The sequence below is a fragment of the Atribacterota bacterium genome, assembly GCA_028717805.1.
In the GTDB taxonomy this organism is placed as follows: domain Bacteria; phylum Atribacterota; class Phoenicimicrobiia; order Phoenicimicrobiales; family Stramentimicrobiaceae; genus Stramentimicrobium.
Genome location: JAQUNC010000017.1, coordinates 1 through 44,237, shown reverse-complemented (window position 1 = coordinate 44,237; position 44,237 = coordinate 1). Strand labels below are relative to the sequence as shown.

Here is a 44,237-nt window from a genome sequence, read left to right as displayed (position 1 = left end):
GGTAGAAAGAGACCAGAATTTTTTACTGCCGCAGCGAGGACATGTTTTCATACTCTCTTTATACTGATTTATCAACAGTTTTTCAAGGTTCTAAGTGCAACTTAAGTATGGGATTACCTAATTTTTTTATTTGTTTTATTACTTATATCTATCTATATTTCATAATTAAACCAACATCTCTGCTCTCTATTTTATGGTATAACTTATTATAATTTCTTTTCTAACTGATATTAGATCAATGGCAAAATGTGATTTTCGAGATTAATATTAAATTATATAATTATAGTCTGGATAGATTAATAAAAAGGTTAGTGGGCTTTTGGCCAGGATTCCTGGTGTCATTATTTATGAGAGGTTTACACATGCATAAATATTTTTTAGAAAAATTATTACTAATTTCTTCAGAGGTTAACCTTATTTGAGAAAAAAATAATTCCCTCTTATATTGCAAAGAATTTAAAAAATTATTATATAATATAAACAGGCTATATGAAATATTATAGTATAAATCTTAAGAAGGTGAGGGAATTATCATGACAAATCAAAAGAATAAAGAGTCTTTTGTTGTTTCTGGTGAAAAAATTGTTGAAAAAGTGAGAGAAATCATTCAGGAAGGAAATGCTCGCAGGATAATCATTAAAAATGAAAAAGAGGAGACCATCGCTGAGTTTCCACTTACGGCTGGAGCTGTTGGCGCTTTACTGGCGCCTGCCCTGGCTGCTTTAGGGGCTATTGCAGCTTTGGTTACTAAATGTACTGTGGTGGTTGAAAAGAAAGATAGAGATATGGACGATAATTAACATGGAAATTAAAACATTCACTCATCATTTTATATTGAACAATTATGTCAATTGTTACCTTATCAAGACAGGTGATAATTATTTTCTTATAGATACCGGTTTTCCTCGCTATCGTTCAGTAATTGAAAAAGAGATAGAGAAGTCTGGATGTGGCATTGGTCAACTTAAACTCATTATATTAACCCATGGAGATTTGGACCATGCCGGCAATGCTGCTTATTTTCATACCAAATTTGCCAGTAAAATTGCCATGCATCCCAGTGATATAGGCATGGTAGAATACGGGGATATGTTTTTTAGCAGAAAGAATCCAAATATGTTGATTAAAACATTAGCTAACTTGTTTTTAGGTCTGAAAAAGAACGATAGATTTATACCTGATATAACTATTGATGGTGAATACAATTTTTCTGAATTTGGATTGGAAGCAAAAGCCATATATATACCCTGCCATACCAGAGGATCCATTGCTATCCTTACTGCTGAAGGCCATCTCTTTTGTGGCGATTTGATGGGAAATATCAAAAAACCAGCTGTATTTGATATTATGGATGATATTACAGAGGCAAAAGCTTACATAAAGAAACTTAAAAGCTTAGACATCAAAACCGTTTATCCAGGTCATGGTCAACCATTTACCTTGAATCTACTGAATGAATAGGTCGATATTTCTAAAAGATATTCTTAAGGCAGAATTAGATAAATTGGTTTTTTACTGCAATGGTTCCAATATAAAATAGAAATAGTATATGTATTTATTTCAAAAACCTTTTTATTTTTTTGATAATTTAAAAGTGATTGGTATTAATAATTTTTGGGATAAAATTGAGAAAAATATTAAAAGGGAATTGTAAAAATATGTTGGATTTTGGAAATAAAAAACAATATGATAGATCTATTTATTGAAGGGATTAGTCATAATGGTGAAGGGATTGCTCGAAATGCTGGTAAGGTTATTTTTATTCCCTATACCATTCCCGGAGAGATCGTACAGGCTATTATTAGTGAAGATAAGAAACAATATTCCCGGGGAATACTGAAAGATATTATTTTAAAATCACCTTATCGGGCGCAGGCTAATTGTCCTTATTATTATCATTGCGGTGGTTGTTCCTATCAACATGTTGATTATCAGCAGCAATTGCTACTCAAACAAAGAATTGTTGAAGATACCTTCAAACACATTGCTGGAGTAAGTGCAGTAGTAAAGCCCCTAATAGGTATGCCAGAACCTTGGAACTATCGTAATAAGGTAATATGGCATCTTGTTCAAAGTGATAACGGAAAAATAATGGGATTTTATAAATTTCGGAGTAACGAACTTGTTGATATATACCAATGCCCCTATTGCCTGGATTAAATGAAGTAAGTTTAATCATAAGAGAGATGCTTCCTGAGCTCGAAATTAAAGAAAAAAGCTCTATTGTAATACGTCAATCTAATCAGCAGAATGAAGTTATGATTGAATTTATCAATTGCTTACCTAAGAAAATATTATTGCAAGAACTGAGCAAAAAAGTTCAATCCATTTATGTTCAACAACAGGGAAAATTAAGATTATTATTCGGTAAGAAGGAGATTGCCCAGAAGGCTGGTCATTGCTTATTTACTATAGGTCCTCATGATTTTTTTCAGACTAATTCAGAGCAAAGTGAAAGACTAATTGAAATTGTTTGCCAGTATCTGAATTTATCAGATTCAGGGAATATAATGGATGCCTATTGCGGTGTAGGAATGTTTTCTATGAATATAGCTCAGGATGCCTGCCTGGTGACAGGAGTAGATTCCAATCTTTCGTCAATAAAAAATGCCAGAAGAAATGCTATACTAAATGGCTTGACCAACTGTCAATTTATTACTGGTTTTTGCGAGAAGATTTTACTAACCTTAGAAAAAAAGTTTAGTCGGGTAATAGTAGATCCACCAAGGGCTGGATTGGAGAAGGAATTCATTACCAGAATTTTACCCATTACGTCAGAATTAATATTATATGTATCATGTAATCCAGCCACTTTAGCGAGAGATATTAAACAATTTGTTGCTCATCATTGTCAATTGATGGAAGTTCAGCCACTTGATATGTTTCCACAAACCGGAAACATAGAAAATATTGCTTTGCTACAAAAAGATTAATATCCTTAAAAAGAAAATTCCGCAATGACTGTTGCTCTTATGATAACCGAATCAGGAGCTATTGGTGTTGGGGCAGCACTTTTTGCCATTTCTGTTTGCAACATGGTATCCTGTAAACGGAAGGGAGCATAGAAGGTTCTTTCTTCTTTTATATTATATAATTGTTTAATGATTACTCCTGCACCTTTGGCAATTGCCTCAGCCTTACGTTGTGCCTGTTCAGTGGCCATGGTTAATGCCTGTAACATTAATTGTTGGGGATTTCTTATTTCGAAATTAATATATTGAATATTATTAATACCTGCTTCTACTGCCAGGTCAATTATCTGGCCTACTGTATCCAGCTGATTGGTCAGAACTAGAATTTCATTGGTTGCTTGATAATAAATCTTTTCCGGTTCGTTTTGAGATTCAACCTTCCCCCATTCACGGTAACTGTTTAATCTATAGAAAGAGGTTGTTATGTCTTCATCTGAAAGACCAAAATCTATCAAAGCCTTTAAAACGGTATTAGCTAGTTTAGCATTTTCCTCAACTGCCTCTTTCGCCGATTGGCTACGGGTTTCAATGGAGAGACTTATCTTTGCCAGATCAGGCTGAGCAGTTATTTCTGCTTCTCCATAAGTCTGAATAATTCCTTGCTCTTCAGTAGCAGCATTAGCTGTCATACTGAGAAATACTAAAATTAGCAGTAGATAGAAAAGGCTAAAAAAACCATTTTTTATATTCATAATTTGAACCTCCTGGGATATTTTCCTGGGCATTGGCATTAGTAAGATTAATATTAACTTATCATTTTTATTATTAAATGTAAACTGATTTAAATTATAGGAGAGGACTATGATTAATATACTTTAAAAACATTAGCTTCATGAAGTATAATAAAATTGGTTTTTGTTTATACCGTTGAAAGTAGAGAACTGTTTTTTTCATCGAAAATACTAACAAATTTTTTAAGCTTAAAATAAGTTAGGCATTGAGGGCTTTGAGTAAGAACAGAACAAGGAGAAAGATAATGAAATTTAATAATAAAAAAGTAGTTATAACTGGTGGTTCAAGGGGAATAGGAGAAGCTATAGGAAGAGAGTTTAAAAAAGAAGGAGCCAGGGTGGCTGTTATTGACAAAGAGGATACGCAAACAGATTGGGAGATATTTTACCAGGGAGATATAGCAGATGAAAAAGATTTAATAAAGTTTACCAGAGTAGTCAGAGAACAATTTAAGAAGATTGATTATTTGATTAACAATGCCTGTTTAAGCAAAAATGGATTACTTTCCAATTGTAGTTTTACTGATTTTAATTATGTTTTAAAGGTAGATGTTGCCGCCCCTTATATTTTAACAAAATTATTCCTCCCTTTTTTTAATAGAGGTGCTGCTATTATAAACATCTCATCCACAAGAGCTTTTATGTCTCAACCGGACACGGAAAGTTATTCAACAGCAAAAGGAGGGATTGTTGCCTTAACTCATGCTATGGCTGTAAGCCTTGCGGGCAAAGTAAGAGTAAATTCAGTTTATCCAGGCTGGATAGATACTTCTAAAGATAACAATAATTGGACTGATGCTGATAGGAAGCAACATCCAGTAAAAAGAATAGGCAAGGTAGAAGACATTGCTCACGCTGTACCATTTTTATGTAATGAGAAAAGCGGATTCATCACTGGCGAGAATTTAGTAGTTGATGGCGGTATGAGTAGGTTGATGGTATATCATAATGATTATAACTGGATTTATAAAGGCGATTAAACTCAATATAGAGGAATCATTAATATAATTTTCATAGGGCAAGGATAATTTTATCTAATAATAATGCGATAAGCAGTGAATCATGAATAAAGAAAGGATTGAATAATTATTAAAAAGGGAGATGAAGGGAAAAAGGAAAATCTTGTTATTCTTATACCAGCTTTTAATGAAGAGCCCAGAATTGGCAGTGTTTTAGAGGTAGTTTGTCAGTATAAGAGAGCAAAGAGAATCATTGTCATAGACGATGGCTCCTCTGATGGAACTGCCAATTGTGCTGAACGTTATTCAGTTGAAGTATTAAGACATGATCATAATATGGGGAAAGGGGCAGCATTGCGAACTGGTATCGTTCATATCGGTGATGCCGATTACTGGCTGTTTTTGGATGCTGACCTTGTCAATTTAAATGAAATACATATGGAGGCTTTGCTTGATCCCCTGAAAAACAATCCTGATACGGGTATGACAGTAGGAATTTTTCAAAAAGGTGGCCAGATCGGTGTTGATTTGGCACAGAAGTACTTCAGTATTCTTAATGGTCAAAGAGCTCTTTCCGGGCAATTTGTCCAGATTCTTCCAGACCTTTCCTGGGCTAAATTTGGAGTCGAGATATTTTTAACTAAATTGGCTCTATATCATGGGATTAAGATAGTTCACCCGGTATTGTCTGGCTTAACTCATCATACTAAAGAGAGTAAATTGGGTTATTGGGCTGGTTTTTGCTATCGCCTACAGATGTATCAGGAATGCCTTTATACCTTATTTAACTGGGAAAAATACCTGTAGTGGCCTATTAGCATTAAGCGTTAAATCGGTAGCCAGATCCCCAGAGTGTATCAATGAAACGGGGTTTTTGGGGATCTTTTTCAATTTTGTCTCTTATCTTTTTTATATGAACAGCAATAGTGGCAATATCTCCATAAGAATCGTCCCCCCAGATATGTTCGTAGAGCCGTTCCTTGCTGAAGACTATATTAGGATGAGAAGCTAAAAAATTTAATATTTCAAATTCTTTAGTAGTAAAGATTATTTCCTTATTATCCAGGAAAACTCGTCTTGATACCTGATTTATAGTCAAATTTTTTATTTGAATCTCATGTTTTACCTTCTCAGTTTTCCTGGTTAAACGATCAAAACGACTTAGATGTGCCTTAACCCTGGCTACTAATTCATTTGGGCTGAAGGGTTTGCTAATATAATCATCTGCCCCCAATCCCAGTCCACGAATCTTATCAATATCTTCTCCCCGAGCTGAAATAATAAGAATGGGTATATTCTTATCTTTTCTTATTTTTTTGCAGATTTCGAAACCATCAATGTCTGGTAACATAAGGTCTAATAGTATTAAATCATAGTCTTTATGAAGAGCATCTTCTAAACCTTCCAGTCCATTGATTCTTATATCGACTTGAAAGTTATTAATTTCCAGATAATCTTTTACCAGTTCAGCAATACTTTGCTGATCCTCAATAATTAGAATTTTTTTCATTTTCTATTTCCTTATTTATATTACTGTCCTTTTCCCTTATCTTAGATAGGGTAAAAAATATACTGGTACCAGAGCCAGCCTGACTTCTTGCCCAGATGCGACCACCATGTTCAAGAATGATTTTTCGAGCAATATAAAGACCCAATCCGGTGCCTGGCGAACTGTTGGAACGGGCTTTATCTTCTTTATAAAATCGGTCAAATATTTTATCCAGTATATCTTCTGAGACACCCCTACCATTATCTCTGATTTCAATTTGAGCTTCCTGTTCTTGTTCTGTTAGTATAATTTCAATCTTGGGATTATTGGCATTGCTATAATTAATTGCATTGTTAATAATATTCAGAATTACTCTTTTCAGCTGTTGCCTGTCTGCTTTAACCAGATTTTGTTCTGCATAATCTGCCTTATATTCCAGTTTAATGCCCTTTTCCTGTAGATCGAATTGTAATTCTTCATAAGAATCTGCTAGGTAGTTTTTAATATTTATACTCTCAAATTGATAAAAGGATTGATTTAAATCAAATTTAGAAAGCAAAAATAAATCTTCAATTAATGATTCCATATGTACAGCATTTTGATAGATTGTTCTCAAATATTTATCCTGTTTTTCTTTTGATTTGGGCACACCATCCATTATACCTTCAATATAACCTTTGATAGTGGTAATTGGAGTTTTTAAGTCATGAGAAATGTTAGTGATGAGCTCATTGCGATTTTGCTCGTATTTCTTTTGCGTCTCCTTCGATTTCAGTAACTGTTTTCGAGCTTCTTCAAAACTCTGAAACAATGCTCCAATTTCATCTTTAGTAGGCGGCTGTAGCTGAAAATCATAATTACCCTTTTGAATTTTTTGGGCTGCATTTTTCAGACGAATAATTGGACTGACAATCTGTTTAGATAAAAAGTAAGTAATCAGGGTATTAATAATTATCATTATAAGCAAAAATAGTACTAAAGTATAAATAACAGAATTCTTAAAAGAATTTAATTCATGATAGATAGAAGTTGCATCATTGATTAAGAATAGGGTTCCGGCAGTGTAGTCGCCAAAGCGTAAATGGATAGTTTTCATAAACATAGTATCTGAAATTCTAATGGCATAATCTGCTTTTGGAGTAGGTGTATTTATTTTTTGTTGCAAAAGAAGCTGGTGATTAGTATCAATTTCAGCAAGAAATGGTGAAAAATAAACTACTTTATCTTCTTTTTTCACAATTATATTGGTATTAAAAGAATTTAAAAAATCATCTATCTGATCTAGAAAATCATTATTTAAAAATTGATCCGGTTCTGATTCAATTGTTTTCATTACTATTCGATCTGCCCGGAGAAGAGCTCTATTTAGAATAGGAGGCTGCCTTTGGTCATCCTGAGGAGGGAATCCTATAAATTCACGGAAATTTTCTGTTATTATTAGACTTACACCAATCAATAATAGTATAGTAATTAATATTAGTATTAAATTGGATATCCATAAACGTTTTTGAATGGTCATCATTTTCTATGGCCTGCTAATCTTTATTTAAACAGATTAGTATCGTTTCTTACTATATATTCTTTCTTATTTTATTATATGATATTATTTTAAAATACTCATAAAATATTTATTAAAACTTTATAAAATATTGCTCCTGATCCCGATAAAAGTTAATGGAGTATTATAAGAAATTGACCAAATATGATAAAATCAGATAAGCTAAATATAGAATAAATCAGCCATATCGTTTTTTATTTGTAGAACTAAATTTATAATACTTTTCATATTTATATCTATTTTGGCTATAGATACTAAGAGTTTTAACTTATTTATGATAAAAAGATAATAAAGGGGAGGCAAGATGGAGGCCAGGAAAAGTTTGCTTTATGAACATGAAGAATGTATTAAGGGAGAGAATAAAATTGCCTATTTTTCAATGGAGATTTGCGTTGATACTAAAATACCTACCTATAGTGGTGGATTAGGAATTTTAGCTGGTGATACGATTCGATCATCAGCAGATTTAGGTGTCCCCCTGGTTGGTATAACCTTGCTTTATAAAAAGGGTTATCTTAGACAAGATATTGATGAACAGGGATATCAGCAGGAATTACCGGAAGAATGGAATCCTCAGGATAAACTGATTCAACTACCAGCCCGTATTCAAGTAGAAATTGAGAAGAGAAACGTTATTGTTCAGTCCTGGATGTATATGATAAAAGGTGTTGATGGTGATAATGTACCTGTTTATTTTTTAGATACTGATCTACCCGAAAATAGTGAATATGATCGTAGCCTCTCTTATTATTTATATGGTGGTGATGAACGATACCGTCTGGCACAGGAGATAGTATTAGGAATTGGTGGCGTGAAAATGCTAAAGGAACTGGGATATAAAAACATCTCAAGATATCATATGAATGAAGGCCATGCCAGTTTGCTTGCTCTGGAATTATTATGTCAATTTAATAATTTAGAGAGAGATAACTGGGATATTGATCAAGTTAAAAAAATGTGTGTTTTTACCACACATACCCCAGTACTGGCAGGAATGGACCAATTCCCCTATCAATTAGTTGAGCAGGTCCTAGGTAATATAATTCCCTATGACCTATTAAAAAGCCTGGCTGGTGAAGAAAAACTGAATATGACCCAATTAGCCCTCAATCTTAGCCATTATGTTAATGGAGTTGCTAAAAGACATGGCTTGGTATCCCGTGAAATGTTTCCAGGATATCATATTGATTCTATTACCAATGGTGTTCATTCCGCTACTTGGACCGGGAAATATTTTACGGAACTATACGATCAATATATTCCCGGTTGGAAATCTGATCCCTTCAGTTTACGTTATGCCCTGAATATTCCTGATATGGAGGTTTGGAAAGCCCATCAGAAAGAGAAAGAAGAATTGATTGCTTACATTAATAAACTTACCAATTTAAAGTTTGAGAAAGAAGTATTTACCATAGGGTTTGCCAGAAGAGCTACTGCTTATAAACGGGCTGATTTAATTTTTTACAATTTGAACCAGTTAATTGATATTGCCAGCAGGAAGGGGAATATTCAGCTGGTTTTTGCTGGTAAGGCACATCCCAGGGATCAGAGGGGGAAAGAATTAATTCAAAAGATTATCAATACCTCACTGCAATTACCATGCCAGGAGAATATCAAAATTGTCTATCTGAAAAACTATAATATGAATTTAGGGAAAATATTAACCTCTGGAGTAGATTTATGGTTGAATACTCCCAGAAAGCCTCAGGAAGCATCTGGGACTTCAGGGATGAAAGCTGCTCATAATGGAATTCCCAGTTTTAGTATCCTGGATGGATGGTGGGTGGAAGGATGTATTGAGGGTATTACCGGATGGTCTATAGGATCAGCAGCAAATATGGAAAGCATTGAACAGGAAGAGGCCGATTCTCTGTACAAAAAGTTGGAAATAGAAATAATACCAACCTATTATCATAAACGAAATCAATGGATCAATATGATGAGGCATTGTATTGCCATTAATGCCTCTTTCTTTAATACCCATCGTATGGTGTTACAATATGTTTCTAATGCCTATCTTTACAGTTAATAGAAAATAGTTAAATGAGGAAGGATGTAAGAAAGTGAATGGCAAAGAGTGGATAAATGATTTTGTGGAGAGATTAACCAGTATAGAAGGAAATTTTGAAATATTTGTTTCTCTTTTTTTAAAGTATGAGCATCAATTTGTATTTGGTTTAAAAGATAGTAAGGAATGGATTGAGGAATACGGTGAAAGAAAGGCATTTTTTTCTGCTATTGGCGGTCGAATGGATGAGGGTTCAGATATAATAAAGTTTCTACAAGATCGTTCTTCCCAGGATATCGGAGTGGATATTGATATTATAAATAGCCCTCAGACTTATCTTGATTACCATCATCGTTTGAAAAAAATACCCATCAATCTGGTAAAGGGAGAAATTAGACCACAAATGATTACCATAATTCAAAAAGCAAGATATGCTACAACTCCCAATATGCTTATCTTTAGTTACATAGGTAGTACTAAAAATAAACCCCGTTCTTTACAGTATAGCGCTTTGTTTTTTGCTAGAGAATCAGTATTAGTGCAGATGTTTAAAAATAAAAAGACAGTACTGGAGCTAAAAAAAGCTGGTGCAACCTTTGAAGAACGGATTAAAATTCCTGATAATCTTTATCTTTATCCTGCCGGTTCCATAAACAGTTTATTACGTTTTTTAAGCTATGAAACATTTTAATATTAGTGATTAACAAATACTGAACCAATAATATAGAGGGACTTTTAAGGGAACAAATTCCTTTAAGTATTTCTATAAAGCTAATAATAGATTGTGAGGATTTATATTTGAATATTTTAGTTATTGGTAGTGGTGGCAGAGAACACACTATTGTTTGGAAGTTAGCACAGAGTCCGTTAGTAGATAGAATTTATTGTACACCTGGCAATGCTGGTATTGCTGAACAGGCAGAATGTTTGGAAGTAAAAACAGATGATCTTGCTGGTATATTAGAAATTGCTCGCAATAAAAAGATAGACTGTACTATAGTAGGACCTGAAGTACCTCTTTCGCTGGGTATTGTTGATCTATTTGAAAAATACAACTATCCCATCTTTGGGCCTCAACGTAAAGCTGCTGAAATTGAATCAAGCAAGGTTTTTGCCAAGCAAATAATGAGTAAATATAATATTCCCACTGCTCGCTTTCAGATTTTTGATGATTACTATAAGGCGCTTTCTTATATAAAAAAACAACCTTTCCCTCTGGTACTTAAGGTAGATGGATTAGCTGGTGGGAAAGGTGTTCTTATTGTAAATAGTAGATCGGAAGCTGAACAATCTCTTGCTCAAATCATGAAAGAGAAGAGATTTGGTGAGGCTGGGAGAAGGGTAGTAATTGAAGAATTTCTTACTGGAGAGGAAGTATCTATGCTGGTCTTCAGTGATGGTAAACATATTTTACCCATGATATCATCTCAGGATCATAAAAAGATTGGTGATAATGATGAGGGATTAAATACAGGGGGCATGGGAGCTTACAGTCCGGTTCCTTTTTTCAGTGAGGAACAGCAGAAACTGGTTCTCACTGAAATATTTCAACCAATTATATCAGGCTTAGCACTAGAAGGAAGAATTTTTAAAGGAGTTCTTTACGCTGGTTTAATTTTGACTGGAGAAGGGCCCAGGGTATTGGAATTTAATGCTCGCTTTGGAGATCCGGAAACGCAGGTAATCCTTCCTGGATTGAAGACCGATTTAATGGAAATTATTCAGGCCACTATAGGTGGTTATCTAAACCAGATTGAAATTGGCTGGAACAGTCAGTCAACTGTTTGTGTGGTAATGGCTTCTCAAGGCTATCCCGGAACGTATGAGCAAGAGAAAACAATTATCGGTTTAGAAAAATTAAAAGATAGAGATGATATAGTAGTATTTCATGCTGGCTCCAGGGTAAAGGACGGTAAAATTGTTAGTGCAGGAGGTAGGGTATTAGGAGTAACTGCTTGGGCAGACACTTTAAAAGAATCAATTGATAAAGTCTATCAGGGAGTAAAGATAATACATTTTGATCATAATTATTACCGGAAAGATATTGGAAAAAAAGGACTGTATTTTTTAACAGTTACTAATTGATTATATAATGAATTTTTGAAAAGGGAAAGGAAAGAAAAGTGGAAAAAACAAAGAGAGCAATTATTAGTGTTTCCGATAAGTCGGGTATTATTGAGTTTGCCAGTGGATTAACAAAGGCTGGTTATCAGATTATTTCTACCGGAGGTACAGCCAGGATTTTGCAGGAAGCAGGAGTAGATGTTACCTTAATATCAGAAGTAACCGGTTTTCCGGAGATTTTAGATGGAAGGGTGAAAACACTGCACCCGGCAATTTTTGGTGGGTTACTAGCACGTAGCGACAGCCTTGAACACCAAAATCAATTAAAGGAACAACATATCTTACCGATAGAAGTAGTGGTGGTCAATCTTTATCCCTTTGAGCAAACCATATCTCAAGAAGATGTATCACTGGAAGAAGCTATTGAAAACATTGACATTGGTGGCCCTTCTCTGTTGAGAGCGGCTGCTAAAAATTATCGGGATGTAACTGTAGTTGTTGACCCTGCCGACTACCCAGTAATATTAGAAGAATTATCCAGTTCCGGTGGAGATATATCTCTTTCCACCAAAAAGAAATTAGCTGTGAAAATATTTCCATATACTTCCTATTATGATAGTATTATTTACCGTTATTTAACAAAAAAAATGGTTCCTAATGAAGATTCTTGTCCTAATTATTTAGTAATTGGAGCAAAAAAAGTTGGTGTTTTACGTTATGGGGAAAATCCTCACCAAAAAGCTGCTTTCTATCGTGAAAATTTAGTGGAAGAAGCTAATCTGGGTTCCGCCCGTTTATTGAGTGGAAAGGAATTATCCTACAATAATCTGGTTGATCTGGAAGCCGCCTTAGGAATTGTTAAAGAGTTTGATGAACCTACTGTTGTTTTCATCAAGCATACCAATCCTTGTGGGCTGGCTACTGCTGAAAGCATTGAAACTGCCTATGAGAAAGCCTACCAAGGTGATCCTCTATCGGCTTATGGAAGTATCATTGGTATAAATAGAAGAGTTGAGGAAAAGTTAGCCTGTTTAATTCATGAAACCCCTTTTGTTGAAGCCATTATAGCTCCATCTTATAGTCAGGATGCCCTTTCTCTTCTAAGACAGAAAGAGAATCGACGGATAACAGAGGTTGGCGATCTGCGTACCCAAGACCGTCATATTAAGGAGTTAAAAAGAATTTCAGGAGGATTTTTAATACAGGATCGAGATTTTAAAAATATTTCCCCCGATGATCTGGTGGTAGTAACTAAAAAGCAACCCAATAAAGAAGATATTGAAGAATTATTATTAGCTTGGAAAATGGTTAAGCATGTTAAATCAAATGCCATTGTCTTATCTCGTAATAAACAATTAATAGGAGTTGGTGCAGGTCAAATGAGTCGGGTAGATTCAGCACAGATTGCCATACGGAAAGCAGGAGAATGCAGCAAAGGAAGTTATCTGGCCTCTGATGCCTATTTCCCTTTTGCTGATGGGGTTGAAGTAGCCGGCAAGGCAGGGGTAAAAGCTATTATTCAGCCTGGAGGTTCCAAACGCGACGGAGAGGTTATTGCTGCGGCAAATAGTATGGGAATGATTATGGTCTTTACTGGTTATCGTTGTTTTAAACACTAAAAATAAAAAAATTAGAAATAGATGTTGACAGGACATTAAGAAAGTGATAATTTATGAAGAAATTAATTTAAATAAGGTAATTTAAAAAGTTTCAGAAGAGTAGGTTTCAATTCTTTTTTAGAGAGCTGAGTAGTGGTGAGAAATCAGCAAAGATTGGACTGAAGTCCATCTGAATAATATCCAGGAGAAAGAAAAATCGATTATCCTGGATCGCATAAGGCGTTAATAGAAAAGAAGAGCTTTGTATAATTAATAGTTTTTCCATTAAACTATTTTTAATGGTAGCTAAATAGGGGTGGTACCACGGAGTATTTATTCGTCCCCGGTAGTTAGAAATAACTACCGGGGATTTTGTTATTAACTAACTAATTGAAGGATGGTAGATAAAATGAGGAAAAAATTATTTATTCCAGGACCTATTGAGGTTAAAGCAGAGGTTCTGAAAGAGATGTCCAAACCCTTGATTGGGCATCGCGGCAAGGAAGCTTCTGGTTTACAGAAGACTATTAGTAACAAATTACAAAGGTTAATGTTTACTCAAAATGATATATTGCTTTCCACTTCCTCCGGTAGTGGCTTGATGGAAGGGGCTGTTCGTTCCTGTACCCGTAAATGTGCTGCTATATTAGCCTGTGGAGCTTTTGGGGAAAGATGGTATCAGATGGCTATAGCCAATCAGGTTAATGCTGAACTCTTTGCAGTGGAGTATGGTAAACCGATAAGGGGGGAAATGGTGAAAAATATTTTAGATACAGGCAAGTATGATTTAGTTACTGTTACCCATAATGAAACATCTACTGGAGTAATGAATCCATTGCCAGAGATTGCAGGGGTGGTAAAAGAATATCCGGAAATAGTATTCTGTGTTGATGCAGTAAGTTCACTGGGAGGTGTTAAAATTGCGGTTGATGAATTGGGTATCGATATTTGTCTTACTTCCAGTCAAAAATGTATAGGCTTACCGCCTGGTTTTTCTTTTTGTTCTATTTCTCAGAAGGCACTTGAGGCAGCCAGGGGAGTTAAATATAGAGGTGTTTACTTTGATTTATTGGGTTTATATGAGTATAAAATAAAAAAGGATTTTCAATATCCTTTTACTCCTTCGCTCTCACATATGTTTGCCTTAGATAGCCAGCTGGACTCTATAATGCAAGAAGGTTTGGAAAATCGTTTTCAAAGACATAAGACAATGGCAAAGCAAGTTCAACAATGGGTAAAAGACAAGTTTGCACTATTCCCTCCGGAGCAATTTGCTTCTCATACTGTCACTTGTATTAAAAATACTCGTAAACTTAATGTAGCTGAGTTAAATAATAAACTTGGTGAAGCAGGCTTTGTTATTTCTAATGGCTATGGTAAATTAAAGGATAAAACTTTTCGTATTGCTCATATGGGTGATCTAACTTTAAAGGAGATAGAAGAATTATTATCTGCAATTGATTCCATATTAATTTCTGGGGGTGAACAAATTTATGCTTAAAATCCTTATTAAAGATAAGATTGATTCACTGGTAGCTGAAGAATTAAAAAAAGGGGGATTTTTAGTCCAGGAAGGAGATAATAGACTGGAGTCTATTTTTCAGGAAGTACAGCAGAATGAAATACTTATAGTTCGTTCAGCTACCCGCGTGACTAAAGAAGTGATAGATGCTGCACTGCAAACAGGTTTACTTAAGGTAATAATCAGAGCAGGGGTAGGAGTGGATAATATTGAAGTAAATTATGCTCGTGCTAAGGGAATAAAAGTTTTTAATACACCAGAAGCAAGCAGTCTATCAGTAGCAGAACTTGCGCTGGCACATATGTTTGTACTAGCCAGAAAGATGGTTCCCGCAAATTTTACGATGCGGCAGGGAGAATGGAATAAAAATAAATTTTTAGGCGTGGAATTATCTGGTAAAACATTGGGTATTATAGGTATGGGGCGTATTGGCCAAGTTTTAGGTCAAAAAGCCGGTGCCCTAGGTATGCGTATAATCTATTGTGATATTATGAATCATGAGGGAATAGACGGTAGCTGGCAATATCTTTCTTTACAGGAAGTGCTAAGACAGGCAGATATTATTTCAATTCACGTCTCAGCCGAGGGGAATGATGGCTATTTAATTGATGAACCACAGTTTAAAATAATGAAGAAAAGTGCTTTTATAATTAATACAGCTCGAGGAAAACTAGTAAATGAGGAAGCTTTGCTGGATGCATTGGAAAAAGGAGAGATAGCAGGAGCAGGTATTGATGTATATTGTGAGGAACCGTGTAAAAACATTGCTTTACTACAACATGAGCGGATTTCTGTTACTCCTCATATTGGTGCATCTACTCGTGAAGCCCAATTTAAAATTGGTCAGGAGATTATTCGATTAATTGAAGAGTATCAAAAAAGTAAAAATTGTAAAGAGCAGGAGTAAGAAATGGTATATATTAAGCCATTTAAGGCACTACGACCAAGGGAAGAACTGGTATCAAGAGTTAGCTCTCTTCCTTATGATGTCATAAGTAAGGAAGAAGCAAGGAAGATTATTAGGAGTAATCCCTATTCTTTTTTAAAGGTTATTAAACCAGATGCGACCTTAAGAAGAGAAAAATACAATTCTCAGCAGTTAGCTGAGATAGCAGCAGAAAACCTGCAGGAATTCATTAGAAAGAAGATCTTGCTTAGAGACGAAGAGGACTGCTTCTATCTTTATCGACAGAGTAAAAATCTTTACCAGAGAACAGGACTAGTTGCTTGTTTGTCAGCTAAAGATTACCTGAGAGGGATTATAAAGAAACATGAAAATATTAATATGGAGACTTGCGATGCGAGAATTAATCATATTAAGGTTACTAGGGCGCATACTGGTTGTGTTTTAATTATTTATAAGAATAATCAACAGATAGAGGAGTTATTAAATCGAGAAACCAGCTGTAAAAAGGCTATCTATGATTTTGAATCTGACGACGGAATAAAGAACAGTTGCTGGAAAATTAAAGAAAAGGAGATTATTGTATCGCTCATCAAAGCTTTTCAAAATATACCCAGTCTCTATATAGCTGATGGTCATCACCGGGCAGCTGCAGCAGCGATAGTGGTGCAATTGTTGGAATCCCGGCAGAAGGAAGACGAAGAGAAGGAAGAAAATGAAGTTAAAGAGTATATGTATTTTCCAGCGGTGTTAATACCAGACAATCAAGTTCACCTTTTAGCTTATCACCGGGAAGTAACGATTTCCCCGAAGTTTGATAACGATGTTTTTCTTAGAGACTTAGAACAGATGTTTCAAGTACAAAAGGTTATTCCCAATGATCCCTTTTTGCCAACCAGGAAACATGAATTTGGGATGAATCTTTCCGGGCAGTGGTATCGATTATTATATAGAAGAGATATTCTTAGTAAACAAGATATGAATATTATAAATCAGCTTGACGTATCTATTTTACAGGATCTAATACTAAATCCCTTATTAGGCATTGGAAATCCCCCAAAAAGTAACAGGATAGAATTTTTAGGAGGAGAAATTTCCTTACTTCAGATAGAAGAAAGAGTTAAACAGGGATCCATTATTGCTTTTACACTGTATCCTACTTCCGTAAATGAAGTTATTGAAATTTCCGAAATGCAGCAGATTATGCCACCCAAATCAACCTGGTTTGAACCTAAAGTGAGAAGCGGCATCTTTGTTCATCTTTTTGATTAAAAAATTAGTAATCTTGCACCCTTAGAGCAGGTGGCTTAAAGAACTCCTGAAAGTAGTTAGAATTCTTATGAGTAGTTTTTTGCCATACTTTTTTCTTGAATTTTTATCTGTCTTTTAAATGAATATTACCCAAAGTAATAATTATTCACTTTGGACTTTAGTAGGGAATGTTAAATACTGAATTTAATTTAAGCAATTTCCAGTGCTAAAGATTCCCCCAAGATATTTTAATCTTTATATTAATATTATCCTAAGGTGCTCTAATTGACATTGAGAAGTATTTATTCTATTCTTTAGGCAGAAAAAGAAATTTTTAATTTTTGCTTAAAACGGAACCTAAAGAAAAAATGATAAAACTTAAAATTTCATGAAATATAAAAAAGATGAAGGAAAGGAAATTTTATGCCAGTCAATCTAAGAAATCGTCATTTATTAACTCTCAAGGACTTCAGTAAAGAGGAAATTTCTTTTTTACTGGATTTAGCTATTGAGCTAAAAAAGTCTAAATATGACGGGACAGAACAACAAAAATTAAAAGGGAAGAATATAGCTTTGATATTTGAAAAGACTTCTACCAGAACCAGATGTGCCTTTGAAGTAGCCGCTTTTGACCAGGGGGCTAATATCACTTACCTTGGGCCAACAGGTTCTCAAATGGGTATTAAGGAATCAATGGAAGATACTGCCAGAGTGCTGGGACGTTATTATGATGGAATTGAGTTTCGTGGTTTTAAGCAGGAATCAGTAGAGACCCTGGCAAAATATTCCGGTGCGGTAATATGGAATGGCTTAACTGATCTTTATCACCCTACTCAAGTTTTAGCTGATTTGATGACTATCAAAGAAAAAGTGAGCAAACCTTTAGAGGAGGTAATTCTGGTTTATATAGGAGATGGAAGAAATAATATGGCTAACTCCCTGCTTATAGCTTCTGCCATTATGGGAATGGAAATTCGTATTGTTTCCCCCCGATCTTTATTTCCTAATGAAGATATATTATATGAGACCAAAAAAATATCGGAAAAATCAGGAGCAATTATTAATATAACTGACAATATTTCACAGGGCGTAAAGGGAGTTGATGTTATTTATACTGATGTTTGGGTATCTATGGGAGAAGAGGATAAAATTGTTCAAAGAATAGAATTATTAAAAGATTATCAGATAAATATGGACGTTATTAAAACTACCGAGAATCCAGATGTGATATTTATGCACTGCTTACCTTCTTATCATGATACTAATACTAAAATAGGAAAGGAGGTTTTTGAAAAATTTGGATTAAAATCTTTGGAAGTAACTGATGAAGTATTTCGCAGTAAACATTCTGTTGTTTTTGATGAAGCTGAAAACAGGCTGCATACTATCAAAGCTGTAATGGTTGCAACATTAGGTAGTTAAAATATAATACAAGTTCTAATCTGAATTCGGGATAAGGTTACAAAAATAATATATAATTAAAGGAGATGCAAAAATGAAAAAATTCATCTCTATAAAGACTGACATACCTGGACCGAAATCAAGAGAGCTTGCTGCAATAAGAGAAAGATATGTTTTTAAGCCAATGGGAGATTCCCTGTCTCCGGGTTATATAGATTTTGGAGAAGGAGCACTGGTTACCGATGTAGATGGTAATACTTTTATAGACTTGACCGGGGGATGGGGTTGTTTAGCTTTAGGTCATTCTCATCCCGCCATCATCTCTGCCATTAAAGAACAGGTTAATCATTTTATTCATACAGATTTTACTGCTGTTCCATATGAATCTTTTGTCCTGTTGTGCCAAAGACTAAGCCAGCTTGCCCCTGGCAGTGAACCAAAGAGCGTTGCCTTGTTTAACAGCGGGGCAGAAGCTATTGAAAATGCAGTAAAAGTTGCCAGGGGATTTACTGGAAGATCGGGAATTATTGTCTTTGAAAACTGTTTTCATGGAAGAACATTGCTTACTCTAACGATGACCCACAAGGCCTTTCCCTATAAGTATAAATTCGGACCTTTTGCCCCTGAGGTATACCGTCTTCCCTATCCAAATTCCTACCGTCATTCTATTGAAATTTCAGAATTTGAGAATATCATGAAAGGTCTAGTCAATCCGGAAACGATTGCAGCAATTGTTATTGAGCCTATTCAGGGAGAAGGGGGATTTAATATCCCGATAGAAGGATTTTTAGAGCATATTCGAAAATTGTGTAATAAGTACGAGATACTTATGGTAACTGATGAAATACAGTGTGGGATGGGAAGAACTGGAAAGTTTTTCGCTATTGAAAACTGGAAAATTGCACCAGATATTGCATGTTTAGCAAAATCTCTTGCATCCGGATTACCTCTTTCTGCAGTAATTGCCAGAAAAGAGATTGGCGATGCTTTGCCTGCTGGTTGTATTGGAGGAACCTATGCTGGTAATCCTATCGCCTGTCAGGTAGCATTAGAGGTAATCCGTATCATGGAACAGGAGAATCTCCTGAATAGGGCAGTCAAGATTGGAGAGATAATAAAACAAAGATTCAAAAATATGGAAAAGAAGTATAATATTATCGGAGATGTTCGCGGATTAGGAGCTATGGTAGCGATGGAGTTAGTTAAAGATAGGATGACTAAGGAGCCAGCAACTGAAGAGACAGAAAAAATTGTGCAGTATTGTATCCAGAATGGTGTTTTAATTCCTACTGCCGGGATAAACAAAAATGTATTAAGAATTCTGGTTTCTTTTGTTATTACTGAGGAACAATTAGAAGAAGCTATGGATGTTTTAGAAGAAGCTTTTTCTGTAATTAATTAAGTATATTTGAAATACTTGACAGGAATGCATTAATAGCTTATAATTGTTTTTGGAATATTAGTTAACGTTAATTAACATAATTACTATATTTGAACAACGGGATAAAATATTGAAAAGTCTTAATCCATCAAAACGCTGGAATGAAATACTATCTGTTGCATTAGAAATAATACATCGAAAAGGTTATTTTAATTTAACCATAAGAAATATTGCTGATAAAATAGGTATTTCAGAGGCTGCTATTTATCGGCACTTTAAAAATAAAGAAGAAATTATTTCAGAATTATGCAATCTGGTATTTGCCAAAAACAAATTTTGGTGCAAAAAAACCTCTATCAAAAATCCTCAGAAATTATTACAGGATATTATGTTAAATCAGTTAAAGATTTTAATTGAAAATCCCTATCTTAGCGCAATATTATTTCAAGAGGATATTTTTACTGAATATCCCAAAATAAAAATAAAAATAAACCAGCACAGAAATAGAAATGAAAATATTCTAAAAGATATTATTAATGAGGGACAGAAGAATTTTAAAATATCCCCTAAAATAAATCCTTCTGTTTTTGCTATACTCTACATGGGAAGTATCAGGATTTTAGTATTAAAATGGCGGGAGAGTAATTTTTCTTATCCAATGGATGAAGAGGCTAAACAAGTATTGAAACAACTCCTGGATTTTATCAGTATCCGGTAAGAATAACTATCAGGATTTTATCACTTTTGATCATAACATAAAAAAATTAATGGTTTTCTACTATTTTAAAAAAAGTTAACGTTAACTAATATTATAGCATTATTTATACATAATTGATGATTAGGAAGGAGTTACAGTAATGAATATAAGCACTATTTTACTTATCCTGTTAACAATAATGGCATTGGCTATATCGTTCTTAAAAGACAGGAAAAGAACAATTGAAAGCCTGATATCAGCAAAAGGCAGGTTTATTGAAACAGCTACTCAGGTTATAGGTATTTTATCATTAATTGGCTTATTTCTGGCAATTGTTCCTGAAAGCTATATTAAATCTGTCTTGGGAGGAAGCAGTATCGGGCTAAGTACACTGTATGGAGCAATTATCGGTACTGTCACTATTATACCCGCCTTTATTGCTTTTCCGCTATCATCTTCTCTGGTAAAAGGGGGAGCATATTTAGTAGCAGTAGCGGCATTTATTACTACATTAACCATGGTGGGCTTTGCGACAATGCCCATTGAGATTGAGCATTTTGGTAAAAAATTTACTTTTACCAGGAATTTACTGAGCTTTATATTAGCCATCTTTATTTCTTTAGGAATGGGAGCTTTGTTAAGATGATAAATACATTGAAAGAATTTAAAATAATATTTATAGTAGGATTATTGTATATTTTAACTGCTTTTTTTGACTCAGCTATTTTTCAGGAAGCCCTGGGTAATACGTTAATGTTTCTAAAGGAAATGTTAGAAATACTACCGGCAGTTTTTATATTAAACGGACTAATCAATTCATGGGTACCTACTGAAATTGTAATCAAAAACTTTGGCAGAGAATCGGGTGTAAAAGGGAAAATAGCATCCCTGTTAGTAGGGTCTGTATCAGCAGGACCTATTTATGCTGCATTTCCTTTGGCTCAATCGTTATTAATTAAAGGTGCCAGTATCGGGAATACAATAATAATAATAAGCGCCTGGGCAGTAGTAAAAATTCCCATGCTAATTGTAGAAAGTAAATTCCTTGGAATAAGTTTTGCTGCTACAAGATATTTATTAACAGTACCGGGTATTATTATACTGGGGATTGTTTGCGAAAAAATCCTAAGTAGGAGTGAGATTAATACAGTTACCCGGAAGAATCAGCAAAAGGAGATTGAAAAAATCAGGGAATTATTGCCTGGTTATAATTGTGGTTCATGTGGGTATGATAGCTGTATTTTATATGCTAAAGCTATTTTGAGTAGAAATGAAAAAACAAACAGATGTAAACCAGGAGGAGAAGAGGTACAATTAAAACTACAAAAAATTATGAATTAACATTATGTGTATTATAATATTCTATATTAAATTAAGAAATTAATAATACATTTTCCCTTATTAATTTTAAAAAACCGGGAATTAGGGTTGTTAACCAATTACTTATTTTTATATAATAAAATATATATTGCTTTGATTAGTTTAATTAATATTTATAAAGACAATAATAGTTTTTTAAAAGGGTTTAATAGTAATTTGAAGGAGCCAAAAATGGAATATCCTCAACAATCATCTATTATTATGATTAAAAAAGATATCGATCGAACCTTACTCAGAATTGCGCATGAGATTATTGAGAAGAATAAAGGCGTAGAAGAGCTAGGGATTATTGGCATTAAAACCAGGGGAGAGTACCTAGCAAAGAGAATTGCTGATTATGTATATAATATTGAAAAGGTAAGTACTCCTGTAGGAGTGTTGGATATTACCCTCTACCGCGATGATTTAAAAGAGAAACAACCCCAAGCCATTGTAGTCAAAACAGCGATACCATTTCAGGTGGCAGAGAAGAAAATATTACTGGTTGATGATGTTCTTTATACTGGTAGAACTGTTAGGGCAGCTATGGATGCGATTGTCGATTTGGGAAGACCAAAGTGTATTCAGTTAGCTGTATTAATAGATAGAGGTCACCGGGAATTTCCTATAAGAGCCGATTATGTTGGTAAAAATGTTCCCACTTCTCGCCGGGAATTTGTTAAGGTCAGATTAGGAGAAGTAGATGACCTTAATCAAGTAGAAATTGTAAAATAAATTTTATTTAATCATAAAGATTAACTAGTTCAAATTTATTATTACTTTTACCTAAAATCCAAAAACTTTACCCTTTTAATAGTTCCAAACAAAGACTTTTTTAAGGAATCCACTATAAATATGATTTATTTCTAAAAATGAGAACTATAATATTTATTAAGATAGTAATTTAGAAAATTTTTCCGGAGGCTAATATGCGCTATGGTAACTGGGGAAGGATAGTAGAGATTGATATAAACAAAAAAATATCGAAAGTATTAGAGCTATCAGAAGATATTTATAATAAATTTCTGGGTGGTCGTGGTTTAGGAGTATATCTATTAGATTATGTAATGAGTACGGTCTGGATACTATTTCCCTGGGTGGAGTAATTGCTTTTGCCATGGAAGCAACAGAAAAAGGGATAAGGAATTTTAGAATAAGATTTGGAGAAAAAGAAAAAATAGTGGATCTGATTAAAAAGATAGTTAAGAATAAAGGAGTAGGACGTGAATTAAAAATAGGTACTCGCAATTTAGCGGAAAAAATGGGAAAAGAGGCAGAGTATTTTGCTATTAATGTCAAAGGAATGGAATTAGCTGCCTATGATCCACTGATTATCAAAGGTATGGCAATAGGTTATGTTACCTCTAATCGCGGTGCCTGTCATTTACATGCAGGATATCCTGCTGGTTCAGAGATATTTGGACTACCTCGTAGGATTAATCCTAAGATGCAGATTGGTAAGGGGACCTTGGTTGCTAAAAGACAGAACGATTCAGCCGCAGAGGATAGTTTGGTTGTGTGTCGCTTTGCCAGTATGGGTATTTCTTTAGAAAATTGGTCCAGAATATTATCAGCAGTAACTGGCAAAAATTATTCTGCAAAAACATTAAGCCAGATAGGAGAACGAATCCACAATCTGGAAAGAATGATTAATCTAAAGCTGGGATTCACCAGAAAGGATGATTCGCTACCCCCTAAATTAATGCAAGAAGTATTAGGAGAAGAGAAGATAGAATTAGATGCCATGTTAAATGAGTATTATGAATTCAGGGATTGGGATAGCGATGGTATTCCTACCAAAGAAAAATTACGTGAATTAGAGCTGGAGGGTATCCTATGAAAAAGGTAGAGCAAAATATCATACAATATTTTCAGAAAATAGGATGGGCTTCCTATGTCGCAGGATTACAAGACACTCATAGTGGAAATATGATGAGCATGTGCATTGGTAATCACATGCTAATTACCAGGAGAGGTTCTATGCTTGGTTTTTTAAATGATTATGATATTATTGAGGTAGGCTTAGAAAAGAATGACTGTGGAATTAGTCTTGCTTCCAGTGAAACAGGAGTACATAGAGCTATTTATAGAGAAACAAATGGGTTAGCTATTGTTCATACCCATTTGATTAATGCTGTGATTCTTTCCCTGATATAAAATGAGATTGTTCCGATAGATGTAGAAGGCTCTTATATCATCAGAAAAATACCGGTGATAAGTTTTGAATTTGGTAGCGGTTCTCAGGAAATGGAAGAAGAAATTCCTAAGTATTTAAAGGATAACAAGATTGTAGTGATAAAAGGACATGGCGCTATTGCTATTGGAGAGACTCTAGAGGAGGCACTTTTCTATAATAGTGTATTAGAAAATTCCTGTAAAGTGATAATAGGAATTAAATCTTTGGGAAAGAATCCGGAAGAATTTACCCCGAAAGAAATTTCCAGCTGATGGTAAAGATATTTTTTATTTTGGAATTATATTTAATAACAATTTAAATTTATATTATAGGAAGAAAATGTTACCAACAGTATTGTACTAAACATCAAGAATATAACACCATAATCTCAGAGCTATCCTGCAGGATGAGACTATCAGCAGTACTGAGTATACTGGATCAGGTTTATGGGAAAGGAAAGAAAGGTGTTATAATATTGAAGTTATATTGCTATTGTCGTAAGAAATAATTTAAAATAAAAAGAAGATATATTTTCAAGGAAATAAATAGGAGGGAAAAATGTTAGCAGAAGTTGCTAAAATAATACGAGGTTTATCTGTAGATGCTATAGAAAAGGCAAATTCTGGACACCCTGGTTTACCACTGGGATGTGCTGACATCGGTGCAGTACTGTTTGGTGAAATACTAAAATATGATCCTGAAAAGCCAGATTGGTTTGATCGGGATAGGTTTATTCTATCTGCTGGTCACGGATCAATTCTGTTATATGTGTTGCTGCATTTATCTGGTTATGCCATTACTTTAGAGGACATAATTAATTTTAGACAAATAGGTTCTATAACCCCTGGGCATCCGGAATATGGACTTACCCCTGGAGTGGAAGTTACCTCAGGACCGCTGGGACAGGGATTAGCTAATGGGGTAGGAATGGCTCTGGCTGAAAAGATTTTAGCTCAAAAATTTAATGAAGAAGGATATGACATCATAAATCATTATACCTATGTTTTAGCTAGTGATGGCTGTATGATGGAGGGTATTACTTCAGAGGCAGCTTCCCTGGCTGGCCATTGGGGATTAGAGAAGTTGATTGTAATTTATGATCAAAACCAGATATCTTTAGCTGGTAGGACTGATTTAACTTTTACTGAATCAGTCGCTGATCGTTACCGTGCTTATAACTGGCGGGTAATTGAAAATGTTAATGGTCATGATCTTGATGAGGTAAGATCATCATTGATGAAAGCCAGAGAGAAAAACGGAAAACCTATTCTTATAATAGTTCAAACTCACATCGGTTATGGAGCGCCCACCAAACAGGATAGTCATTCAGCACATGGAGCCCCCCTTGGTTCGGAAGAAGTAGCAGGATTAAAGAGGAAACTTGGCTTACCTGTTGATAAGAATTTTTATATCAGCACTGAAGTCAAAGGATATTTTCAAAATAGAAGAATAGAACTCAAGTATTCGAGTAAACAATGGGAAGAAAAGTTTTCTTGTTGGTCAGAAAAGTTCCCAGAAAAAAGAAAGCGACTGGATAGAGCAATTAATTTAGAAATCCTGGAAAAAATGAAATTTTGTGAAATGGATTGGACTGAGAAAATTGCCACCAGAGGTGTTTCTGGAGTAATTTTGAATAAAATTGCCGAAGAGCTTCCTTATATTGCAGGTGGATCAGCAGATTTAAGCCCATCTACTATGACCTATCTGGAAAAATTCCCTGAGGTGCAAAAGAATTATTATGATGCCCGCAATATTCGTTTTGGAGTAAGAGAACACGCTATGGGAGCAATATGTAACGGATTAGCTCTTCATAAAGGAATAAGACCTTATTGTTCCACCTTTTTAGTTTTTTCAGATTATATGAGACCAACAATTAGATTAGCAGCTATTATGAAATTGCCAGTAATTTTTATCTTTACTCATGACTCAGTTTATGTAGGAGAAGATGGTCCTACCCATCAACCCATAGAACAGCTGGAATCTTTAAGGCTTATTCCAGGTTTACAGGTTATTCGTCCAGCTGATAGTGAGGAAGTAAAGGCTGCCTGGCGAAGCATTTTAGAAAAAAAAGAAGGTCCCTCTGTTTTAATATTAAGCAGGCAAAAACTTCCTCTGCTGCAAAGATTACATGGTATAAGTGAATTTTCGCGGGGAGGTTATATCATCTATGAAGGTGATAAAAATCCGGAGGTGGTAATTTCTGCTAGCGGAAGTGAAGTACAAACTGCACTTCAGGTGAAGGATATTTTAGAAAGAGAGCATATTTACTGCCGGGTAATTTCTGTTCCGGATCGTGAGGCATTTGCTAGGCAGGATTTGGAATATCGAGAGAGAATTCTGAACAGGGAATATTCCTTTCAGGTTGCAATAGAAGCAGCAACCGGGCAGGGATGGTATGAAGTTATTCCGGATCTTTCTGTTGGTATCTTTATCAGGCGATTTGGAGAAAGCGGACCTGGTGAACAAGTAGCAGCGCTACTCGGCTTTGAGCCGGAAAAAATCGCCAGATTAGTCCTGGAAAGATACCTATCTGAGAAAAAAAAGAAAAAGAACATTCTTTGAATAGATAGAAAAATTACTAAACTTATTAATTATCTTTTAATAATCAAGTTTTCCTAAGAATTATAATATAATTATATTTGACATTTTAAAATTTATTGTTAAAATGGTTAATAATAATTAAATAATGGTTTGCCTCACTTTTTATCTGAAGTGAGGTAGAGGCGCGAACGATCAAGAGTACTGATAGGTAGCCTGAGCAGTGATGAACTATCAGAAAAGGGATCTTCGCCGAAGTCTGGAGCCGATGCTCTAAGCCCCAGGCTGGGACTATGGTTAACAACCATAGCACTGTCACCTAAGAAAACTCCCGTTCTTAGGTGGTGCGCTATCTCATCGAGGAGAGATAAAAGGGAGGTAAAAAGAACGCTTGCTATTTATTTAGGGCAATCGATGAGCCTGGCGCTTATGGATTGCCCTTTTTTAATTTATAATTAATAAATTTTTTCAGGAGGAAATAATGACTCTAACGTTGGAAAGAGAAATAATTAATAGAAAAGGTATCAATATTAATGATGAGGGTAAATTAACCTTTGATGGATGCCGTTTAGAGGATTTGGCATTAAAATATAGTACTCCCAGTTATATTTTTTCAGAAAACATTATTAGAGAAAATTGTCGAGAATATCTAAAAGCCTTTGAAAGATGTAACATTGATTATGAAGTGCTTTATGCTGGTAAAGCTTTTTTAGTTCAGGCTTTAGCACGTATTATAAGTGAAGAAGGCTTGGGCCTTGATGCTTCTTCAGGTGGAGAAATCTATATGGCATTAGAAGGGGGTTTCCCCGCTGAGAGGATTTATTTTCATGGAAATAACAAATCAGAAGAAGAATTAAATTTTGCTGTTGAGAGGAATGTGGGAACAATTATAATTGATAACCTTTATGAACTAGAATTAGTTGATCAGATTGCTAAAAGATTAAATAAGAAAGTAAATATTATAATTAGGATTATTCCAGGAGTTGACACTCATACCCATAAAAAAATTAAAACCGGTCAGGTTGATTCAAAATTTGGAATGACTATTCGTGATTTTCTGGATGTTTTTCCGGACATAATGGCCAAAAATCATCTGATCTACCAGGGAATTCATTGTCATATAGGATCACAACTCTTTAATATTCGGTTTTATCATTTAGCTACTCAAGAAATGATTGAAACGATTAAGTCTATTGAGCAAAATTATAAGGTAAAAACAAATATACTTAATCTGGGTGGAGGATTGGGAGTAAGATACACCCAAAAAGATACACCGCTTAATATTAGTGACTATGTTCCTCAATTAGTAAATAAGGTAAAAGAAATTTGTTGTCTAAATAAATTAGCTGTTCCCAAGATTCTCATTGAACCCGGAAGATCAATCATTGCTGAAGCAGGAATAACTATTTATCGTATTGGAGCAATTAAAGAGATAAAAGGATTGAGAAAATATTTAATAGTTGATGGAGGTATGGCCGATAATCCACGCCCCAGCCTTTATGATGCCCAATATGAGGCTTTAATTGTCAATAAATTTAGGAATAAGCCAGTGGAAACCGTTACGATTGCTGGTAAATATTGTGAGTCAGGTGATATTCTAATTCAGAATATTAGATTACCCCAAGCAGAATGTGGTGATTTAATAGTATTCTTTACTACAGGGGCATATCATTACGCTATGTCCAGCAATTATAATGGCTTCCCTCGACCACCAGTTATTCTTGTTAATAATGGGGAAAATGGGTTTATGGTCAAAGGCGAAACATATCAGTATCTGAATCAAAATCATGTTTTACCACAATGGCTAAATCAGAACAGAATAAATGATACAAGATGAAATAAGGTAAACAGTAGAAGGAAGGAGATGACTATGGAAGTTAGTTTTATAAAAATGCATGGAATTGGCAATGACTTTATTATAATGGATTTTTATTCCAGAGCGCTTCCTGAAGGATTAAATTTTGGTGAAGTGGCAAAAAAACTATGTGATCGTCATTTTGGCATAGGAGCTGATGGATTAATTGTAATACTTCCCTCAGAGATATATGATTTGAGGATGAGAATATTTAATTCGGATGGAAGTGAAGCTCAGATGTGCGGAAACGGGATTCGCTGTTTTGCTAAATTTGCCTATGAAAATACACTAACCAGGAAAAACAAATTTTCAGTGGAAACCTTAGCCGGCGAAATTATTCCTGAACTAATCTTTGATGAGCAAAAAACAGGAACAGTGAAAGGTGTTAGGGTCGATATGGGGAAACCTCATTTAATGAAAAAAGATATTCCCATGATTGGAAATCCAGATCGGCAGGTTATTAATGAAACTATTTCTTTAGAAAATGGCCAATATTTTAGGGTAAGCTGTGTTTCTATGGGAAATCCTCATTGTATTATTTTCACTGAAGATGTGGAAATTTTTCCGGTAACTGAAATTGGACCTGTTATGGAAAATCACCATCTTTTTCCTGAAAAAACAAATGTAGAATTTGTTCAACCTTTAAATGATCATGAAATTAAGCTTAGAGTATGGGAAAGGGGGGTTGGTGAAACCATGGCTTGTGGAACAGGAGCCAGTGCTGCTGTAGTAGCAGGGGTACTCAATAAAAGAATAAAAAATAGGGCAGTTGTTTATTTAAAGGGCGGAAATTTGAAAATTGAGTGGACCAATGATGAACATGTATATATGACAGGACCAGCCGAGGCCGTATTTTCCGGTATCATTTCAATATAAGGAATTAAGATTTATAAGTAAAATTAATCAAAAAAGAGCATTATCTAATTTATTCAATAGGTAATGAATTGCAGTAAATAGAAAGGAGAAATTAATAATGAGGATTGCTAAAAGAATTGAGAAAGTACCGCCCTATCTTTTTGCAGAAATAGATAAAAAAAGAGAAGCAGCCATAAAAAGAGGTATTGATGTAATTAATCTGGGAATTGGTGACCCGGATCAATCCACTCCTGTTCACATTATTGATCAGTTAGCACAAAGTTCTCGTGATCCTAAAACGCATCATTATCCACCTTATGAAGGTACCAGGGAATTTAGAAATGCTGTTGCTGAATGGTATCTGAAGCGGTTTAGAGTGAAACTTGATCCTCAGAATGAGATAATTTCCTTAATAGGCTCCAAAGAGGGAATTGCTCACGTTTTTCTAGCCTTTATTGATCCAGGTGATATAAGTTTGATTCCTGATCCAGCTTATCCAGTGTATAAGATTGGAACACTGTTTGCTAATGGTGAACCTTATCTCATGCCTTTGCTCAAAGAGAATAGTTACCTTCCTGATCTGGATAAGATAGATGAAGAAGTAGCCAAAAAGGCAAAATTAATACTACTAAATTATCCTAATAATCCTACTGGAGCTGTTGCTAGTCGTGATTTTTTTGCTGAAGTAGTAGATTTTGCTCTAAAATATGATTTATTAGTATGTCATGATTTTGCCTATTCAGAATTGGCTTATGATGGTTACCAGGCTCCCAGTTTTTTAGAGGTTGATGGTGCTAAAGAGGTATGTTTGGAGTTTCATTCCCTTTCTAAGACTTATAATATGACAGGTTGGCGAATTGGCTTTGCGGTGGGTAACCAGAAGGCTATTTCTGCTCTTGCCATTATTAAAACTAATATTGATTCTGGTATATTTAAAGCGATTCAGGAAGCTGGAATTACTGCTTTAACCGGTCCTCAGGAACACATTCCTCCATTAATTGAAATGTATACAGAAAGAAGAGATGTTATTGTAGAAGGTTTTAACAAGTTAGGTTGGCAATTGGAACCTCCCAAAGCTACTTTTTATGTTTGGATTCCAACACCTCCAGGAATGAATTCTATCGATTTTGCCAATTATGTTTTAGAAAAGACTGGAATTATTGTTGCTCCTGGTGTGGGATATGGACAATATGGTGAGGGTCATATCAGAATTGCTCTAACGGTAGGGGTGCCGAGACTTAAAGAGGCAATCAAGAGATTAGAAGAAGCAAATATATCATATATTTAGAATACCTTCCCATTTTAGTAATAAATAAATAGCTAATAGTTTAAAAAATAATAAGAGAGGCGATTATTATAAGAGTTGTTGTAAAATTCGGAGGAACAAGTATTCAAAATACAGAAAGAATAGAAAAAGCCACTCAATCAGTTATTAAAAAATTGAGAAATGGAAATGAAGTATTGGTCGTTGTCTCTGCTATGGGCGATACTACAGATTACCTGATATCTTTACTGAGTGGAGTTACCAAGTCTGGTTACGATAGACAGGATTATAGCGAATTTGTCTCCTTTGGGGAGAGAATGAGTGCCAGACTAATGTTTACCGCTTTAAAAGCAAATGGGATAAAGACTTTTGTTTTTGATCCTATCAGAGCTGATTTTCCTCTCATTACTGATGCAGAAAATTTAATGGAGGCAAATATTATACCAGAAAAAAGTAAAGAGCAATGTCAAAAATATATGGAGCCATTATTAAGAGAGGGAATTGTTCCTGTGATATGTGGTTTTTTAGGCCGTAGCATCGATGGCGGAAGCATCACCTGTCTGGGTAGAGGAGGAAGTGATATTACTGCTTTTGCCTTAGGTAGTTTTGTCAATGCCGATGAGGTTATTATTGTCACAGATACATCAGGAGTTGCTTCTGCCGATCCTCGTTTGATAAAAAAGGTTAAAACCTTACCCAGAATAAGCGTAGAAGAGATGGGAATACTGGCAGAAGGTGGCGCAAAAGTTCTCCATCCCAGAGCATTATATTTTAAGGAAGGAAAGATGAAAGCGAAGATAATTAATTTTCAGAATGGAGACCTGGATTCTAATGGCACTGAAATAGAGGGTAGCTTTACCAGTATAATTAAAATTTTCTCGGATAAACTTTGTTTGCTTACAGTTATTGGAACTCAAATTCTGGAAACTCCTGGTCTGCTAAAAGAAATTATAACTCCTCTGGCAAAGCATAGAATCAGCATACAGGGAATTGCCACTGGCAGAAGCTACATTGGTATATATTTGCTGGAGCAATATGCTAAGAAAGCTTACGATTTAGTACATCCCATTATTTTAAAAAATGATTTATTAAAATCGGTCTCATTAAAAAAAGATATTGTCTTATTAATATTGAGTAGTAGAAATTTTATTGAAACACCTGGAATTATTGAAAGAATAACCAGACCCTTAGCGCAAAATTATATTAACATCCTGGAAATATCAACTATGAAAACTGATATCCTGTTGTTTGTTGATTGGCAAAATAAAGATATTGTCTATAAGCTAATCAGTAGTTCTCTGATGCAAATGGACACTATTGATGATAGAGAAAGGGGTGAGAGTAAATTATCTAAGTGAATATTAAATAATTTCATATTAAGTATATTAAGGAGGTTTTAATATGTTTAGTGGTTCGATTGTGGCTCTGATTACTCCCTTTGATGAGCACAATCAAATTGATGAGAAGGGGATTAAAAAATTAGTAGAGTTTCACATTAATAATGGGACTAATGCTATTGTACCATGTGGGACAACGGGTGAATCCCCCACTCTTACACATGAGGAGCATAAGAAGGTAATTGAATTAACTATTAAAGCAGTTGCAGGCAGGGTACCGGTAATTGCAGGCACTGGTTCTAATTCTACTGCTGAGACCCTAGACCTCACTGCTAGTGCTCGGGATATGGGCTCTAACGGAGTGTTGTTGGTGGTGCCTTATTACAATAAACCAACTCAGAGAGGTCTTTATATACATTTTAAGACTATTGTAGAACAGATTGATATTCCGGCGATTATCTATAATATACCTTCTCGTGCCGGTGTAAATCTATTACCCTCTACCCTGGCTGAATTAGCTGAGCTTAAAAATATTGTAGCTGTAAAAGAAGCTAGCGGTAATCTGGAGCAGATGGCTGAAATAATGTACCTTTGTGGAGATAAGATAACTCTATTATCTGGAGATGATAAGATTATTCCTCCAGTAATGTCTATTGGAGGGAAAGGTGTTATTTCAGTAGTAGCCAATATCATACCGGATAAGGTTTCCTCTATGATTAAGGCATATCTGGAAGGAAATTCTCAAGAGGCACTGGAAATATTCCAGAAAGTAGTTTACCCCTTAAGTCGTGTCATGTTTTATGAAACTAATCCTATTCCGGTAAAAACTGCAGCCCGCTTAATAGGATTACCAGCAGGAGACCTGCGCCTTCCTTTAGTAGATATGGAGGAGAATAATTTTAAAAAATTAAAAGAAGATTTGAAGAGATTTGGATTACTGGAGGAATAGAAGATGAATCGGATTGTGGTATGTGGGGGATGTGGTAAAATGGCTTCTCTGGCAGGCAGCTATATTTATGATGATCAGTCGCTGCAGTTAGTTGGGATTATCGAATCACCATCTCATCCTGCTTGTGGAAAAGATTGGGGAGAGGTAATGGGTAAGAAGAAAAACAATATCATGGTGGAGAGTAATCTGGAAAGGGTGATTGATAGAAGTGAAGCAGTGGTTGATTTCACTAATCCAGAAGTAAGTTTAACTCATCTATCGATCTGTGAGGCTTATAAAAAAGCGATGGTTATCGGTACAACCGGTTTTACTGAAAATCAGATTAATAGGATTAAGCATTCTGCAAAGTCAATTCCAATTGTACTTTCACCTAATATGGCACTGGGTGTGAATTTATTATTTGAGCTGGTAAGAAAAGTTTCTTCTTTGTTAGATGAAAGTTATGACATTGAGATTGTTGAAACTCACCATCGCTATAAAAAAGATGCTCCCAGTGGGACTGCTAAAAAAGTAGCTGAGATTATTGCTCAAGAGAGAAAGATTAACTTAGAAGAGAAGGCAATATATGGGAGATTTGGAAATATTGGACAGAGAAGAGAAGGAGAAATTGGTATTCACTCCATTAGAGCCGGCAATATAAATGGAGAACATACCATTATCTTTAATTCTAGTGGTGAAAGATTAGAGCTATGCCATAAAGCCTATGGCAGGGAAGCCTTTGCTCAAGGAACATTGAAGGCAATTCATTTTATTTTAAATAAGCAAAGAGGATTGTTTTCAATGAAAGAAGTATTAAATTTATAAATCACCCCAGATTTACTAATTCTAATAAACTATTATTTTTAATTATATTAAAAGATTATTGGTATTTTACAAAATTTTTTTAATAAAATATTGACATTTATGTAATGTTATGTTATTTTTGAAAAGAGTGTAGCTTTAAGTTAAAAAGTGGCTCTTTTTCCATTTCATCAAAAAACTTTCTATAAAGTATTTGTTTTTATATTCCAATAATTGAAAAGACATATTTAGTTATTAAAATATTGACTAAGATGGTTATTAAAAAATGAATCCTATCCTGGAAAAATTTGTTCCAGTAGCCAAGGGTATTGCCCGGGCTTTTGGAAAAAATTGTGAAGTTATCCTTCATGATGTACAAGATCTTGAGCATTCCATAGTATTAATTGAAAATGGACATATAACCGGACGACAAGTTGGAGCACCCATGACTGATTTAGGTTTATATTTTCTAACCTCAGATCTCTTTAATGACATTGATTATGTAGCTAGTTATCAAACAGAAAGTAAAGATGGAAAAAAGTTAAAATCCACAAGTATTTTTATTCGTGATAACAATAGAAAAATTGTTGGTTTTTTATGCATTAATTTTAATATAGAACCAATGATAAATATTTCCAGGGAAATAGATGAATTTTGTAATGTCAATAATAATTTGAATAGTGTAGAAAATATTATAAAGGAAGAAAGAGAAGAATCCTTTTCCCATTCCCTGGATGATTTGATGGAACGATTATTTTCTAAAGCTCAACAGAGGATAGGAAAAGAAATAAATAAAATGCAAAAAGAAGATAAAATAGAAATGGTTCGATATTTACAGAAACATGGAATATTTTTAGTAAAAGATGCCATTGATCGATTGGCTGAAAAATTAAATGTTTCCCGTTTTACAATCTATAATTATCTTGCTGAAATAAAACCAGAACATGATAGTGAGAAAAAATTACTTTAATCAAAAAATGGAAGGATGTGTTTTAAATAAGTCGAAAGATTATAAATACCAAAAAGGCTCCATCCGCTATTGGTCCTTATTCACAAGCAATTAAATTTAATAATTTGGTTTTTGTTTCTGGACAAATCGCTATTAATCCGGATAGCAATGAGTTCGTGAACGGCAATATTACCAGCCAAACAAAGCAAGTGATTGAGAATATCAAAGCAATTTTAGAGGCTGCTGGAAGTTCTTTGCAAAATGTTTTAAAGGTTACTATTTTTATTACAGATATGAAAGATTTTGATAGCATAAATAAGATTTATTCGGAATATTTTAATACCAGTTTACCGGCGCGAGTATGTGTTGAAGTACCTAATTTACCAAAGGGAGCAAAAATTGAAATGGAAGCCATTGCTATCTGCTAATCAATTAGAATTTGTTAATGAATACCAGAGAAATACTAAAGTTGTTCTTTGACAATAGAAATCTGTTAATTTGGTTCCTCCCTTCATAGGATAACCAGGTTCTCGTTTCAATAGTTCAATGCACACCCTACTGGTCCAGTTTTTGTGGCATGTCTTTCTCCTTTAATACGACCATACAATTCCCACGAGTAGGTAGGACGGCATAAACAAACCAATCATGAGTATAATGACGATATTCTTAACCACTATTTTCCAATCTTGTTTTTCGTCTTTCATGGTTTGGTCTCTTTCGACCTCCCCAAATGGTGTTTTATGGTTTTTAATGATACTTATAGATAGCATTTCTACACATTCTAAAACATTTCTAGATAGCCAGTAATCTCCCTTGGCCAGAGGGAGGAATACATCTCTCTTCCAGAGATTCCTAGAGATTATTCTCTTTTGGACAACAAATACATTAATTTGATTTCCATTAGGAAGAGACTAAAATGCTTACCGTTACCTGCTCTCTTTAGTATTGATTTATCAATAGTTACCCAGGTTTTAAATATAATTTAAGTATTAGGATTACTATAAACTTTAATAATTTCTACCCTATTTTGTATTATTTTAAAATTAAAATAAAGTATAAAGGAAGTGAAAATATGGATCCTTATACTGGTGGATTAATTACTAAAAATCCCTATAGTCTGAAAAGAACCATTCAATCTTCAGTAGTAGCAATTTTACAATTAGAGATGAAAGATCGTGGCTTGCAACTGATACAAACAAAATCAAGGGCATTAAAGAAAAATGAAATTCATGAATTGATTATAACTGATGAAGTAGATGCTGTGCCTGGAGCGGTTGTCTATCAGGTTGCCTATATTGCATTTATTGAAATAAATAAAGGAGGAGTCATGCTTGTTGGCGATGAAGTCTACTGGAATAATCATTTATTGGGAACTGTGGCTGGCTTTGACGATACTCATATGCCCAATCATCAAAATATTGTTTTATATTCACCAAAAATAGTAACCGGTAAAGATCTCAATATTAATGTGGAGGATCCCATTATTATTCAAGCCAAAAAAGGAAATAATTAATATGAGAATAACAGGCTCATGGGTAGCAATTCCTACTCCTTTTCAGGAAAATGGGCAAATTGATATGGAAAAATTTAAGCCAATTATTGATTTTCAGCATAATTATGGAACTAATGGTTTGTTAGTTTTAGGCTCTGCAGGTGAATCATCAATGTTATCAAAAGAAGAGAAAAAACAGATTATACAATTTGTTGTTGGATATACTCGTAATAAAATACCTGTATTGGTAGGGACCACCGGTTCAAATACTCAGGATACAATTGAAATGACTAAATATGCCCGGATGATTGGAGCTGATGGTGCTTTAATAGCAATGCCTTCTTATGTTAAACCACCTCAGGATGACCTATATTTTTTTTTAAAGACAGTATCTGATCAGGTTGATATTCCTATAGTAGTTTACAATAATCCAACCAGAGTAGGGGTAAATATCAAGCCAGAAACTGCCTTAAAAATGACTAGTAATATAAAAAATATTGTTGCTTTAAAAGAAGCAATGCCGGATGTAAGTCAGTTGATTAAAGTACAGATGGGTATGGCAAGGAAAATAGATGTTTTGACCTGTGATGCACCACCTTATTCCATCATTTTACCGAATCTGGCTTTAGGCGGATCAGGGACTACCAATATTACCGGAAATCTAATTCCGGAAGAATTTGCTCAGTTATCCCGCCCCTGGCAAAAATATGAAGATATGATAAATTCAAGGGAATTAGTGTTCAAATATTTCCCTCTGATGGAAATTTGTTATTCAGTTACAAATCCAGTAGTAATTAAAGCGGGATTAAACATATTGGGACTGCCAGGAGGAAACCCCAGGCTTCCCTTGCGTCCTCTTGATGGAGATAAATTAAAACAATTAAAGGAGATAATGGAAAAGCTTGGTGTAATCAAAAAGTATAAAGTGTAATATTTTATAGTATTGGGTATTGGAATTTTTAAAATATAACAATTCTATTCTAAAAAATATTATGCAGTTAGATTTTGAGATAAAGTATAAAAGCAAGAAGACTATATTAAATAAAATAATAATGACAAAATGATTAAGAGAGGTATCTCCTGAAGCTACTTTGAGGGAATATAGAATATTGAAATTAATGTTAATTTGAAAAGTTTTCCAGAAGAAGGCTTTCTCTTGCACATCATATATGTGCATGAAATTGGTAAGAGTGCTATAAAATATATGTAAATTACGGAATTATTTAGGTAAAAAGGAGAAATTACAATGTCAGATTTCAAGTACAAATTTCAAATGTATCGTCATTTACAAGAAAACATTCCCAATATTTATGCTGAAGCCAGAAAAGCAGCAGATGAAATTGGTATTCCAAAGGATATCAGAGGGAAATTTGGGCTTACTGGAGCTATTTCTGGCTGTCATGGATTACCCTTTAAGGAAGTAAGGGAAGCTGAGTCATATTATAGTGAAAAGATTATCCCCAACAAAATATTTGATGAAGAAATTAGAGAAATAGTTAAAGATGTTTATGGTGATAAATATGATGGTGTAGCAGTAAATACATGTGAAGGTGCTCTCTGGGTTGCATTTGATGTGCTGGCTACACCACCCATGCAAGGCAGAGGGGATAATTATCGTTCCAGGTATATTATTCCTTATGAGAAGCATTTACACCATCATGGTGGCTATGGCCGTCCATTTCCGGGAAAGTACAAGGATTTATTAGCCGATCGTGGAACAACTCCAGGAGAATTAGGTTTTTATGGAAAAAGGCAAAATAATTTAGATTGTGTAATTGTACCTTTAGAGGGAGCCAATTACGATTGTCATGGGATTAAGTATCATCCCTGTGTTCAGCTGAGTAATATAGATCCAGAAGCTTCTATTAAGCTATTTAAAAAGAACGCTGAGCGGCATGCCCCATATTTAACTGCTTTTACTTCCTTGGGATATGACACACCTGGATATGGTTATGGAGTTAAGGATAAGGAAGGAACACCACTTTTACAGAAAATGCTCGGTGAGCTTGCTCAAGATTATAATGTACCTTATATTGTAGACAATGCCTGGGGTGCACCTTTTGTAGGTACTGATATAAGAATGAATAATGCTGATCTGATTTGTTACAGTATGGATAAAGCATCTTCTTCTGTAACAGCAGGTTTAATAATTGGCAAAGAAGATCTCTTGGTAGATATTAGAAGAGCACTAGGAGTTCATGGAGATCGATGGGGAACTGGATCTTCTCATGGTAAAGCTGCTTATGTTACGGTTGATCCTGGTAAAGAGGCTTTGGTTGGAGTTATAGCTTCTCTTAAGGTATTGAGAGATAATCCAAAAAGGTTGAAGGATCCTGTAGATCAGCTTTATCAGATTACCAGGGAAGAGTTTACTAAAATTAATAAAAAGATTAGAGACGACTTTATAATTTCAAAATCGTATAATTCAAGTGCTGTTGAGATTAATTATGAAAATAGCTGGCAGAAAAACAGTTTGGGAATACCTATTTTTTCAATTGAAGATATGTATTCTGGAACAAATATCTTCCAATCAGGTACTGCACAAATGGGAATTATTCCTACTATTGCCTATGACGGTAATATTTTTGTATCTCCTGGATTGGGTACTACTGATAATGATGGTAATCTCATTGAGGAGAGAGCTCGCTGGGCTGTTCAGGGAATGGTTAGATTAATTGAAATTACCTGTAAATACTCTGGTCTCCTATAATTGAGAAAAATACAAAGAACTGATTTGCTAGTAGGCTCTCTACTGGCTATTTATACATCCTTTCATAACCATAAATAGTAAAAAAATGATTAACTGGTTTAGTTACTGAAGGAGGTGAGTAAAAGAAAAATAATTATCAATTCATTTTATATTATTAAAAAAAAGGAGGAAAATAATTATGTTTAGAAAATATTTCTTGAAAACAATACTGTTGATTTTTATTCTTAGTTTTTGTATTAGCTCTGTTGCTTGGGCGGAAAAGTCAAATCCGGAATTTGATCCAATTACCATGACCTGGGTTGCCGGTGGTGTCGGAGGTGGATGGTATATTCAAGCAGGAGGACTAGCCCAACTTATAAATGGAGTAGAACCAAAAATTACGATTAAAGTAGTACCTGGAGGTGGCTTGGTAAATCCGGTTAGAGTTGCCACACACAAGGATGATTTAGGATGGGGTATTACTTTTGTTGATAAAGCAGCTTATGATGGCACACCACCCTTATACGAAGAGGCTTATCCTGATGTTCGAGCAATGGGAGCTATTTTTGGAATATATAATATTCATTTTGTTGCAGCAGTCAATGAGGGTATTGAAACTATTGAAGCATTGATGCAAATGGTTAAAGACGGAAAAGCTGTTAAGGTTGCTGCTCCTATGAAGGGAACCTCAGATTTACCAATAATTGAGACTATTTTTGATTTTTATGGTCTTTCTTTAGAAGATGTTGAAAAAGCAGGAGGAAAGGTCTTTCATGCTGTATATGCAGATATGATTAGTCTGTATAAGGATCAACATGTAGATTATGTCTTTACGCATTTATCTATTCCTGCTGCTGCAGTTACCGAGATGACAGTAAGCAGGGATTCCATAATACTTGCTGCCTCTAATGACTTAATTGATTATTGCAATGAAACACTGGGAACAGTTGCCAGAGAAAGTGGTCTATGTGTTATTCCTGCAAATACTTATAAAGGTCAGGAGATTGATGTTCCTGTTGTGGTTTCCGCTGGAGAACTGTTGGTTAATAAAGATGTAGCAGATGCAATTGTGTACACTATATTGAAGATATTTGATGAAAATATTGAGCAGGTATATCAAATTGATAAGACAAATAAATATTTTATTCCTGAAGATGGCTGGAAGAATGTAGCAGTTCCATTGCATTCTGGTGCTGAAAAGTTCTACAAAGATGCAGGATATATGGATTAAGATCAAATAGTTCGATATGAGAGAAAATTGACTTTTTAATCATGCATGATACATGGCTTTCATAATCTTAAATGAAAGCCATGTATCATGAACATATATCAATCAATACAGAAAGAAGGGTAAAAATGAGAGAATTTAAAGGATGGCAAAATTGGCTCATTGGAGGATGGTTGGTCACGATTTCTATTTTTCAACTATACACAGCTTTTTTTGGTATTATGCAACCTCGTTTCCAAAGAGGCATTCATTTATTATTCCTTTTACCTATTGCCTTTATTTTATTTCCAGCAACATCAAAATCTCCAAAAGATCGAATAACATTTTTTGATGGTTTATTTGCAGTTCTGGCCATTCTACCTCCATTATTCCTTATGATTTCGGATCAAAGATTAACCTATCGCTTACAATTTATAGAGCCTGTGTTAACTATTGAATTGGTTTTAGGAGTTATAAACATTATTTTGTTGTTAGAAGCAATTCGTAGGGCAGTAGTTCCTGCTATGTCAGTACTTATTGGATTATTTTTTATTTATTTATTTATATCCCCATCTCTTCCGGGAGTTTTTTATAATAAAGTGGTGCCATTAACAGAAGTAATTGAAATGCAATATTTAATGACCGAGGAAGGAATATATGGTTCAATTACAGGAGTTTCTGCTACTTTTGTGGCACTTTTTGTTATATTTGGAGCCTTTATGGAACATACCCGCACTGGTGAATTTTTTACCAATCTTGCTTGTAGGGTTGCCGGTACAAGCCCTGGAGGACCTGCTAAGATTGCCGTTATAAGTAGTGGATTGTTTGGCTCTATAAGCGGAGTTGCCGCTGCTAATGTTTATGCTACCGGCACCTTCACGATTCCTTTAATGAAGAGGATGGGATACCGGAAACAGTTTGCCGGAGCAGTAGAAGCAGCTGCGTCTACTGGAGGTATGCTTATGCCGCCGGTAATGGGTGCTGGCGCCTTTGTAATGGCTGAAATTACCGGTATCTCTTATGTAAAAATTATTGTAGCAGCAGCATTGGGAGCCATTCTTTATTATATTAGCATAGGTATGCGGGTACATTTTATTGCGGTTCGCGATAATCTTAAGGGTTTAAGCAAAGATCAGGTGCTGTCAGTTAAAGATTTAATAAGAGATTCTTATCTGTTAATTCCATTAGTTGGCTTGGTTTATATGCTGTTGACTGGATACTCTCCGTTTATGGCAGCAGCTATAGCTATATTGACCTCTTTTGCTATTAGCTTTTGTAAGAAAGAAACCATGATGAATCCTCATCGACTCTGGAGTACCCTAAAATTAGCAGGTAAAAATATGGTTATGATTGCACTTGCTTGTGCTGGAGCAGGAATGGTAGTTTCTATTGTTACTCACACTGGCTTAGGACTAGGTATTGCTGCTGTTATTACTAATTGGTCTAAAGGAATATTGTTTCCAGCATTATTGCTGATTATGCTTACTTCTCTTATCCTGGGTATGGGGTTACCATGTACTCCGGCATATATTATTGCCATTACTATTGGTGGACCGGCGTTATCTGCTTTAGGGTGTGATTTATTGGCTTCTCACTTATTTGTATTTTATTTTGCCATTCTTGCCAGTGTTACACCACCCGTATGTATTGCAGCATATTGTGGAGCGGCAATTGCTGAATCTGAACCTTTAAGAACTGGTTGGGAAGCTTTAAAATTAGCTCTGGTTGGATTTTTTATTCCCTATGTTTTTATTTATAATCCAGCTCTTTTGATGCAGGGAACAGTGGTGGAAATAATAACAGTATTTTTATTATTACTGATATCAACTTATTTTCTAGCTTCCAGTTTATCTAATTTTTTCTTTCAAAAGTTAAAATATTGGCAGAGAGCTCTTATTTTTTTAATTGGTCTCTTTTTATTTTTTATAAATATTGTCCCTTCGTTCTATGATACGGTTTTGGCTGGCGTACTAGCAATCATGTTTTTGATATATTTGGTTTTCAAACGGCTAAATATTATAAAAGAGAAGAAAAAAACTTTTTTAGAACCCAGTTCTTAAGGATATAGATTTATGGAAGCCAATTTATCTGAAGGTAAGAAGAAGACGATTATTGGTGTAATTAAATTGGATACTAAATTCCGGCGTATACAGGGTGATATTGGTAATCCAAGAACCTGGAATTTTCCGGTTATATATCAGATAATGGAGGGAATTTTTCCGGAAAGAGCAGTTTATTACACTGATTCTGAACTATTAGTAAAAGCAATAGAAACTGCTAAAATACTAGAAAAAAAAGGTGTTAATGGGATTACCACTAGCTGTGGCTTTTTAGGAAAATTTCAAAAGGAAATAAGTAATAGTGTTCAAATACCCGTTTTCACTTCCAGTTTATTACAAATACCCTTGATATATAATCTCTTAAATAAAGATAGAAAAATAGGAGTTTTAACTGCAAATTATAAATCTTTAACTAAAGAGCATCTGGTTGGTAGTGGTATAAAAAACATACCTCTAGTAATAAAAGGCATGGATGATTATAAGTATTTTCAAAGGGTATTTGTGAAAGATCAACTGGCAAATTTTAATAGAGAAAGAGTAAAAACTGAAATTATAGATGCAGCAATTGATTTAAGGGATTCTTGTGATGAGCTTGGTGCGGTAGTCTTAGAGTGTACCAATATGTCGCCTTATGCCTATGATATGCAAAAATATATTGACTTGCCAGTGTTTGATATGTGTTCATTAATGCAGTGGATGTATAATGGTTTGGTTAAACAAAAATTTAACGAGATAGAATAAGTAATTTGTATAGGGAGCTTGAATTTATATGTTTATTTCAAAAGCAGATGTTGTTATTATTGGTGGCGGGGTAATTGGAACTTCAATATTTTACCATCTGGCAAAAAATAATATGAATGCAGTTCTTCTAGAAAAAGAAACTATTGCCAGTGGTACTTCTGGAGCATGTGAAGGTATTATTTTTCTTCAAACCAAAAAACCCGGAATCCATCTTAAAATGGCGATAAAAAGTGCTGAGATATTTAAACATTTAAAAGAAGAGCTGGACTATGATATTGAATATATCTCTAATGGAGCGATGGTGGTGATACCTGATCAAGTTCAATATGATACAATGAAAAAGTTTGTACGAGAGCAATCCAACAATGGATTAGATGTAAAATTATTGAATTCCAGAGAAGCAAGAAATAAGCAACCTGAATTGTCTAATTCAATTGCTGGAGCTACTTATTGTTCTGCCGATGGGCAGGTTAATCCAATTAGGCTAGCTTATGGATTTGCAGAAGCAGGACAAAGGTATAAAAATGCCAGAATATACAATCATACTAAAGTTCAAGGGATAAAAATAAGAGATAACAAGATTGAAAGCATTGTAACTGATAGGGGAAGAATTAATACCAATCTGGTAGTTAATGCAGCAGGGATTTATGCACCACAAATTGGAGCAATGGTGAATCTAGACATTCCTATCAGACCAAGAAGAGGGCAACTGTTAGTCACAGAAGAAATTCCGGATATAGTGAATGGAGTTCTTTGTACTTCCAATTATATTGCTTGTAAATATAATCCTGAAATTAAAAATGATGATGGTGCAGGCCTTACTGTTGAATCAACTGCTAGTGGTAATTATTTAGTTGGTGCCACCAGAGAATTTGTAGGATTTAATTCCCAGGTAACTTATAGTGGAATTGAATGTATCGCCAAGAATATTGTGTGTTTAATTCCAGCATTTAAGAATATTGCCATCATAAGATGTTTTGCCGGATTAAGACCTTATACTGAGGATGGTTTACCTATTTTAGGAGAAGTAGAAGGAATTGATGGTTTTATAATGGCAGCAGGACATGAAGGTGACGGAATAGCACTTTCTCCTATTACTGGTAAATTAATTTCAGAGTTAGTTATTGAAGGCAAAAGTAGCATGTCTTTAGAATCTTTTCAATTGTCCAGATTTAAGACAAAATGTAAGGAATTATTAGCGGAAAGGTATATTTAAAATTTTCAGTGATCAGTGATTAGATTAATAGATAAAGAAATATATTAAATCTACTCTAATTTTATAGAAATTTAAACTATTAGCTTTATTTTTTTGAAGAGGGTATTATATGAGAATCAAAGAACACCCTATTTTACACTTCCAGCCTGGCCAGAAGGTCGCCTTCACCTTCGAAGGCCAGAAGATGGAAGGGTATGACAACGAACCTATTGCCGCAGCCTTAGTAGCAGCAGGC

Annotated in this window: 41 protein-coding genes, 1 pseudogene and 1 riboswitch; of the genes and pseudogenes, 39 read left to right on the top strand and 3 right to left on the bottom strand. The window is 34.6% G+C overall.

The window, feature by feature from the left end; all coding sequences use genetic code 11:
- Positions 1-533 precede the first annotated feature (533 nt).
- The 4 genes from PHD84_05295 (at position 534) to PHD84_05280 (ending at position 2,933) form a co-directional block, all read left to right on the top strand.
- Positions 534-800, top strand: a complete 267-nt coding sequence (locus PHD84_05295) for a DUF4342 domain-containing protein (GenBank protein MDD5637216.1) — start codon at positions 534-536, stop codon at positions 798-800.
- Between the two features lies 1 nt (position 801).
- Complete coding sequence (locus tag PHD84_05290; protein MDD5637215.1) at positions 802-1,461, top strand: MBL fold metallo-hydrolase; 660 nt, start codon at positions 802-804, stop codon at positions 1,459-1,461.
- Between the two features lie 225 nt (positions 1,462-1,686).
- Positions 1,687-2,160, top strand: coding sequence for a TRAM domain-containing protein (locus PHD84_05285; GenBank protein ID MDD5637214.1), 474 nt, complete (start codon positions 1,687-1,689; stop codon positions 2,158-2,160).
- The gene (locus tag PHD84_05280) at positions 2,139-2,933 is read left to right on the top strand and encodes a methyltransferase (GenBank protein MDD5637213.1); all 795 of its coding nucleotides are present in this window, start codon (positions 2,139-2,141) and stop codon (positions 2,931-2,933) included. The genes PHD84_05285 and PHD84_05280 overlap by 22 nt, the downstream gene beginning before the upstream one ends.
- 5 nt (positions 2,934-2,938) lie before the next feature.
- Here the strand turns inward: PHD84_05280 and PHD84_05275 are convergent, their stop codons facing one another.
- Positions 2,939-3,664 carry an SIMPL domain-containing protein gene (locus PHD84_05275; GenBank protein ID MDD5637212.1) on the bottom strand — a complete coding sequence of 242 codons (726 nt, stop codon included), beginning with the start codon at positions 3,662-3,664 and terminating at the stop codon, positions 2,939-2,941.
- A gap of 284 nt (positions 3,665-3,948) precedes the next feature.
- Between PHD84_05275 and PHD84_05270 the strand changes: the two genes are divergently transcribed.
- A complete protein-coding gene (locus PHD84_05270; protein ID MDD5637211.1) occupies positions 3,949-4,683 on the top strand; it encodes an SDR family oxidoreductase in 735 nt (244 codons plus the stop codon).
- 153 nt (positions 4,684-4,836) lie between these two features.
- A complete protein-coding gene (locus PHD84_05265; GenBank protein MDD5637210.1) occupies positions 4,837-5,469 on the top strand; it encodes a glycosyltransferase in 633 nt (210 codons plus the stop codon).
- Between the two features lie 13 nt (positions 5,470-5,482).
- Here the strand turns inward: PHD84_05265 and PHD84_05260 are convergent, their stop codons facing one another.
- The gene (locus tag PHD84_05260) at positions 5,483-6,172 is read right to left on the bottom strand and encodes a response regulator transcription factor (GenBank protein MDD5637209.1); all 690 of its coding nucleotides are present in this window, start codon (positions 6,170-6,172) and stop codon (positions 5,483-5,485) included.
- Positions 6,150-7,673, bottom strand: a complete 1,524-nt coding sequence (locus PHD84_05255; protein MDD5637208.1) for a HAMP domain-containing sensor histidine kinase — start codon at positions 7,671-7,673, stop codon at positions 6,150-6,152. Before PHD84_05255 ends, PHD84_05260 begins: the two co-directional genes overlap by 23 nt.
- Before the next feature lie 340 nt (positions 7,674-8,013).
- Between PHD84_05255 and glgP the strand changes: the two genes are divergently transcribed.
- The 33 genes and pseudogenes from glgP to PHD84_05090 form a co-directional block, all read left to right on the top strand.
- Complete coding sequence (gene glgP, locus PHD84_05250) at positions 8,014-9,738, top strand: alpha-glucan family phosphorylase (GenBank protein ID MDD5637207.1); 1,725 nt, start codon at positions 8,014-8,016, stop codon at positions 9,736-9,738.
- Positions 9,739-9,772: 34 nt separating this feature from the next.
- Positions 9,773-10,408, top strand: coding sequence for a hypothetical protein (locus PHD84_05245; protein ID MDD5637206.1), 636 nt, complete (start codon positions 9,773-9,775; stop codon positions 10,406-10,408).
- 107 nt (positions 10,409-10,515) lie between these two features.
- A complete protein-coding gene (gene purD / locus PHD84_05240; protein MDD5637205.1) occupies positions 10,516-11,802 on the top strand; it encodes a phosphoribosylamine--glycine ligase in 1,287 nt (428 codons plus the stop codon).
- Positions 11,803-11,840: 38 nt separating this feature from the next.
- Complete coding sequence (gene purH, locus PHD84_05235; GenBank protein ID MDD5637204.1) at positions 11,841-13,400, top strand: bifunctional phosphoribosylaminoimidazolecarboxamide formyltransferase/IMP cyclohydrolase; 1,560 nt, start codon at positions 11,841-11,843, stop codon at positions 13,398-13,400.
- A 388-nt stretch (positions 13,401-13,788) separates the two neighbouring features.
- On the top strand, positions 13,789-14,880 hold the full coding sequence (locus PHD84_05230; GenBank protein MDD5637203.1) for an alanine--glyoxylate aminotransferase family protein: 1,092 nt from the start codon (positions 13,789-13,791) through the stop codon (positions 14,878-14,880).
- Positions 14,873-15,808: an NAD(P)-dependent oxidoreductase gene (locus PHD84_05225; GenBank protein MDD5637202.1), complete on the top strand. Its 936-nt coding sequence runs from the start codon at positions 14,873-14,875 to the stop codon at positions 15,806-15,808. Before PHD84_05230 ends, PHD84_05225 begins: the two co-directional genes overlap by 8 nt.
- 3 nt (positions 15,809-15,811) lie before the next feature.
- On the top strand, positions 15,812-17,077 hold the full coding sequence (locus PHD84_05220) for a DUF1015 family protein (protein MDD5637201.1): 1,266 nt from the start codon (positions 15,812-15,814) through the stop codon (positions 17,075-17,077).
- 402 nt (positions 17,078-17,479) lie between these two features.
- Positions 17,480-18,478: an ornithine carbamoyltransferase gene (gene argF, locus PHD84_05215; GenBank protein ID MDD5637200.1), complete on the top strand. Its 999-nt coding sequence runs from the start codon at positions 17,480-17,482 to the stop codon at positions 18,476-18,478.
- Between the two features lie 73 nt (positions 18,479-18,551).
- Positions 18,552-19,859: an aspartate aminotransferase family protein gene (locus PHD84_05210; protein MDD5637199.1), complete on the top strand. Its 1,308-nt coding sequence runs from the start codon at positions 18,552-18,554 to the stop codon at positions 19,857-19,859.
- 109 nt (positions 19,860-19,968) lie between these two features.
- The gene (locus PHD84_05205) at positions 19,969-20,556 is read left to right on the top strand and encodes a TetR/AcrR family transcriptional regulator (GenBank protein ID MDD5637198.1); all 588 of its coding nucleotides are present in this window, start codon (positions 19,969-19,971) and stop codon (positions 20,554-20,556) included.
- 139 nt (positions 20,557-20,695) lie between these two features.
- Positions 20,696-21,181 (top strand): permease, encoded by a 486-nt coding sequence (locus PHD84_05200; GenBank protein MDD5637197.1) that lies wholly within the window; start codon positions 20,696-20,698, stop codon positions 21,179-21,181.
- A complete protein-coding gene (locus PHD84_05195) occupies positions 21,178-21,876 on the top strand; it encodes a permease (protein MDD5637196.1) in 699 nt (232 codons plus the stop codon). The genes PHD84_05200 and PHD84_05195 overlap by 4 nt, the downstream gene beginning before the upstream one ends.
- Positions 21,877-22,086: 210 nt before the next feature.
- Entirely contained in the window at positions 22,087-22,629 is a 543-nt protein-coding gene (gene pyrR / locus PHD84_05190; GenBank protein ID MDD5637195.1) for a bifunctional pyr operon transcriptional regulator/uracil phosphoribosyltransferase PyrR, read from the top strand.
- A gap of 194 nt (positions 22,630-22,823) precedes the next feature.
- Positions 22,824-23,000: a hypothetical protein gene (locus tag PHD84_05185; protein ID MDD5637194.1), complete on the top strand. Its 177-nt coding sequence runs from the start codon at positions 22,824-22,826 to the stop codon at positions 22,998-23,000.
- An 11-nt stretch (positions 23,001-23,011) separates the two neighbouring features.
- The gene (locus PHD84_05180) at positions 23,012-23,734 is read left to right on the top strand and encodes an aldehyde ferredoxin oxidoreductase C-terminal domain-containing protein (GenBank protein ID MDD5637193.1); all 723 of its coding nucleotides are present in this window, start codon (positions 23,012-23,014) and stop codon (positions 23,732-23,734) included.
- Positions 23,731-24,342 (top strand): annotated as a pseudogene (locus tag PHD84_05175) (class II aldolase/adducin family protein). Before PHD84_05180 ends, PHD84_05175 begins: the two are co-directional and overlap by 4 nt.
- 286 nt (positions 24,343-24,628) lie before the next feature.
- Positions 24,629-26,632, top strand: coding sequence for a transketolase (tkt, locus tag PHD84_05170; protein MDD5637192.1), 2,004 nt, complete (start codon positions 24,629-24,631; stop codon positions 26,630-26,632).
- A gap of 148 nt (positions 26,633-26,780) precedes the next feature.
- Positions 26,781-26,968: riboswitch (Lysine riboswitch) on the top strand.
- A 121-nt stretch (positions 26,969-27,089) separates the two neighbouring features.
- On the top strand, positions 27,090-28,445 hold the full coding sequence (gene lysA / locus PHD84_05165) for a diaminopimelate decarboxylase (protein ID MDD5637191.1): 1,356 nt from the start codon (positions 27,090-27,092) through the stop codon (positions 28,443-28,445).
- Positions 28,446-28,478: 33 nt separating this feature from the next.
- Positions 28,479-29,339: a diaminopimelate epimerase gene (gene dapF, locus PHD84_05160; protein MDD5637190.1), complete on the top strand. Its 861-nt coding sequence runs from the start codon at positions 28,479-28,481 to the stop codon at positions 29,337-29,339.
- Between the two features lie 97 nt (positions 29,340-29,436).
- On the top strand, positions 29,437-30,606 hold the full coding sequence (locus PHD84_05155) for an LL-diaminopimelate aminotransferase (GenBank protein MDD5637189.1): 1,170 nt from the start codon (positions 29,437-29,439) through the stop codon (positions 30,604-30,606).
- A 68-nt stretch (positions 30,607-30,674) separates the two neighbouring features.
- Positions 30,675-31,940 (top strand): aspartate kinase, encoded by a 1,266-nt coding sequence (locus tag PHD84_05150; protein MDD5637188.1) that lies wholly within the window; start codon positions 30,675-30,677, stop codon positions 31,938-31,940.
- A gap of 43 nt (positions 31,941-31,983) precedes the next feature.
- Positions 31,984-32,868: a 4-hydroxy-tetrahydrodipicolinate synthase gene (dapA, locus tag PHD84_05145; protein ID MDD5637187.1), complete on the top strand. Its 885-nt coding sequence runs from the start codon at positions 31,984-31,986 to the stop codon at positions 32,866-32,868.
- Positions 32,869-32,871: 3 nt separating this feature from the next.
- Positions 32,872-33,672, top strand: a complete 801-nt coding sequence (gene dapB, locus PHD84_05140; protein ID MDD5637186.1) for a 4-hydroxy-tetrahydrodipicolinate reductase — start codon at positions 32,872-32,874, stop codon at positions 33,670-33,672.
- Between the two features lie 262 nt (positions 33,673-33,934).
- A complete protein-coding gene (locus PHD84_05135; GenBank protein MDD5637185.1) occupies positions 33,935-34,618 on the top strand; it encodes a PAS domain-containing protein in 684 nt (227 codons plus the stop codon).
- A gap of 26 nt (positions 34,619-34,644) precedes the next feature.
- Positions 34,645-35,025, top strand: coding sequence for a RidA family protein (locus PHD84_05130; GenBank protein ID MDD5637184.1), 381 nt, complete (start codon positions 34,645-34,647; stop codon positions 35,023-35,025).
- A 644-nt stretch (positions 35,026-35,669) separates the two neighbouring features.
- Positions 35,670-36,110 (top strand): hypothetical protein, encoded by a 441-nt coding sequence (locus PHD84_05125; GenBank protein MDD5637183.1) that lies wholly within the window; start codon positions 35,670-35,672, stop codon positions 36,108-36,110.
- Between the two features lies 1 nt (position 36,111).
- The gene (dapA, locus tag PHD84_05120) at positions 36,112-37,020 is read left to right on the top strand and encodes a 4-hydroxy-tetrahydrodipicolinate synthase (GenBank protein MDD5637182.1); all 909 of its coding nucleotides are present in this window, start codon (positions 36,112-36,114) and stop codon (positions 37,018-37,020) included.
- A 315-nt stretch (positions 37,021-37,335) separates the two neighbouring features.
- A complete protein-coding gene (locus PHD84_05115; GenBank protein ID MDD5637181.1) occupies positions 37,336-38,799 on the top strand; it encodes a hypothetical protein in 1,464 nt (487 codons plus the stop codon).
- 178 nt (positions 38,800-38,977) lie between these two features.
- A complete protein-coding gene (locus tag PHD84_05110) occupies positions 38,978-40,009 on the top strand; it encodes a TAXI family TRAP transporter solute-binding subunit (protein MDD5637180.1) in 1,032 nt (343 codons plus the stop codon).
- Positions 40,010-40,134: 125 nt separating this feature from the next.
- Positions 40,135-42,045 (top strand): TRAP transporter permease, encoded by a 1,911-nt coding sequence (locus PHD84_05105; protein ID MDD5637179.1) that lies wholly within the window; start codon positions 40,135-40,137, stop codon positions 42,043-42,045.
- Between the two features lie 12 nt (positions 42,046-42,057).
- Positions 42,058-42,786, top strand: coding sequence for an aspartate/glutamate racemase family protein (locus tag PHD84_05100; protein MDD5637178.1), 729 nt, complete (start codon positions 42,058-42,060; stop codon positions 42,784-42,786).
- Between the two features lie 28 nt (positions 42,787-42,814).
- Positions 42,815-44,002, top strand: a complete 1,188-nt coding sequence (locus PHD84_05095; protein MDD5637177.1) for an FAD-dependent oxidoreductase — start codon at positions 42,815-42,817, stop codon at positions 44,000-44,002.
- A gap of 109 nt (positions 44,003-44,111) precedes the next feature.
- The coding region (locus PHD84_05090; protein MDD5637176.1) for a 2Fe-2S iron-sulfur cluster-binding protein at positions 44,112-44,237 on the top strand (126 nt) is incomplete at its 3' end.

Bases quoted from the DNA above. Each gene is read 5' to 3' on its own strand.
- PHD84_05295 (MDD5637216.1), top strand. From the start codon at position 534: ATGACAAATCAAAAGAATAAAGAGTCTTTTGTTGTTTCTGGTGAAAAA.
- PHD84_05290 (MDD5637215.1), top strand. From the start codon at position 802: ATGGAAATTAAAACATTCACTCATCATTTTATATTGAACAATTATGTC.
- PHD84_05285 (MDD5637214.1), top strand. From the start codon at position 1,687: ATGATAGATCTATTTATTGAAGGGATTAGTCATAATGGTGAAGGGATT.
- PHD84_05280 (MDD5637213.1), top strand. From the start codon at position 2,139: ATGCCCCTATTGCCTGGATTAAATGAAGTAAGTTTAATCATAAGAGAG.
- PHD84_05275 (MDD5637212.1), bottom strand. From the start codon at position 3,664: ATGAATATAAAAAATGGTTTTTTTAGCCTTTTCTATCTACTGCTAATT.
- PHD84_05270 (MDD5637211.1), top strand. From the start codon at position 3,949: ATGAAATTTAATAATAAAAAAGTAGTTATAACTGGTGGTTCAAGGGGA.
- PHD84_05260 (MDD5637209.1), bottom strand. From the start codon at position 6,172: ATGAAAAAAATTCTAATTATTGAGGATCAGCAAAGTATTGCTGAACTG.
- PHD84_05255 (MDD5637208.1), bottom strand. From the start codon at position 7,673: ATGATGACCATTCAAAAACGTTTATGGATATCCAATTTAATACTAATA.
- glgP (MDD5637207.1), top strand. From the start codon at position 8,014: ATGGAGGCCAGGAAAAGTTTGCTTTATGAACATGAAGAATGTATTAAG.
- PHD84_05230 (MDD5637203.1), top strand. From the start codon at position 13,789: ATGAGGAAAAAATTATTTATTCCAGGACCTATTGAGGTTAAAGCAGAG.
- PHD84_05225 (MDD5637202.1), top strand. From the start codon at position 14,873: ATGCTTAAAATCCTTATTAAAGATAAGATTGATTCACTGGTAGCTGAA.
- PHD84_05220 (MDD5637201.1), top strand. From the start codon at position 15,812: ATGGTATATATTAAGCCATTTAAGGCACTACGACCAAGGGAAGAACTG.
- argF (MDD5637200.1), top strand. From the start codon at position 17,480: ATGCCAGTCAATCTAAGAAATCGTCATTTATTAACTCTCAAGGACTTC.
- PHD84_05210 (MDD5637199.1), top strand. From the start codon at position 18,552: ATGAAAAAATTCATCTCTATAAAGACTGACATACCTGGACCGAAATCA.
- PHD84_05200 (MDD5637197.1), top strand. From the start codon at position 20,696: ATGAATATAAGCACTATTTTACTTATCCTGTTAACAATAATGGCATTG.
- PHD84_05195 (MDD5637196.1), top strand. From the start codon at position 21,178: ATGATAAATACATTGAAAGAATTTAAAATAATATTTATAGTAGGATTA.
- pyrR (MDD5637195.1), top strand. From the start codon at position 22,087: ATGGAATATCCTCAACAATCATCTATTATTATGATTAAAAAAGATATC.
- PHD84_05185 (MDD5637194.1), top strand. From the start codon at position 22,824: ATGCGCTATGGTAACTGGGGAAGGATAGTAGAGATTGATATAAACAAA.
- PHD84_05180 (MDD5637193.1), top strand. From the start codon at position 23,012: ATGGAAGCAACAGAAAAAGGGATAAGGAATTTTAGAATAAGATTTGGA.
- tkt (MDD5637192.1), top strand. From the start codon at position 24,629: ATGTTAGCAGAAGTTGCTAAAATAATACGAGGTTTATCTGTAGATGCT.
- lysA (MDD5637191.1), top strand. From the start codon at position 27,090: ATGACTCTAACGTTGGAAAGAGAAATAATTAATAGAAAAGGTATCAAT.
- dapF (MDD5637190.1), top strand. From the start codon at position 28,479: ATGGAAGTTAGTTTTATAAAAATGCATGGAATTGGCAATGACTTTATT.
- PHD84_05155 (MDD5637189.1), top strand. From the start codon at position 29,437: ATGAGGATTGCTAAAAGAATTGAGAAAGTACCGCCCTATCTTTTTGCA.
- dapA (MDD5637187.1), top strand. From the start codon at position 31,984: ATGTTTAGTGGTTCGATTGTGGCTCTGATTACTCCCTTTGATGAGCAC.
- dapB (MDD5637186.1), top strand. From the start codon at position 32,872: ATGAATCGGATTGTGGTATGTGGGGGATGTGGTAAAATGGCTTCTCTG.
- PHD84_05135 (MDD5637185.1), top strand. From the start codon at position 33,935: ATGAATCCTATCCTGGAAAAATTTGTTCCAGTAGCCAAGGGTATTGCC.
- PHD84_05125 (MDD5637183.1), top strand. From the start codon at position 35,670: ATGGATCCTTATACTGGTGGATTAATTACTAAAAATCCCTATAGTCTG.
- dapA (MDD5637182.1), top strand. From the start codon at position 36,112: ATGAGAATAACAGGCTCATGGGTAGCAATTCCTACTCCTTTTCAGGAA.
- PHD84_05115 (MDD5637181.1), top strand. From the start codon at position 37,336: ATGTCAGATTTCAAGTACAAATTTCAAATGTATCGTCATTTACAAGAA.
- PHD84_05110 (MDD5637180.1), top strand. From the start codon at position 38,978: ATGTTTAGAAAATATTTCTTGAAAACAATACTGTTGATTTTTATTCTT.
- PHD84_05105 (MDD5637179.1), top strand. From the start codon at position 40,135: ATGAGAGAATTTAAAGGATGGCAAAATTGGCTCATTGGAGGATGGTTG.
- PHD84_05100 (MDD5637178.1), top strand. From the start codon at position 42,058: ATGGAAGCCAATTTATCTGAAGGTAAGAAGAAGACGATTATTGGTGTA.
- PHD84_05095 (MDD5637177.1), top strand. From the start codon at position 42,815: ATGTTTATTTCAAAAGCAGATGTTGTTATTATTGGTGGCGGGGTAATT.